This window comes from Variovorax sp. Root473 (genome assembly GCF_001426505.1).
GTDB lineage: Bacteria > Pseudomonadota > Gammaproteobacteria > Burkholderiales > Burkholderiaceae_C > Variovorax.
Map to the genome: position 1 here is coordinate 112,543 of NZ_LMEV01000017.1, position 53,735 is coordinate 166,277.

Consider the following 53,735-nt stretch of genomic DNA (forward strand, 5'->3'; position numbering starts at 1 on the left):
GACCCGATGAAAACCGTGAAGGCACTGGTCGGCGACAACGTGCTCAAGAACGACCGCTGCTGCGGTGAGTCGGGCACGCTGGGCGTGTCGCGGCCCGACATCTCCACGCAGATCCGCTTCCGCAAGGAAGAAGAACTGAAGAAGGGGGAGGCCGCATTGCGCGACGCCGGCAAGGTCGGCGCACAGGAGAACGTGAAGATCCTCACCAGCTGCCCGAGCTGCCTGCAAGGCCTCTCGCGCTACGGCAACGACCTGAACAACGGCCTGCTCGAAGCCGACTACATCGTGGTCGAGATGGCCAACAAGCTGCTCGGCGACGACTGGATGCCGAACTACGTGGCCGCGGCCAACCAAGGCGGCATCGAGCGGGTGCTGGTATGACGACCGTAACGGGATGCCCGCTGTGCGAGACGCCCGGCGGGCGCCTTGTGTTCGAAGGCGCGAAGTTGCGCGTCGTCCATGCACAGGAAGAAGGCTTTCCGGCCTTCTATCGCGTGGTGTGGCAAGACCATGCCGCGGAGTTTTCCGACCTCGACGCGGCCGACCGCGTGCTGTGCATGGAGGCCGTGGTGCGCGTGGAGCAATGCCTGCGCGACGCGCTGGCGCCCACCAAGCTCAACATCGCCGCGCTCGGCAACATGGTGGCGCATCTGCACTGGCATGTGATCGCGCGCTTCGACTGGGACAGCCATTTCCCTGGTTCGGTCTGGGCCGCCGTGCAGCGGACGGCGCCGGCCGAGCGGGTGGCCGCCGTGCAGGCGCTGCTGCCGCAGGCGGAGGCCGACATGGTCCGCCGGCTCGCGACGCTGGCCTGAGGTCCTCGTCTTTCCTCAGCTGGCCGCGGCGGTGCGTGTCGCGCGGCCTGCCTTGCGGTCCGCACAGGCCTGCTTGAATTCCGGCGTGGCGCGCGTTTCCTTCGAGAAGCGCATCGAAGCCACGCTGCCGTCCTTGCATACGCGATCGAGTTCGGACTGTGCGCTCCTGTTCCCTGCATGCGCGGCATGCGCCAGCAGGCGCACCGCGTGGAAGGGCAGCGCACCCGAGCTGGCTGACGACGTGGCGGCTGCAGCGCCTGTCGGCTGCGGTGCTGCAGCCTTGGCCGGCTGCGCAGGCAGCGTGCGTGCGGTGCCCGCCGAGGTCGGCATGTGCTCGACGGCGGTGAAGTCACCGCTGTTGCCGGCGCGCTCGACCATCTGCCGGTAGTTGTCCATCATGCGCGAGGTGTCCTTGGGTGTGAGTTCCTTCGCCGGCTTGGCGAGGTAGGCCGCGACTTCGGGCGGCAGCGCGGCGTTGACGGTGCTCAGTTCATGCGCGCCGCCGAAGCCCCGCGAGCCGGCCTGGGCGGCATGCGCCGCGTCGTCGCCCAGCGCCATCGCACCCTTGGCGGCCACGCCGGTTGCGCCTTCGGCCGCCACCGCACCGGCGCCGACTGCTGCGCCCTTGCCCGCGACGCCAGCCGCTTTTCCTGCCGTCGCAGCTTTGCCCGCCGCCTTGCCGATCAGGCCCCAGAAGGCGTGGGCCGGTGGGGCGAGGGCGGCGCCCGCGAGCGCGGCGCAGAGGACGAGGGCGGCCCGGTTCGGAGGCGACAGGAGGAGGGGAGAGCGTGTGCGTGACGGCATGCCGCAATGCTAAGCGCTGGCCGCCGGCACGCCGCTGCAGAGCGCGCGGCATACTGCGCGACTGCGATCCCTTTTCCTTTTCTCCTCCTTCGAACGGATTTCCCATGGCAGGTTTGCAAGCCGGCGCACCGACGCCCCAATCGATCACCGTGCACGGCCAGTCGCGCGTGCTCGAAGTCGGCTTCTCGGACGGTGCCACCTTCCGCATTCCCTTCGAGCTGATGCGCATCTATTCCCCGTCGGCCGAAGTACAGGGCCACGGCCCGGGGCAGGAGGTGTTGCAGACCGGCAAGCGCGAGGTCGAGCTGGTCGGGCTGGAACCGGTCGGCAACTACGCCGTGCAGCCCGCGTTCAGCGACGGTCACAACTCCGGCATCTACACCTGGAGCCTGCTGTACGACCTGGGCGTCCGGCAGGCCGAGTTGTGGGCCGACTATGAGCGGCGCCTGGCGCAGGCCGGCGTGGACCGCGATGCGCCCATGGCCGACAAGGGCGGCAGCGCCTGCAGCAGCCACTGAACGTGAGTGGGGCCGAGGGTAAACATACCCTGTTGCTATTGAAAAGATAGCCTTACACGCAGCAAGCATGCGCGTTGTGGCGCACCCTCCGTTGGAGGAAAAAGCAACAAATGTCCGCCGTGCCCGCGGGGTCGTCGTCTTGAAGGAATGCCTTCCGGCCTAACATCCAGCGCATGAGTACAACCCACTTCGGCTTCGAGAAAGTCGACGAAAGCGAGAAGGCGCAACGCGTTCGCGGCGTCTTCGACTCGGTGGCCTCGCGCTACGACATCATGAACGACCTGATGTCGGCCGGCCTGCACCGGGCCTGGAAGGCCTACACCGTGATGGTCGCGAACGTGGGCGAAGGCTCGCGCGTGCTCGATATCGCAGGCGGCACGGGCGACCTCGCGCTCGCCTTCTCGAAGAAGGTCGGCGCCACGGGCCAGGTGGTCCACACCGACATCAACGAAGCCATGCTGCGCACCGGCCGCAACCGCCTGCTCGACGCCGGCGTGGTGCTGCCCACCACGGTCTGCGACGCCGAGAAGCTGCCCTTTCCCGACGACCACTTCGACGTGGTCACCGTGGCCTTCGGCCTGCGCAACATGACGCACAAGGACGTCGCGCTCAAGGAGATGAACCGCGTGCTCAAGCCGCGCGGCAAGCTGCTGGTGCTCGAGTTCTCGAAGGTCGCCAAGCCGCTCACGAAGGCCTACGACTGGTATTCGTTCAACGTGCTGCCGCGCCTGGGCAAGCTGGTGGCCGGCGACGACGCGAGCTATCGCTACCTGGCCGAATCGATCCGGATGCATCCCTCGCAAGAGGAGCTCAAGACCCTCATGAAAGAGGGCGGTTTCGGACATGTGGACTATCACAACATGACGGGGGGAATTGCAGCCCTCCATGTTGGAATCAAGTGTTGATCACGATGGCGACGCGAATTTTTCGCTCAAGAGGAGACGGCATGAAGAGTTTGGGTTCTTTGTTTTTGGCGGCTGCGCTGGTGCTGGTGAGTGTTCAGGCAGAAGCCGCACGCATGGGTGGTGGCAAGTCCATCGGTCGCCAGTCGTCCAACGTGACGCAGCGCCAGGCCACGCCGCCCGCGGCTCCCGCGCAGCAGAACGCGACCAATGCGGCGCCCAAGCCCGCAACGCCCGCCGCCGCCGCACCGAAGCGTCCGTGGGGCGCGATGCTCGGCGGCCTGGCCGCCGGCCTGGGCCTGGCATGGCTCGCGAATTCGCTGGGCCTGGGTGCCGGCTTCGCCAACATCCTGCTGATCGCGCTGCTGGCCTTTGCCGCACTCGCGGTGTGGCGCATCTTCAAGGCGCGCTCGGCCGCGTCGTCGGGCAATGCCAACCGCCAGGGCGGCTTCGCCTTCCAGGGCGCCGGCAGCCCCGCCGATGCACGCGCACCGGCACAGTACAGCCCCGCCAACGTCGGCAACGACGCCTCGGCACGGCCGTGGGAGCGCAGCGCCAGCGCCTTCGATGCCACGCCGGCATCTCACGGCAGCAGCCTCTCGGCCGCGGGTGCTGCAGCCGGCGGCAGCATGATCGGTTCGGCACTGGCCGGTTCCCAGTCCTGGGGCATCCCCGCGGGCTTCGATGCCGACGGTTTCCTGACCGCCGCCAAGCGCAACTTCGTGACCCTGCAGGACGCCTGGGACCGCGCCGACGTGTCGATGCTGCGTTCCATGATGACCGACAGCATGGTCGAAGAGATCCGCACGCAGCTGGCCGACCGCGCCAGCCACACGGGTGGTGCGCTCAACAAGACCGAGGTCGTGATGCTCGACGCCAAGCTGCTGGGCATCGAAGAGCTGCCCGATGCCTACATGGCGAGCGTGGAGTTCTCCGGCATGATCCGCGAAGACGCCTCGGCAGGCCCGGCTCCGTTCCGTGAAGTCTGGAACATGACCAAGACCGGCAGTGCCGGTTGGCTGGTCGCAGGCGTGCAAGCCCTGCAATAAGAGAAACAAACGCGCCGCGCGAGGCGGTCGCCGCCGGGCCGCCCCAAGGCGGACCGCGCCTCCCCCTCGGGGGGTGGCGAATGACACGGAGCGCAGCGAAGTGCAAAGCCGGGGGGCTACATGACTGGGATAATGGGGACCATGGCTACACCATCGTCCCCTTTTTCTTTGCTCGGCGACCTGTTCAACCGCATCGGCGAACGCCTGCAACCGCCGGCCTGGGCCGTCCACGAGATCCAGCACCGCGCGGTGCTGTTCCTGAACCACGTGCTGCAGCAGGAGCCCGAAGCGCAGCAGCGGCTGCTGCGCCAGCAGGGCAGGGTGGTGCGCTTCCAGTGGCGCTTCGTGACGATGGAGCTGGTGGCCACGCCGGCCGGCCTGCTCGACCTGGCACCCGCCGGCGCCACGCCCGAACTCACGCTCACCGTGACCGACGACTCCCCCTTCGACATCGCCCGTGCCACGCTGCGCGGCGACAAGCCTTCCGTGCAGATCGTCGGTGACGTGCAACTCGCGGCCGAGGTCAACTGGCTGGTCGACCACGTGCGCTGGGACGTCGAGGACGACCTGGCCCGCGTGATCGGCGACGTGCCCGCGCACACGCTGGGCAACGGCGTGCGCCGCGTGGCGGGCGCGCTGCGTCAGTTCGTCGGCGACCGCACGGCCCGCGCCGGCGGTGCGGCGGGCCACGCCGAATGAGTCGCTTCTATCGCGGCCTGTTCATCGTCTGGGTCGCACTGCGCTATGGCCTGGACGAGCTTGTGCTCACGAGCTTCCAGAAGCCCTGGCTGCGCGTGGTGGCACGCATCGTCTCCATTGGTCGCAACCTCGACGCGCCGCGCGGCCAGCGCCTGCGCGAGGCGCTGGAGCGGCTGGGCCCGATCTTCGTGAAGTTCGGCCAGGTGCTGTCGACGCGGCGCGACCTGCTGCCGCCCGACATCGCCGATGAGCTGGCCTTCCTGCAGGACCGCGTGCCGCCCTTTCCCTCGGCGGTGGCGGTCGCGACCATCGAGCGCGCCTTCCGCCGTCCGGTGAGCGACGTGTTCGTGCAGTTCGACGAAACGCCCATTGCCAGCGCGTCGATCGCGCAGGTGCACTTCGCGACCATCCGCACCAACCAGGGAGAGATCCGAGACGTGGCGGTGAAAGTGCTGCGTCCCAGCATGCGCGGCGTGATCGAGAAGGACCTGGCGCTCATGGCCATGATGGCCGGCTGGATCGAGAAGCTCTCGCCCGACGGCAAGCGCCTGAAGCCGCGCGAGGTGGTCGGCGAGTTCGACAAGTACCTGCATGACGAACTCGACCTGGTGCGCGAGGCAGCCAACGCCGCGCAACTGCGCCGCAACATGGCCTCGCTCGACCTGGTGCTGATTCCCGAGATGTTCTGGGACTTCTGCCACCCCGAAGTCATCGTGATGGAGCGCATGAACGGCGTGCCCATTGCCCAGCTCGAGAAGCTGCGCGCGGCCGGCGTCGACATTCCCAAGCTCGCGCGCGACGGCGTGACGATCTTCTTCACGCAGGTGTTCCGTGACGGTTTCTTCCACGCCGACATGCACCCGGGCAATATCCAGGTGAGCCTGGCGCCCGGGACTTTCGGGCGCTACATCTCGCTCGATTTCGGCATCATCGGCACGCTCACCGAGTCCGACAAGGAATACCTTGCGCAGAACTTCGCAGCCTTCTTCCGGCGCGACTACAAGCGCGTGGCCGAGCTGCACCTCGAAAGCGGCTGGGTGCCGCAGGGCACGCGCATCGACGAGCTCGAGGCCGCGATCCGCACGGTGTGCGAACCGTACTTCGACCGGCCGCTGAAGGAAATCTCGCTGGGCATGGTGCTGATGCGCCTGTTCCAGACCTCGCGCCGCTTCCACGTCGAGATCCAGCCGCAGCTCGTGCTGCTGCAGAAGACGCTGCTGAACATCGAGGGCCTGGGCCGCAGCATCGACCCCGAGCTCGACCTCTGGGCCACGGCCAAGCCTTTCCTCGAGAAATGGATGGTCGACCAGATCGGGCCGAAGAAGCTGTTCCAGCAGCTGCGGGCCGAGGCGCCGCGCTACGCAAAATTGCTGCCGCAATTGCCGCGCTTGCTGCACGATTTCCTGGAAAATCGGCCGCCCGACCACCGCCGCGAATTGCTGGAGTTGCTGGCCGCGCAGAAGCGCACCAACCGGCTGCTGCAGGCCATTCTGTATGGCGGCATCGGATTCGTCCTGGGTTTGCTCGCCATGCAATTGCTGGTGCGTGTGCGTTTGTTCTAGAGGCTGGAGGAGTTTCGCCGTGTTGCTGACGCTGGTCATCGTCTACCTACTGGTCACCATCGCCATCGGCCTGTATGCGGCCAAACGGGTGAAGAACACCACCGACTTCGCGATCGCGGGGCGGCACCTGCCGCTGTTCATGATCATCACGACCACCTTCGCGACCTGGTTCGGTTCGGAGACGGTGCTCGGCATCCCGGCCAAGTTCATCGAGGGCGGCCTCAGCGGCGTGGTCGAAGACCCGTTCGGCGCCGGCACCTGCCTGATCCTGGTGGGCCTGTTCTTCGCGGGCAAGCTGTACCGCATGACGCTGCTGACCATCAGCGACTACTACCGCGAGCGCTACGGCCGCAGCGTGGAAGTGGCCTGCTCGCTGATCATCATGCTGAGCTACCTGGGCTGGGTCTCGGCGCAAGTCACGGCGCTGGGGCTGGTGTTCAACGTGCTGTCGGCCGGCGCGATCAGCATCCCGGTGGGCATGGTGATCGGCGTGGTCTCGATCCTGGCCTACACGCTGTTCGGCGGCATGTGGTCGGTGGCAGTGACCGACTTCATCCAGATGATCATTCTGGTCGTCGGCCTGGCGGTCATCGCGATGTTCGCGGGCGACATGGCCGGCGGCGCCGACAAGGTGGTGGCCTTCGCGGTCAGCAAGGACCTCTTCAAGTTCTGGCCCGAGCCCAACTGGCACGACATGGTGTTCTTCTTTGCCGCGGCCATCACGATGATGCTGGGCTCCATTCCGCAGCAGGACGTGTTCCAGCGCGTGATGTCGGCCAACAGCGTCAAGGCCGCCACGCGCGGCCCGGTGATCGGCGGCGTGGCGTACATCCTGTTCGCCTTCGTGCCGATGTTCCTCGTGGCCAGCGCGCTCCTCATCATGCCGGACGAGGTCGCCGTGCTGCTGAAGGAAGATCCGCAGAAGGTGCTGCCCACGCTGGTGTTGCAGAAGATGCCCTTCGTGATGCAGGTGCTGTTCTTCGGCGCGCTGCTGTCGGCCATCAAGTCGACCGCCTCGGCCACCCTGCTGGCGCCCAGCGTCACCTTCACCGAGAACATCTGGCGCCAGTTCCGTCCCGCCGGCACCGACCGCGAGAACCTGATGACCATGCGCATCACCGTGCTCCTGTTCAGTGGCGCCGTGCTGGCCTACGCGATCCGCATGCAGGGCACGCCGATCTACGAACTCGTGTCGGGCGCCTACCAGGTGCCGCTGGTCGGGGCCTTCGTGCCGCTGGTGTGCGGCCTGTACTGGCGCCGCGCCACCACCCAGGGCGCCATCGCCTCGATCGCGGGTGGCATTGGCGTCTGGCTGCTGTTCATGGCCATGCCTTGGGGCACCGCCTTCCCGGCCCAGCTGGCGGGCGTGCTGTCCTCGTTCGCGGGCATGGTCATCGGCTCGCTGCTGCCGCAATGGATAGCGAACACTCACACGCCGCACCGCCTCCTGGCGACCGAGCCGGCCTGACGAAGGGCAGGGCCGCGCGCCTGCGGCCCTTGCTGGCGGGGGCGCCCCTATAATCGAGGGCTTTGCGAGCGGCAGCTTCCTCGCTCATTTCCACCCCGATTCCCATGCCCATTTACGCCTACAAGTGCAGTTCCTGCGGCTTTGCCAAGGACGTTCTGCAGAAGATGTCGGACACGCCACTCTCGGTGTGCCCCGAATGCGGTGCGAGCGCATTTGAAAAGCAGGTCACCGCCGCCGGCTTCCAGCTCAAGGGCTCGGGCTGGTACGTGACCGACTTCCGCGAGGGCGGCGGCAAGAAGTCCGAGGCCGCCACCGCGCCCGCTGCGTCCGGCGACGGTGCCAAGTCGGCCGATGCGCCTTCTTCGTCCGCCGCTTCCAGCCCCGCACCGGCTCCCGCGGCTCCGGCTGCTCCGGCTGCCGCCAAGAGCGGCGACTGACGGAACCCCTTCATGTCCGCCCTGCGCAAATGGTTGTTCTCCGGCTTGCTGGTGATCGTTCCCCTGTTCATCACCCTGGCGGTGCTGAAGTGGATCATCGACACGCTCGACCAGACGCTGTGGGTGCTGCCCGGCGCATGGCAGCGCTGGCTGTACGACAACAACATCCGCGGGCTGGGCGTGCTGCTCACGCTGGCCATCCTGCTGGTGGTCGGTGCCATTGCGAGCAACTTCGTCGGCAAGCGCCTGCTTGGCTGGGGCGACGCCGTGGTGCGGCGCATTCCGGTCGTGCGCTCGATCTACTCGAGCGTCAAGCAGGTGTCGGACACGCTGTTCTCCGAGAACGGCAACGCATTCCGCACGGCAGTGCTGATCCAGTGGCCGCGCGAGAGCGTGTGGACCATTGCCTTCGTGACCGGCGCGCCGGGCAACGAGGTGGCCGAGCACCTGGGCAGCGAGGAATTCCTCAGCGTCTACGTGCCGACCACGCCCAACCCCACGGGCGGCTACTTCGTCATGCTCAAGCGCAGCGACTGCGTCGAACTGAAGATGAGCGTGGACGAAGCGCTCAAGTACATCGTCTCGATGGGCGTGGTCGTTCCAGGCGGCCCTTCCTCGGTGGCGATCAAGCCATCCCACTCATAAAAACGAACGCGCCACGACGGCGCCGGAAGTCCTTCCTATGGCCATGCGTACTCACTATTGCGGTCTTGTGACCGAAGCCCTGTTGGGCCAGACCGTCACCCTGTGCGGGTGGGTCAACCGTCGCCGCGATCACGGCGGCGTGATCTTCATCGACGTGCGCGACCGCGAAGGCTACGTGCAGGTGGTGTGCGACCCCGACCGCGCCTCGACCTTCGCCGTGGCCGAGAACCTGCGCAACGAGTTCTGCGTACAGGTCACCGGCCTCGTGCGCGCGCGCCCCGAAGGCACGACCAACGACAGCCTCAAGAGCGGCAAGATCGAAGTGCTGTGCCACGAGCTGAAGGTGCTCAATCCGTCGGTCACGCCTCCGTTCCTGCTGGACGACGACAACCTCTCGGAAACCACGCGCCTCACGCACCGCGTGCTCGACCTGCGCCGCCCTGCCATGCAGCGCAACATGATGCTGCGCTACAAGGTGACGATGGAAACGCGCAAGTTCCTCGATGCCAACGGCTTCATCGACATCGAGACCCCGATGCTCGGCAAGTCCACGCCCGAAGGCGCACGCGACTACCTCGTGCCCAGCCGCGTGCACGACGGCAGCTTCTTCGCGCTGCCGCAGTCGCCCCAGCTGTTCAAGCAACTCTTGATGGTGGCCGGCTACGACCGCTACTACCAGATCGTGAAGTGCTTCCGCGACGAAGACCTGCGGGCCGACCGCCAGCCTGAATTCACGCAGATCGACATCGAGACCTCCTTCCTCGCCGAAGAGGAAATCCGCGAGATGTTCGAAGGCATGATCCGCAACGTGTTCCGCAACGCCGCGGACATCGACCTGCCGGTGTTCCCGACCATGAGCTACGCCGACGCGATGTTCAAGTACGGCTCGGACAAGCCCGACCTGCGCGTCAAGCTCGAATTCACCGAACTCACCGAGCTGATGAAGCGCGTCGAGTTCAAGGTGTTCTCCAACGCCGCCACCATGGCCGGCGGCCGCGTCGTCGCACTGCGCGTGCCCGGCGGCGGTGCCGAGGGCGGCCTGTCGCGCGGCGAGATCGACGCCTACCAGGAGTTCGTGAAGATCTATGGCGCCAAGGGCCTGGCCTACATCAAGGTCAACGACGCAGCGGCCGGCCGAGAAGGCCTGCAAAGCCCGATCGTCAAGAACCTGGACGACGCCACGCTGGCCGAGATCATCGCCCGCACCGGCGCGTGCAACGGCGACATCCTGTTCTTCGGTGCCGACAAGGAAAAGGTCGTCAACGACGCCATCGGCGCGCTGCGCGTGAAGATCGGCCACAGCCCCTTCGGCAAGAAGGCTGGTCTTTTCGACGACCGCTGGGCGCCGCTGTGGGTGGTCGACTTCCCGATGTTCGAGTTCGACGAGGAAGGCCAGCGCTGGAGCGCCGTGCACCACCCGTTCACCGCACCGAAGGACGGCCATGAGGACCTCATGGACACCGCGCCCGAGAAGTGCATCGCCAAGGCCTACGACATGGTGCTCAACGGCATCGAAATGGGTGGCGGCTCGGTGCGTATCCACCGCGAGGAAGTGCAGAGCAAGGTGTTCCGCGCGCTGAAGATCAGCGCCGAAGACGCGCAGCTCAAGTTCGGCTTCCTGCTGGACGCGCTGCAGTATGGCGCCCCGCCGCACGGCGGCATCGCCATCGGCCTGGACCGCCTCGTCATGCTCATGACCGGCGCCGAGTCGATCCGCGACGTGATCGCCTTCCCCAAGACCCAGCGCGCGCAAGACCTGCTGACGCAGGCGCCGAGTCCGGTCGACGAGAAGCAGCTGCGCGAACTGCACATCAAGCTGCGCAATACGCCTCAAGCCGCGGCCTGAGGCCGACAGGTTGGCGCGGAGGAAGTGATTGGCTAAAATGGCTAATCACTCTCCGGAGCCAGCCATGCAAATCACTGCCACTGAAGCCAAGAATCGATTCGGCTACTACCTCGGCCAGGCCGAGCGCGAACCGGTGCACGTGATGAAGAACGACCGCGTGGCGGTCGTTCTTGTTTCTGCGGCGCGCTTTGCGGAGCTCGAAGCGCTTGAAAAGCAGAAGTCGATGGCGCAACGCAAGCGCGAGTTCAACGAGGAATACAAGGACTGGATTGCTGCGCAGAACGAACTGGTCGAGACGCACGGTGTCTTCGGCGAAAGCTTTCGCCCCTGGTAAGTACCTGTGGCGCAATTCGACATCTACGCCAATCCTGACAAGGCCCAGCGCGCCGCGTTCCCGTGGTGCGTCGACATGCAAAGCGACCTGCTCGGCGTGTTGCCGACGCGGTTGGTCATGCCGCTGACCACTCAGAAATACCTGCCGGCCAAGGCGCCGCACCGGCTGTGTCCGCCCGTCCAATGGGACGGCGAGACTTTCTTTGCGTTGCCTCAGATGACCTCGCCTTTCAGGGTGAAAGACCTGGGCGCTGCGAAAGGCAACGTGCGCATCGCTTCGAATGACTTGGTGGCCGCGCTCGATGCGGTCATCAGCGGCGTCTGAACATTGCCGTGAAGCCATTCAAGATCCCGGAGTCGGTGCTCGTCGTGATTCACACGCCCGCGCTTGACGTGCTGCTCATCCGGCGCGCCGATGCCCAGGAGTTCTGGCAATCGGTCACCGGCAGCAAGGACGCGCTCGACGAGCCGCTCGCGCTCACTGCTGCCCGTGAGGTCGCCGAGGAAACCGGCATCCAGTGCGGCGAGGGCACGCTGCTGGCTTCGCAACTGGTCGACTGGCAGTTGCGCAACATCTACGAGATCTACCCGGGCCGGCGCGCACGCTACGAGCCCGGCATCACCCACAACACCGAGCACCTGTTCGGCCTGTGCGTGCCCGAGCGCCTGACGCCCGTGCTCGCCGCACGCGAGCACACCGACTGGCAATGGCTGCCGTACCGCGAAGCGGCCGATGCGTGTTTTTCCCCGTCCAACGCCGAAGCCATTCTGTTGCTGCCAGAATTTGCGCGATGAACCAGCCGGCAGCATCCGCAGCGCACAACCTCCGGGTCGCGACCTACAACATCCACAAGGGTGTGCAGGGCATCGGGCCGGCACGCCGGCTCGAGATCCACAACCTGGGCCACGCCATCGAACAGCTCGATGCCGACATCGTCTGCCTGCAGGAAGTGCGCAAGATGAACCGGCAGGCCGCCGCCCGCTTTCCGCGCTGGCCCGAATTGCCGCAGGCCGACTTTCTTGCGCCGGAGGGTTACACGGCCGTCTACGAAACCAACGCCGTCACGCGCCACGGTGAGCACGGCAATGCGCTGCTCACGCGCTGGCCGGTGATCCGCACCAGCCACCAGGACATCTCCGACCACCGCTTCGAACAGCGCGGCCTGCTGCACGCGGTGATCGAGGTGGAGGGGCGGCCGGTCCACGCCATCGTGGTGCACCTGGGGCTCATCAAGGGCAGCCGCGTGCGGCAGGTGGCGCGGCTGCGCGAGTTCATCGAGCGCGAGGTGCCGCCCGACGAGGCCGTGGTGGTGGCCGGCGATTTCAACGACTGGGGCGCGCGCATGCGCTACGCCATGAACGCGATGGGCCTGCGCGACACCAGCGATCTGCGCGGCCCGCGCACGCTCACGTACCCGTCGCGACTGCCGGTGGCGCAGCTCGATTTCGTCTACGGCCGCCGGCTGGAGCCGCTGGCCTGCTCGGTGCCGCGTGGCCCGATCTGGGCCCGAATGTCCGACCACCTTCCGCTGGTAGCCGATTTTTTGCTACCTAATTGATAGCATCTCTCCGAGAAGGGGCGGGCATTGCAGCCCGAATCCCCTGGAGCCATTCACTGGTACGATCCCCGCCATGCTGAGGAAAACCGACGTCGAACCGCTTCCCGATCGAAAAAACGATGACGAGGGCACCCCCGTCTCCGTCAAGATCCGCGAGCGTCTGAATGCCGCGCGCAAGCGCTTCAATGCCAATGACAACATCGCCGAGTTCATCGAACCCGGCGAACTCGAGTCGCTGCTCGACGAGGTCGAGGTCAAGATGAAGGGCGTGCTCGACAGCCTGGTGATCGACGTCGAGAACGACCACAACACCGACAACACCGCGCGCCGCGTGGCCAAGATGTACCTCAACGAGGTGTTTCGCGGCCGCTATGTGCCGCCGCCCGCGCTCACCGAATTCCCCAATGCCGAGCACCTGAACGAGCTGATGATCGTCGGCCCGATCACCGTGCGCAGCGCCTGTTCGCATCACTTCTGCCCGATCATCGGCAAGCTCTGGATCGGCGTGATGCCCAATGAGCACACCAACGTGATCGGCCTGTCGAAGTACGCGCGGCTGGCCGAATGGGTCATGGGCCGCCCGCAGATCCAGGAAGAAGCCGTGGTGCAACTGGCCGACCTGATCCAGGAAAAGACCCAGCCCGACGGCCTGGCGCTCGTCATGGAAGCCGAGCACTTCTGCATGGCCTGGCGCGGCGTGAAGGAAATGGACAGCAAGATGATCAACTCCGTCATGCGCGGCGTGTTCCTCAAGGACCCGAGCCTGCGTCGCGAATTCCTTTCCCTGTTGCCCAGAAAGAGTTGAACATGCTGGTCCGTCTTCTCTACGCCAGCCGCGCCGTCGACACCAGCCCCGCGGCCATCGAGGCAATCCTCGCGAAATCGCGCACGCACAACCCGGCGTGCGGCATCACCGGCATCCTCTGCTACGGTGCCGGCACCTTTCTGCAGGCGATCGAAGGTGGACGCGATGCCATCAGCGATCTCTACGGCCACATCCAGCGCGATGCGCGCCACAAGGACGTGGTGCTGCTGCATTACGAAGAAATCTCCGAGCGCCGTTTCGGCGGCTGGACGATGGGCCAGGTCAACCTCTCGAAGCTCAACGCCTCGACCTTGCTCAAGTACTCCGAGAAGCCCGAGCTCGACCCGTACAAGGTCTCGGGCAAGGTCTCGCTCGCGCTGCTCGAAGAACTGATGGCCACCGCGGCCATCGTCGGCCGCCCCTGAGAGCGTGGCCCCCACGCTCGGCACTTCGTGTCCTCGCTGCCCCCCGAGGGGGCCGCTCGCGCCTTGGGGCGGCCCGGCGGCGCTCGGGTTCGACTGACTCGAGGTGCCGCTTTCCGCCTTTGCATTGATCCTGCTGGCCGGGGTCATCCACGCCAGCTGGAACATCGCCGCAAAGAAGGCGAACGGCGATTCGCGCTTCGCGTTCCAGAGCGGCGTGTTCATGGCTGTGGTGTGGGCGCCCGTGGGCATCACGCTCGGTTGGAGCGTCGTGCCGACCTGGGGCACGAAGGAGTGGGCTTTCATCGTGCTGAGCGGTGTGCTGCACGTCTTCTATTACGTCGTGCTGCTGCGCGGCTACCGCAAGTCGGACCTCACCGTGGTCTACCCGCTGGCGCGCGGCTCGGGGCCGCTGCTGTCGTCGCTGGTCGCGATCCTGTTCCTCGGCGAGAAGATCAGCCTCGTCGGCGTGGCCGGCATCTTCGGCGTGGTGCTCGGCGTGTTCCTGGTGGCCGGCGGTCCGCGGCTCTTTCACAAGAAGCACGACCCGGTGCAGCGCGAGCGCGTGCACAAGGGCCTGCGCTACGGCGTGCTGACCGGCGCCTTCATCGCGGCTTACACGATTACCGACAGCTACGCCGTCAAGTTTCTTGCGATGTCGCCGATCCTGCTCGACTACATGAGCAACTTTGTGCGTCTCGTGCTGCTGCTGCCCGCCGCGCTGCAAGACCGCGCGACCACCGCGCGCATGTGGCGCGAGCAATGGAAGTACGCGCTGCTGGTGGCGGCGATCAGCCCCGTCTCGTACGTGCTCGTGCTCTACGCCGTGCAGCAGGCGCCCATCTCGCACGTCGCGCCGGCGCGCGAGGTGTCGATGCTGTTCGCGGCGCTGATCGGCGGGCACCTGCTGCGCGAGGGCGACCGCATGCTGCGGCTGCTGGGTGCGCTGTTCATCGCGGCCGGCGTGATCGCGCTTGCGCTGGGTTGACCGAAGGCAGGCGATGCTCTTCGGCTGCGATTTCTCGAGCGCACCGACCGCCCGCAAACCCATCGTCGTGGCCGTTGGCGAGATGGCCGGCGCGAGCGTCGTTGCGCTGACTCGCCTGCATCGCTTCGCCACGCTCGACGCGTGGGGCGGGTGGCTCGACAGCTGCTCGCCCGCCTGGGTCGGCGGTTTCGACTTCCCCTTCGGCCTGCCGCGCGAATTGATCGAGCACCTGCAGTGGCCGGCCGCGTGGGACGCGTGGATCGCCCATTACGCCGCCCTGAGCCGCGCCGAGATCCGCGGCACCTTCGCCGCCTTCTGCGCGGCGCGTCCGGTCGGCGGCAAGTTCGCGCACCGCGCGACCGATGCGCCGGCCGGCTCGAGCCCGTCGATGAAGTGGGTGAACCCGCCGGTCGCCTACATGCTGCATGCCGGCGTGCCGCGGTTGCTGGCGGCGGGTGCGACGTTGCCAGGGCAGCACGTCGGCACGCACAAGGAGCGCATCGCATTGGAAGCCTATCCCGGCCTGCTGGCGCGCGAACTCATCGGGCGGCGCAGCTACAAGAGCGACGACCTCGCGCGCCAATCGCCCGAGCGTGAGGTGGCACGCGCCGACCTGCTGGCCGCGCTCGAGCTCGGGCGCACGCGCCTCGACCTGCGGCTCGAACTCACCGCCGCACAGCGCGACGGACTGCGGGCCGATCCCAAGGGCGACGAGCTCGATGCGGTGCTGTGCCTGCTGCAGGCCGCGTGGGCCCTTCAGCGTGCCGGCAGCGCCGGGCCGGGCTACGGATTGCCACGGGACATGGACCCGCTCGAGGGCTGGATCGTCAGCGCCTGAGCCGCCTGCCGTCGCTTGGTTGTCCTACAGCGCTTCGGGGCCGCGGCGACGGTCGTGGGTGGGCGGCGGGGACTAGATTGCCGGTAGTGGACCACCCGGTCCACGCACCCCTGATCGAAGATCGAAGGAGGATTAACCATGACAAAACCCAACCATTCCCTCGCGCCCTTTGCCACCTCGCGCACCTGGCTTGCCGTGCTCGCAGCCGGCGCCGCGTTGACCCTGGTCGCCTGCGACAAGCCGGGCGACCAGACGGCGGGCGAGAAGCTCGACAGCGCCGTCGCCAAGACCGAACAGGCGGCCTCCGATGCCAAGGCCAAGTCCGAACAGGCCGCGGCCGACGCCAAGACCGGCATGGCTGGCGCCACGGCCGAGGTGAAGGAAGCCGCCAAGGATGCCTCCGCCGCCGTGAGTGCCACGGTCGACGACGCGGCCATCACCGCCTCGGTCTCGGCTGGCCTGGCGAAGGACCCGGACCTGAGCGCGATCAAGATCGACGTCGACACCAAGGGCGGCGCCGTGAGCCTGAAGGGCCCGGCCCCGACAGCCGCCGCCAAGTCGCGCGCCGAGGAGATCGCCAAGGCCGTGCAAGGCGTGAAGTCGGTGGACAACCAGCTCGAAGTGAAGGGCTGATCGGCCCTTTCGCCAGAAACAGAAAAGCCCGGTTCGACCGGGCTTTTTCTTGGGTGCGCGCAGCAGGTTCAGGGCGGGTCTTGGCGCGATGGCCGCGCGGGCTTCTGCATCAGCGTGTTGACCAGGTCGGCCACGTCGGAGGTCTTGAGCACGGCTGCGATCACGGCCGTGGCCGAAAGCAACCGCCAGGGCCGCACGAGCACCAGCAGCGAACCGGTGGCCGCGGCGGCGGCCATGAGCTTGACAGGTTCCGTGCGCGCGTAATGTTCGAGCAGGGGACGGGCCAGCTGGCCAGCCGCGTGCGCGGGGTGGCGGCGCCACCAGCGCTGCACCACGCCGCGCGCCATGGCGCTCCAGACGTTGTGACGGCGCCCGGGCGCGGCCGATGACTCGCCGGTGCCGGTGTCGTGGTGGGCATATTCGAGATCGTCGTCGATGTCCCCGGCATTGCCGCCGTCGAAGGCGCGGCGGGGCGCCGGTGCCTCGGGTTCTTCGCCGTTCAATTGGCGTACGAGCGCACGGCGCGACAGGGCCAGCCGTTGTTGCGGGGTGAGCTGCGACAGGGCAGCGTGGCGCGGATCAGTGCTGCTCATGGCGGGCTCCGGCGGCATGCAATGCGTCGACGTCGGCGGCCAGTTGGGCACGCAGATCGTCGAAGCCATAGTTGGGACTGGGTCGGGCGGCGATCCAGGCGCAGATCGCCGCAATCACCACGGCGACCGCAGGCACGGCGACCAGCACCCAGTGGAAACTCCCATGGAGGACGCCGAGCAGCACGGCGACGCCGATGAGCCCGAGCGCGAGCACGGCCGTGGCCACCGCCAGCACGCCCGCAATGAGGCGCGCAATCAGGCCGCGCCCGGCCTCGGCACTCTCCTGCCGGACCAGGGCGACGTAGTTCGCGAGGTGATCGGCAATCAGCCCCGGGTGCCCGAGCACCGTCGAAAAGATCGGATGAAGCATGTGCGAGGGTGTCGGGCGGGGTCGTTCGGTCAGTCGGACATCAATAAAGAGGCAATGGCTCAGTAGTCGTCGCGGCTGCGGCGGCTGGCCAGCACGATCAGCGCCGTGATGGCAGCACCGGCCGCGGCGGCCAACAGCACCGAGCGCACGGGCTGGTCGGAGATGTAGCGGCCCGTCACGTCGGCGGCCTGTTCGATGCGGCGCTGTGCGCGGGCGCTGGTGGTCGAGGCGGCGTCGAGGCCGCGCTGCACGGCCTGCTGCACGCGTGCAGCCAACTGCTCGACGGCCGGCTCGGCGTCGCGGCGCAGCTCGCGGACCTTCTCGCCCGCCGCATTCACCGCGTTCTGAGCGTAGGCGCGGGTGGTTTCGGCCGCTTCCTGGGCGGTCTGGCGCGCGTCGTCAGCGAGTTGCGAAGGGGTCTTGGTCGTGTTCATGGGAGAGTCCTTTCCGGGAAGATGAAATGCGGGAGCCTATGGATCGTAACTACGCTACTTGCGTCGTAGCAAGCCGGCCAGGAAGCTGGCGATGGCGAGCACGGCAAAGATAATGAAAAGGACCTTGGCGATCCCCACCGCGCTGGCGGCGATGCCACCGAAGCCGAACACGGCAGCGATGAGTGCGATGACCAGAAATACCACGGCGTAGTGCAGCATGCGGAACTCCTTCGAGGCTTCCCTCTTTGTGGTTTGAAACCATGCATCCGGGTGCCTCGCTGAAGACGTGGCCCGCGGTGCTGGATGACACAGCATCCACCTTAAGGGCAGGGCCGTATCGGCCCTGTCAGCGACCGGGGCGGGGGGGCGTAGGAGGCGACCGAGTCGCCGCAGGCCCGGGGCGTGAAGAAATGCCAGCGCCGGCGTCAGGCACCGCGCGGCGCAGGCGTGTCGGGGCTTGCCGGCGTGCCGGCCTGCGCAGCCGGCTTCACCACCGGCAACATCGCGGTGAGCCGCGTGCCGTGGCCGGGCGCCGAGGTGATGGTGAGCTTGCCGCGCGCCGCCTCGACCCGGTGGCGCATGCCCGCCAGGCCGTGTGTCGACGGGCGCATGCGCTGCGCATCGAAGCCCTTGCCGTTGTCGGTCACTTCCACGATCACGTGGTTGGCGTAGTTCTTCAGCACGATGGTGGCTTCGGTGGCCTCGGCGTACTTGCCGATGTTGGTCAGGCTCTCCTGCACCATGCGGTAGATCGTGAGCTGGCGCGATTCGTCCATGCTCACGGGTTCCAGCGCCATCTCGATTTCCAGCCCCGAGCGGTCGCCGAACTCGCGCCCCAGGATTTCCAGCGAGGCGACCAGTCCGAGGTTCGAGAGCGATGAAGGCCGCAGGTCCTCGATGATGCGGCGCTTCAGCGCGATGCCGCTGTTGAGCAGTTCGGTCAGATGCTGCAGCCGCTGGATCGCGTCGGGCGAGTCGGCCAGGCGCGACTTCAGCCGCGCCACATCGAGCTTGGCGGCCGTGAGCAACGAGCCCAGCTCGTCGTGCAGTTCGCGCGCGAGGTAGCCGCGCTCGGTTTCGCGCACGTCCTGCAGGTGGGTGGCCAGCTCGCCCAGCGAGGCGGTGCGCTCGCGCACTTCGTCCTCGAGCGCGTTGCGTTCGCGTTGCAGCGCCTCCTGCTGGCGCTCGCCCACGGAGCGCAGCGCGTGCGTCTGGCGCAGGTACAGGAAGAAGGCAATCAGCGCAGCCAGCGCCACGATGCCGGTGCCGATGCGCGCCAGCTGCAGCGACTTCATGACCTGCTGCTGGCTGGCGTGCAGCGTCTGGTTGCTGGCCTTCACCAGTTCGCCAGCGGTGGCGCGGATCGCCTCCATCTCCTCGCGCCCCACGTCGGTGGTCATGACGAACTTCCAGGCGTCCTCGTTGCCCTCGTGGCGCAGCCGCACGCTCATGTCCATCTCCGCGATCTTGCGCAGCACGTGCTTGGAAAGTTCGGACAGCTGGGGCCGCTCGGCCGGGCGCTCGGCATACAGCTGTCGCAGGGTGGCCAGGTTGCCGTCCACCTGCTTGACCGCGACGTCGTAGGGCTGGCGATAGGCGGCTTCGCCCGTGAGCAGAAACCCGCGCTGGCCGGTTTCGGCGTCCAGCATGTTCTGCAGGACCTGGTTGAGCGCGCCCCGGATCTGCTGGGCCTCGTTGATGTCCTCCAGGGCCCGGCTCGATTGCCTGTACCCCGCCTCGTTGATGCCCACGAGGGCCACCGCGGCCAGCGCCGCGAGCAGCAGGCTCACCACCATTTTTTGAGGAGCTAACCAGTGCATGTCACCCTTGGGGTCGCATTCAATGCAACTTCGTGAATAATTGACAACAATCAGGGACCGGTATGCTGCGGCTTCCACAGCAGCAGTACAACGACGAAAGTAACAGATGATCAAAATTGGAATTGTGGACGACCACGCCATCGTGCGATCGGGCCTCCGGCAGTTCTTCTCCGAGCACGTGGACCTGCGCGTGGCGGGCGAAGCAGCCAGTGGGCGTGAAGCCATCGAACTGGTGCGCACGACCGAGCTCGACGTGCTGGTGATGGATCTGTCCATGCCGGGGCAAAGCGGTATCGACGCGCTCGCCATGATCCGCGCCAAGGCGCCGGATGTGGGCATCCTGATCCTCAGTGGCTATCCCGAGGAGCACTACGCGATGAACCTGATCCGCCAGGGCGCGAGCGGCTACCTCAACAAGGAATGCGATCCGATCGAGATCGTGAACGCCATCCGCACCATTTCGCTGGGCCGGCGCTACATCACGCCGGCCGTGGCCGAACTGCTGGCCCGCCAGCTTGACCGCAAGGACGATGCCGCACCCCACGAACAGCTCTCGGAGCGCGAGTTCCAGGTGTTCCTGAAGCTGGCCAAGGGCGAGACCGCCGGCGACATCGCCAAGACCCTGTCGCTGTCGGTGAAGACGGTGAGCACCTACCGTACGCGCCTGATGGAGAAGATGAACTTGTCGTCCAACAGCGACCTGACCTACTACGCGCTGAAGAACAAGCTCATCGATTGAGCACGGGCTAGGCATTGCCAGGCGTGGGCCGCAGCGTCGCGGCCTGGCGGATGCAGAAATCGACCAACGCGTCGATTTCGTTCGACTTGTCGAACACCGCGTCGACCCCGAACTCCGCGCAGCGGCGCCGGATGTCGGGCGTCGCATAGTTGCTGAGCACCACCACCGTCTGGCCGGGTTTGCGCGACTGGCAGGCCTGAAGAATGCCCAGGCCACTTCCTTGCTTGAGAAACAGATCGACGATGGCCAGGTGCCACGCATCCGCGTGGTCGCGCAGCCAGTCGCGCGCGTGCTGCTCGTTGTCGGCAAAGCCGACCACGGTCGTGCAGGTGAGCTCTTCCAGAGTGCCGATGAGGTTTTCACGGATCGTGGGGTTGTCTTCGACAACGTAGGTCTGCAATCTGGAATCCATGCCGAACCGCGCTTCCTCTGAGGTGGGCAGGTGCTTGTGTGTCCAAGCATCCCGCGAAGGAGAAGGCCTGCCCATGGACATTGAGGCTTTCCCGCCGTGGATCATGCAGGGTTCAAGAGCCGCGCGTTGTAGGCGGGTTCCGACGCCTGTGCAGGTCGCTGACTCCCCGCTTCTTCGCACCGTGCTTCGCGCTGTCTCGTAGGCCATGCCGCACGGGGGCTGCGGCGTGCCGCCGACCCGGGCCAGCGGCGTATCCGGGTAAGAATCGCCCATGGCAACCCAATCCCTTCGCGACCGGCCGCGCTGGCAGAAACTGCTGGTGGCCTTCGTGCTGCTGGTCGTCGCCTTGCTGGCTGCCCTGGCGCTTCTTGTGGCCTTCTTCCCGTGGGACACGCTGCGCGAACCACTCAACCGTTTCGTGAGCGAGAAGACCGGACGCAAGTTCGAGGTCACGCGCCGCCTCGACGTCGACCTGGGCTGGAAAGCGGCCACCGTGAATTTCGACGGCGTGGAGTTCGCCAACCCCGCGTGGGCGCGTGACCCGTACCTGGTGAAGGCCGAGCGCGCGAGCTTCGAGATCCGGCTCTGGCCGCTGATCGACAAGCGGGTGGTCATCCCGCGCCTGGCGCTGACCGCGCCCACCGTCGGACTGCAGATGGAGCCCGACGGGCGGCGCACCTGGGCCTTTGGCAAGGACACGTCCGACACCGGCACCGTGCCCACCATCGGACTGATCCAGGTCGACAAGGGCGCCGTCGACTTCCTGGCCACGCATCTGGGCGTCGACGTGCATGCTGATCTCGACTACGACAGCAACCGCGGCGAGTTGCCGCTGCACTACCGCATCAAGGGCCGTTACAAGGGCCAGCCCCTCACGGCGAATGGACGCACCGGCAACGTGCTGCAGATCAACGCCGCGGGCGCGCCGCCGTTCCCCCTCGAAATCGACGCGGCCGCCGGCCAGACGAAGCTCAAGGCCAGCGGCACGGTGGCCCAGCTTGCGGGCTTCGACGGCATCGACGCCAAGTTCCAGATCCGCGGCCAGACGTTGAGCGCGCTGTACCCGCTGATCGGCGTCGTGCTGCCGCAGACCCCGCCCTACGCACTGAGCGGCGGCCTGCGCAAGCGCGGCAAGCTCTGGGAGGCTGCGGGGCTCAACGGCCGGCTCGGCCTGTCGGACATCGGTGGCGACATGAGTTTCGACCAGGCCGACAAGGTGCCGCGCCTGTCAGGCACGCTGCGCTCGCGCGTGATGGACATGGACGACCTCGGGCCATTGATCGGCCTGCCGCCCACGGCGCGTTCCGCCAATGCGGTGGAGGGCGTGGCGCCCGTCGCCTCGGCCCAGCCCAAGCGCCCGCCCGGCGGCAAGGTGCTGCCGACCAACCCCTTCGACTTCGCGCGGCTGCATGCCATGAACGCCGACGTGGGCTACACCGCCGAATCCATCCGCAATGTGCGCCAGATGCCGCTGGACCGCGGCAGCGTCAAGATCAAGCTGACCGACGGGGTGCTGTCGCTCGACCCGCTCGACCTGGGCGTGGCCAGCGGCAAGCTCGCGGGGGCAATCCGCATCGACGCGAGCAAGACGCCGGCTGACATCCGGGCCTCGCTCGATGTGCGTGGCCTGCGGCTGGCGCGGCTGATTCCCAAGCTCGAAAGCTCGGGAAACAGCGTCGGCCGGCTCGACGGGCGCATCAACCTGTCGGGTGCCGGCAATTCGGTGGCCAGCTGGCTCGGCGGCGCATCGGGCGACATGGCCGTGCTGTCGGGGCGCGGCCAGTTCGGCAACCTCATGCCGGTGTTCGCGACGCTGGTGGGCGGCGACATCCTCAAGTTCCTGCTGCGCGGCGACCGCGACGTGGAACTGCGCTGCGCAGCATTGGCCTTCGACGTGAACAAGGGTGTGATGAACGGGCGCACGCTGGTGCTGGATACCACCAATGCCGTCTTTACCGCCACCGGCCGGGCCAATCTCGCGACCGAATCGCTCGACTTCGTGATCCGCCCCGAGCCCAAGGCCCCGAGCATTCTGTCGCTGCGCACGCCCCTGGTCGTGAGCGGCACCTTCGGCGCCCCGCGCGGCGGCGTCGAGGTGGGCCCGCTGGCCGGCCGTGGTCTCGCGGCGTTGGCGCTTGGCGCCATCAACCCGCTGCTGGCGCTGGCTGCGACCATCGAGACCGGTCCCGGCGAGAACGCCGACTGCACGGGTGTGCTGGCGCGGGCGAACCGCCCCACGACAGGCACTGCCTCGCGCGGCGCAGCGCGGGCCAAGGGCGCGCGTCAGCCTTGAACGAGAGCAGGGGGCGGCGGGCGCTCAGGCGCCGGCCTGGGGCCGCTGCGCGCAGACGCTGCAGTGCGGATCGCGCGAGACGCGCATCGTGTCGAAGCTCGTGCTGCGCCCGTCGAACATCAGCAGCTTGCCCGCCAGCGACGGCCCGATGCCCGCGAGCAGCTTGAGCGCCTCGCTGGCCTGCAGCGTGCCGATGGTGCCGACGACCGGGCCGAACACGCCGAGCACCGCGCAACGCGTTTCCTCGAAGCTGGCCTCGGGCGGGAACAGGCAGGCGTAGCAGGGGCAGGTGGTGTCGCGCGTGTCGTACACGCTCAGCTGCCCGTCGAAGCGGATCGCCGCGCCCGCCACCAGCGGTTTGGCGTGCGCCACGCAGGCGCGATTCACGGCCTGTCGGGTGGCGAAGTTGTCGCAGCAGTCGACCACCACGTCGGCATCGGCCACGAGCTGCGAGAGCATCGCTTCGTCGGCGCGCACGGCGTGGGTCTCGATGGCGATGCCCGGGTTGATGTCGCGCATGGCCTGCGCGGCCGATGCGACCTTCGGCTGGCCGACCCGTGCATGGGCGTGGGCCACTTGCCGCTGCAGGTTGGTGAGATCGACTTCGTCGTCGTCGACCAGCACGATGCGGCCGACCCCCGCTGCCGCGAGGTACAGCGCCACCGGCGAGCCCAGCCCGCCGGCGCCGATGACGAGCACCCGCCCGGCACTGACGCGTTCCTGGCCGTCGATGCCGAATTCTTCGAGGAGGATGTGGCGCGAATAGCGCAGCAGGTCGTGATCGTCCATGCGCGCTGCCTGGAACGGTGGCGCGAACCGCACGCAGGGTGCGGCCCGCTCGCCGGATCAGTTTTCCTTCTTCTCGTCCTTGTTGTCGACGATGACCTGCGTCTTGCTCACGAGCACCGGCTGGCCCTTCAGGCGGTTGAGCGCCTGCACCAGCGGGAAATCCTTGTCGGTGCCGAACTCGGGCACCTTGCGGTCCTGCGGCGGCTTCTTGGCTTCTTCCTCCAGGCGCTTGCGGGCTTCGTCACGGGCCTTTTCACGCTCGGGGTCTTTCACCTCGGGGCCCTGGCCGCTGGCCAGGTGCTTCTCGAGGTCGGCCTCGCGCATGCGCAGGGCGGCAAACGGGCTGCCTTCGGCGCTTTCGTCGATCAGCACGTTGGGCACGATGCCCTTGGCCTGGATCGAGGTGCCGCTGGGCGTGTAGTAGCGCGCCGTGGTGATCTTCAGGCCGGTGTCGGGGCCGAGCGGGCGCACGGTTTGCACCGAGCCCTTGCCGAAGGTCTGGCTGCCCATGATGGTGGCGCGCTTGTGGTCCTGCAGCGCGCCGGCCACGATTTCGCTGGCCGAGGCCGAGCCTTCGTTCACCAGCACCACCAGCGGCACGCTCTTGAGCGCCGCCGGCAGGTTGCGCAGTGGGTCGCCGCCCGAACGGCGCTGGTAGAACTCGGGCGCCGCCTTGTAGATCGACTTGCTTTCGGCCAGCTGGCCGTCGGTGGTGACCACCGTGACGTTCTCGGGCAGGAAGGCCGCCGACACCGCCACGGCCGCGTCGAGCAGGCCGCCCGGGTCGTTGCGCAGGTCGAGCACCAGGCCCTTGAGGTTCGGGTCTTCCTTGTAGAGCTCTTCGATCTTCTTGACGAAGTCGTCGACCGTGCGCTCCTGGAACTGCGACAGGCGGATCCAGCCGTAGCCCGGCTCGATCATCTTGCCGCGCACCGACTGGGTACGGATTTCCTCGCGCGTGATCGTGACCGGGAAGGTGCGGCTCTCGTCCTTGCGGAAGATGGTCAGCAGCACCTTGGTGTTGGCCTCGCCGCGCATGCGCTTGACGGCCTCGTTGAGCGACAGGCCGCGCACGGCGGTATCGTCGATCTTGGTGATCAGGTCGTTCGGCTTCAAACCGGCGCGAAAGGCCGGCGAGCCCTCGATGGGGGAGACGACCTTGATGAGGCCGTCTTCCTGCGAGATCTCGATGCCGACGCCGACGAAGCGGCCCGTGGTGCCCTCGCGGAATTCCTTGAAGGACTTCTTGTCGAAGTACTGCGAGTGCGGATCGAGCCCGGCCACCATGCCCGAGATGGCGTCGGAGATGAGCTTCTTCTCATCGACCGCCTCGACATAGTCGCTCTTGACCATTCCGAAGACGGCCGCGAGCTGCTGCAGTTCCTCGAGGGGGAGCGGCGCGAGCGAACCTCGCGCGACCGTCTGCAGCGAGACGGTGGTCAGGACGCCAGCAACGGCGCCGGCGGCGACCCAGCCGGTGATCTTCAGTTTCTGGCCCATCATGAGTGAAATGTCCTGTATGTCGACGGCTGTCGAACCAATATACACAGCTTGGAAGCAAATTGCCTGCCGGGGTTCCACGAAGGGAGCGGCAGGCCGGGTTTTCTTCTTTTGCTTACGCCTTCAGCCCTTGCCTTGCGACGCCACCGCGGCGGCGGCCTTTTCGGCGGCTGCGGCATCGCCCAGGTAGTAGTGGCGCAGGGGCTTGAGGTCGTCGTCGAGCTCGTAGACCAGCGGAATGCCGTTCGGGATGTTCAGGCCGACGATGGCGTCGTCCGAGATGCCGTCCAGGTACTTCACCAGCGCGCGGATCGAATTGCCGTGCGCGGCCACGACGAGGCGGCGGCCGGTGCGGATGGCCGGCGCCATCGATTCGTTCCAGAACGGCAGCACGCGCGCCACCGTGTCCTTCAGGCACTCGGTCAGCGGGATCTGCTCGGGCGAGAGCTTGGCGTAGCGCACGTCGGAGCGCTCGCTGCGCGGGTCGTCCGCTTCCAGCGGCGGCGGCGGGGTGCTGTAGCTGCGGCGCCAGACCAGCACCTGCTCGTCGCCGTACTTCTTGGCGGTTTCGGCCTTGTTCAGGCCCTGCAGGCCGCCGTAGTGGCGCTCGTTCAGGCGCCAGGAATGCACCACGGGCAGCCAGGTGCGGTCGAGTTCGTCCAGCGTGTGCCAGAGGGTGCGGGTGGCGCGCTTCAGGACGCTGGTGTAGGCCACGTCGAAATCGTAGCCCTCGGCCTTGAGCAGCCGGCCGGCCTGCTTGGCCTGCTCGACGCCGGTCTCGGTCAGGTCGACGTCGGTCCAGCCGGTGAAACGGTTTTCGAGATTCCAGGTCGATTCGCCGTGGCGGATCAGTACCAGTTTGTGCATGTCGGAGGCCTTTGGAAGCGCGTGGGAAAACCAGCATTCTAAAATCCCGGGTTTGCCATCCAAGGAACCCCCGTGAAATTGATCGAATTCGTCACCGCGAACTGGATGCTGATCCTGATGGCGCTCACTTCGGGCGGCATGCTGGCCTGGCCGATGCTCCGCGGTGCGGGCGGTGGCACGCTCACGGCCCAGGGCGCCGTGCAGCTCATCAACCGCGAGCGCGCGGTGCTGGTCGACGTGCGCGAACCCGAAGAGTTCGCCGGTGGCCACATGATTGGCGCCAAGAACGTCCCGCTGAACCAGCTCGAAGAAAAGCTGACCGGCGCGGTCAAGAACAAGAACGTGCCGCTGCTGCTGGTATGCGCCACTGGCGCCCGCGCCCAGCGCGCCGTGGCCACGGCCAAGAAGCTCGGTTACGAGCAGGCCCAAGCGGTGGCTGGCGGGCTCAAGGCCTGGAAAGAGGCTAACCTGCCGGTTGAAAAGGCCTAACTCTTCCCCAAGGTACAGCGTATGCAAGCCGTCAAGATGTACACCACCGCGTTCTGCCCGTATTGCACGCGTGCCAAGCAGATCCTCAAGGCCAAGGGTGTCGAGCAGATCGAAGAGATCCGCATCGACACCGACCCGCAGGCCCGCACCACCATGATGGAAATCACCCAGCGCCGCACGGTGCCGCAGATCTTCATCGGCGACACCCACGTGGGCGGCTGCGACGACCTGCAGGCCCTCGACAGCCGCGGCGGCCTCGTCCCGCTCCTGCAAGGCGCCTGATCCCCGTGCGGCCGGGCGTCACGAAAGTGCGCGGGCCGTCGGGCGATAATCGTTCGTTCCTCCATCTGCAGCCCGCTGCGGGACCTTCTCCCCGGCGGGCATTGTTTTGATCCTCGAAAGTTCAGCCATGGCCGACCAGCAAGCCCAAGATCCCGTGTTCCAGATCCAGCGCGTCTACCTCAAGGACCTGTCGCTCGAGCAACCCAACTCGCCCGCGATCCTGCTGGAGCAGACGCAGCCGACCGTCGACATCCAGCTCGGCGTGGACGCCCAGCCCGTGGCCGACGGCATCTTCGAGATCACCGTGTCGGCCACCGTGCAGACCAAGATCGAAGACCGCACCGTGTTCCTTGTCGAAGCCAAGCAAGCCGGCATCTTCGAGATCCGCAACCTGCCGGAAGACCAGATGGGCCCGATCCTGGGCATCGCCTGCCCGCAGATCGTCTACCCGTACCTGCGCGGCAACGTGGCCGACGTGATCCAGCGCGGGGGCTTCCCGCCCGTGCACCTGGCCGAAATCAACTTCCAGGCCATGTACGAGCAGCAGCAAGCCCAGGCCGCCGGCCAGGCTGCCCCCACCCTGGCCCAGTAAACCGGCCGCACGACGCCGCCAGCGCACGATGAAGATCTGCGTTCATGGCGCCGGTGCCTGGGGCACGGCCGTCGCAGTCAACGCGGCGGCCCGCCACGAGGTCACGCTGTGGGCGCGCGATGCCGCCCAGGCCGACGCCATGTCGGCTGCGCGTGAAAACACCCGCTACCTTCCCGGGCTGGCCCTGCCGGCCTCGCTGGCCGTGCGCGCGGGCGACATCGCCCAGGCGCAGGCCGGGGTTGACCTTGTCATCGTGGCCACGCCCATGGCTGCCCTGCGCGAACAGCTGCTCGCCCTGCGCGGCACCAGCGCCCAGGTGGCGTGGCTGTGCAAGGGCGTCGAGCCCGCGCTCGATGCCTCTCCCACCGCCTACGGCCTGCTCGCCCACGAGATCTGGGCCCAGGTGGCACCTGAACTGAAGGCGGGCGTGCTCAGCGGCCCCAGCTTTGCGCAGGAGGTCGCCGAAGGGCGCCCGACCGCGCTGGTGGCCGCCAGCCCGCACACCAGCGTGCGCGATGCGCTGGTCGATGCCTTCCATGGCCCGGCCCTGCGCGTGTACGCCAACGACGACATCGTTGGTGTCGAAGTCGGCGGCGCCGTGAAGAACGTGCTCGCCATCGCCACCGGGCTGTGCGACGGCCTCGCGCTCGGGCTCAACGCCCGCGCGGCGCTGATCACCCGCGGCCTGGCTGAAATGACCCGCTTCGGCCTGGCGCTCGGCGCCCGCGCCGACACCTTCATGGGCCTGTCGGGCCTGGGCGACCTCGTGCTGACCGCCACCGGCGATCTCTCGCGCAACCGCAAGGTCGGGCTGCTGCTGGCCCAGGGCCGCACGCTCGCGCAGGCCGTCGATTCGCTGGGCCACGTGGCCGAGGGCGTGTACTGCGCCCGCACCGTGGTGCAGCGCGCGCGCGGCCTGGGCATCGAGATGCCCATCGCCGAAGGCGTGGTCGCGCTGCTCGACGGCCAGGTGAGCCCGCGCGACGCCGTCGCGGCGCTGACCGGGCGCGACCCGGTGCCGGAGTCGGTTCAATCCGGTCCGGCCGGCCGCCTTTCCTCCTAAGAAAACAGAATTCCAGAGACATGAGCCCTCGCTTTGATTTCTCGGCGTCGGCCGTCGCCGCGCTGGCCGAGTCCGACGTCGCCCGCGCCCTGCAGGAAGACGTCGCCGACGGCGACCTGACCGCCTCGCTGGTCGATGCGTCCCGCACCGCCCATGCCCGCGTGCTCGCGCGCGAAACCGCCGTCGTGTGCGGCGCGCCCTGGGTCGAGGCCACCGTGCGGCGGCTCGATCCGCAGGCGCGCATCACCTGGCTGTGCGGCGAGGGCGAACGCTGCGTCGCCGACCAGCCCGTGCTCGAAATCGAAGGCGGCGCCCGCGCGCTGCTGACAGCCGAGCGCACCGCGCTCAACTTCCTGCAGCTGCTGAGCGCTGTCGCCACCAAGACCGCTGTGTACGCCGACGCCGTGAAGGGCACGCGCGCCCGCATCGTCGACACCCGCAAGACCCTGCCGGGCCTGCGCCTGGCGCAGAAGTACGCCGTGCGCACCGGCGGCGGGCTGAACCACCGCATCGGCCTGTACGACGCGGTGCTCATCAAGGAAAACCACATCGCCGCAGCGGGCGGTGTCGCCGCCGCCCTGCGCGCGGTGGCGCCCGTGGCCGCGCAGGCGGCTTTCGTCGAGGTCGAGGTCGAGACCCTGGCCCAGCTGCAGGAAGCGCTGGACGCCGGTGCCCGCATGGTGCTGCTCGACAACATGGACCTGCCCACGCTGCGCGAAGCCGTGCGCATCAACGACGCGATGGGCGACGACCGCAAGGCCGTGCTCGAGATCTCGGGCGGCGTCACGCTTGACGGCCTGCGCGCCCTGGCCGAGACCGGTGTCGACCGGATCTCGGTCGGCGCGTTGACCAAGGACGTGAAGGCCATCGACTACTCGATGCGTTTCCTGACCCACTGAACCGCCATGACGACCGCTTCCGTCATCGATGTTGACTACGAACAGCCCGCGCAAGGTGCGGTCTGCGACACGCGCCACGCCTGGGCCCGTGTGCCCCCCGAGCCTTCGCCCGATGAACGCGTCGCGCTGAAGGACCGCATCCGCCGCCTGCTGCGCGAGCGCAACGCGGTGATGGTGTCGCACTTCTACGTGCACCCCGACCTGCAGGACCTCGCCGAGGAAACCGGCGGCATCGTGAGCGATTCGCTCGAGATGGCGCGCTTCGGCCGCGACCACGCCGCCACCACGCTGGTGGTGTCGGGCGTGCGCTTCATGGGCGAGACCTCGAAGATCCTCTCGCCCGAAAAGCGCGTGCTGATGCCCGACCTGGACGCCAACTGCTCGCTCGACCTGGGCTGCCCGGTCGACGCCTTCAGCGCCTTCTGCGACGAGCATCCCGACCGCACCGTGGTGGTCTACGCGAACACCAGCGCGGCCGTGAAGGCGCGCGCCGACTGGCTCGTCACCTCCAGCTGCGCGCTCGACGTGGTGAACGCGCTGCATGCGGCCGGCCAGAAGATCCTCTGGGGCCCCGACCGCCACCTGGGCGACTACATCCGCCGCCAGACCGGCGCCGACATGGTCAGCTGGAATGGCGCGTGCATCGTGCACGACGAGTTCAAGGCGCTCGAACTCGAGCTGCTCATGAAGGCGCACCCGAAGGCCAAGGTGCTGGTGCACCCCGAGTCGCCCTCGGATGTGATTGCGCTGGCGCATGCCGTGGGTTCCACCTCGGCCATCCTGAACGCGGCGCAACGCTTCGACGCGACCGAGTTCATCGTCGCCACCGACACCGGCATGCTGCACAAGCTGCGCACGCTGAACCCCGGCAAGACCTTCATCGAAGCGCCCACAGCGGGCAATGGCGGCACCTGCAAGAGCTGCGCGCACTGCCCGTGGATGGCGATGAACGGGCTGGTCGAGCTCGCGAATGCGCTGGAGACCGGCGCGGGCGAGATCCACGTCGATCCGGCGCTGGGCGTGCGCGCGCGCGTGCCGATCGATCGGATGCTGGCGTTCACGGCTGGGCTGAAGAACGGACAGGCGCCTGGCAGCCTGGTCGCCGGCATCGGCGCGGCCTGACCGGCGGCGGCTAGAACTCCACCGTACAGCTGTCGCCCAGCGCCTCGCGCCACACGCGCACGCGCGCCAGCGACGCCCGCAAATCCGGCAGCGCTTCCGCGATGAACACGCACAGGTTCTCCAGCGTCGGCGGATGCAGCCCCGGCACGTCGTCCAGCAGATGGTGGTCGAGCTGTTCGCGCACGTCCTCGAGCCGGCGGCGCAGCAGGCCCAGGTCGATCACCATGCCCGTCACCGGGTCGCGTTCGCCCGCCAGCCACACCTCCGCGTGGTAGGTGTGGCCGTGAATGCGGCGGCTGCCTTCGACCTCGATCTCGCGTTTGAGCGTGTGGGCGGCGTCGAAGAAGAAGCGTTGGCTGATGGTGAAGCGCATCGTCTGAAAAAGAAACTCGGAAACAAAAAGGCAGTCGCTTCAGCGGATGCCTGTGATCTTGTGGGTTTGCACGCTCAGGCGCCACACCGGCTGCTTCATGCATTCGGCGATGCACAGCTCGGTGTTGGCGAGCCGGTCGGGCCCGTCCATCGGCTGCAGGAAGCGGTGCGTGAATTCGCCCGTGCGCGCCATCGCATCGAGGTCGATGCCGGCCTGCGGCCACACGAGCTTGAGCTCCTGGCCGCGCTGCTGCACCCACGGCGCGCCGGCCTTGGGGCTGATGCACAGCCAGTCGATGCCGGCGGGAGCAACGACCGTGCCGTTGCTCTCGACCGCGATGCGAAAGTGCCGCGCGTGCAGCGCATCGACCAGCGCCGCGTCGACCTGCAGCAGCGGCTCGCCGCCCGTGAGCACGACCAGCCGGTGCGCGGTGTCGCCTGCGGGCCATTGCGCGGCGATGGTGTCGGCGAGCTGGTCGGCGTTCTTGAACTTGCCGCCCAACGTGCCGTCGGTGCCGACGAAGTCGGTGTCGCAGAAACGGCACACGGCCGTGTCGCGGTCTTCCTCGCGGCCGGTCCAGAGGTTGCAGCCGGCGAAGCGGCAGAACACGGCCGGCATGCCGGCCTGGCCGCCTTCGCCCTGCAGCGTGTAGAAGATTTCCTTGACGCTGTAAGTCATGAAGCGAGGGGCGTGTCGATTTCGAGGTTGTCGATGAGCCGCGTGCTGCCCAGCCGCGCGGCGGCCAGGGCCACGAGCGCATCGCCGGGTTGCGGCGCCTGCAGGTCGGCGCGGCGGCGCAACACCACGTAGTCGGGCTGCCAGCCGCGCTGCGCGAGCGACTGCATGGCGCGCGCCTCGAGGGCGGCCACGTCGCGCTCGCCGGCGCGCACGGCTTCGGCCATATCTCGCAGCGCCTTCGACAGCTGCACGGCCTCGGCGCGCTCGGTGGCGCTCAGGTAGCCGTTGCGCGAGGAGAGCGCCAGGCCGTCGTCGGCGCGGAAGGTCTCGCCGCCCACGATGTCGATGGGCAGCGCGAACTGCCGCACCATGTGGCGGATCATCATGAGCTGCTGGTAGTCCTTCTTGCCGAACACGGCCACGCCCGGCTGCACGCACTGGAACAGCTTCATCACCACCGTGCACACGCCGATAAAGAAGCCGGGGCGGAAGTGCCCTTCGAGCAGGTCGGCCAGGGCCGGGTCGGGGTGCACCTTGCAGGTCTGGGGCTCGGGGTAGAGCGCCTTCTCATCGGGCGCGAACAGCACGTCGCAACCGGCGGCGCGCAGCTTCTCGCAGTCGCTGTCCCAGGTGCGCGGGTAGGTGTCGAAGTCTTCGTGCGGCAGGAACTGCAGGCGGTTCACGAAGATGCTCGCCACCGTGGCGTCGCCCAGCGGCCTGGCCTGGCGCACGAGCGCGAGGTGGCCCTCGTGCAGGTTGCCCATGGTGGGCACGAAGGCGGGACGCTGGCTGGAAGACAGGTGCTGGCGCAGTTCGTCGATGGTCTTGGCGATGTACATGGTCGGTGTCCTTTTGTGCTTACCAGGCGTGGAGGCGGTCGTCGGGGAAGCTGCCGTTCTTCACGGCCTGCACGTAGGCCTGCAGCGCGGGCAGCACGCCCGGCGCGTCGGCCATGAAGTTGCGCACGAACTTCGGCATCTTCCCGAGGTTGATGCCCAGCATGTCGTGCAGCACGAGCACCTGGCCCGCGGTGCCCTTGCCGGCGCCGATGCCGATGGTGGCGCAGTGCTTCAGCTCCGTGGTGAGTTCGGCGGCCAGCGCGGCCGGCACCATCTCGAGCACCAGCATGGCGGCGCCCGCGTCCTGCAGCGCGTGGGCCTGCTGCTTGAGCAGCGCGCCAGCGCTGTCGCCCTTGCCCTGCACGCGGTAGCCGCCGAGCGCATGCACGGTCTGCGGCGTCAGGCCCAGGTGGGCGCACACGGGAATGCCGCGCTCGACGAGAAAGCGCACGGTTTCGGTGGTCCAGCCGCCGCCTTCGAGCTTGACCATGTGCGCGCCGGCCTGCATCAGCACGGTGGCGCTGGCCAGGGCCTGCTCGCGCGATGCCTGGTAGCTGCCGAAGGGCAGGTCGGCGATGAGCCAGGTCGTGCCCTGCACGCGGCGCAGGCCGCGCGACACGCTGTCGGTGTGATAGCGCATGGCGTCCAGGCTCACGCCCACGGTGCTGTTCAGGCCCTGGCAGACCATGCCCAGCGAGTCGCCGACCAGCAGGCAGTCGATGCCGGCCGCGTCGGCCATGGCCGCGAAGGTGGCGTCATAGGCGGTGAGCATGGCGATCTTCTCGCCGCGCGCATGCATGTCGGCCAGCCGCGGCAGGCTCACGGGCTTGCGCTGCGCCAGGGGCGAGGCGGGCGGCAGCGTGCCGTAGGGCGTGGCGGCCGGGGCTTCGGAGGATGGGGTGGGTGTGGAAGGGGTGTTCGACATGGTTGGCTTTCTCCCTGCGGGCGTCGGTGGCCGGGCATCCTGAGGGTGATCGAAAGGTGACGAAGGGTGGGCTCAGTCGGCCGGTGGCACCAGCACGGTGGGTGCGGTGGGCTCGGCCAGCGAAGGGTAATCGCGACTGAAATGCAGGCCACGGCTCTCGTGGCGGGCCTGCGCGGAACGCACGATCAGCTCGGCCACCTGCACCAGGTTGCGCAGTTCGAGCAGGTCGCGCGTGACGTGGAAGTTCGCGTAGAACTCCTGGATCTCGGCCTGCAGCAGCGCGATGCGGTGGCTCGCACGCTCCAGGCGCTTGTTGGTGCGCACGATGCCGACGTAGTCCCACATGAAGCGACGCAGCTCGTCCCAGTTGTGGGAGATGACCACGGCTTCGTCGGCGTCGGTGACGCGGCTTTCGTCCCAGGCGGGCAGCGCGGCGCATTCGCGCGACGGCGCCTGCGCAATGGCGTCGGCCGCGGCGCGCGCGAACACCATGCACTCGACCAGCGAATTGCTGGCCAGCCGGTTGGCACCGTGCAGGCCGGTGCAGGCGGTTTCGCCGATGGCGTACAGGCCCGGGATGTCGGTGCGACCGGCCAGGTCGCTGAGCACACCGCCGCAGGTGTAGTGCGCGGCGGGCACCACGGGAATCGGCTCGCGCGTGATGTCGATGCCCAGCTCCAGGCAGCGCGCCAGGATGTTGGGGAAGTGCTCTTTCAGAAACGCGGGCGGCTGGTGCGAGATGTCGAGGTACACACAGTCCAGGCCGTGCTTCTTCATCTCGAAGTCGATGGCGCGGGCCACCACGTCGCGCGGCGCGAGCTCGGCGCGCTCGTCGTGCTTCGGCATGAAGCGCGTGCCGTCGGGCAACTTGAGCAGCCCGCCTTCGCCGCGCACCGCCTCGCTGATCAGGAACGACTTGGCATGCGGGTGGTACAGGCAGGTCGGGTGGAACTGGATGAACTCCAGGTTCGACACCCGGCAGCCCGCGCGCCAGGCGGCGGCAATGCCGTCGCCGGTGGCGGTGTCGGGATTGGTCGTGTACAGGTACACCTTGCCCGCGCCGCCGGTCGCCAGGATGGTGTGTGGCGCACGGAAGGCCAGCACCTCGTCGGTCTCGTCGTCCAGCGCGTACAGGCCCTGGCAGGACGGATCGGCCAGCCCGAGCTTGGTGCCGGTGACCAGGTCGACCAGCGTGTGGTGTTCGAACAGCGTGATGTTCGGCGTGCGGCGCACGCGCTCGATCAGCACCTGCTGCACGGCCGCACCGGTGGCGTCGGTCACGTGCACGATGCGGCGCTGGCTGTGGCCGCCTTCGCGCGTCAGGTGCAGGCCTCCACCGTTTTCCTTGCCTTCTTCCGAGAAGGGCACGCCGAGTTCGCGCAGCCAGCCGATGGCCTGCGGCGCGCCTTCGACCACGAAGCGCGTGGCCTCGGGGTCGCACAGGCCGGCGCCGGCCACCAGCGTGTCTTCCACGTGGGCGTCGAAGCTGTCGCCCGCCGCCAGCACGGCCGCGATTCCGCCCTGGGCCCAGGCGCTGGAGCCGTCGTTCAGCGCGCGCTTGGTGAGCACGGCCACGCGGTGCGTGGGGGCCAGGTGCAGCGCGGCGGACAGGCCTGCGAGGCCGCTGCCGACAATGAGGACGTCGAAGTCGCGAACGGCGGAAGTCACAGGCGTGGGAACCGGTTGGGTCAGGCCGGCGAGTAGGCCAGCCGGACGTAAATAGGGGCGAAGGCCTCGGCCTGCGTGATGTCGATCAGCGTCTCCTTCGCGAGCTCGAGCATCGCGATGAAGGTGACGATCAGCACCGGCACGCCGCGCGAGACGTCGAAGAGCTTCTCGAACTCGACGAAACGCTGGCCCTGCAGGTGACGCAGCACGATGCTCATGTGCTCGCGCACGTTGAGTTCCTCGCGCGAGATCTTGTGGTGCTGCACGAGCTTGGCGCGCTTCATGATGTCGGCCCAGGCGTCGCGCAACTCGACCACGTCGACGTCGGGAAAGCGCGGCTTGATCGACTGCTCGATGTAGACCTGGGCCTTCCAGAAGTCGCGCCCGTACGTCGGCAACGCGCTGATGGCGGCGGCCTGCAGCTTGGTCTGCTCGTACTCCATGAGCCGGCGAACCAGCTCGGCGCGCGGGTCTTCGGCCTCTTCGCCGTCGGCCACCTTCTTGGGCGGCAGCAGCATGCGCGACTTGATCTCGATCAGCATCGCGGCCATCAGCAGGTACTCGGCCGCGAGCTCGAGGTTGGTCTGGCGGATTTCGTCGACGTAGCTCAGGTACTGCCGCGTGAGCCCCGCCATCGGGATGTCGAGGATGTTGAAGTTCTGCTTGCGGATCAGGTACAGCAACAGGTCGAGCGGGCCCTCGAAGGCCTCCAGAAAAACCTGCAGCGCCTCGGGCGGGATGTACAGGTCTTTCGGCATCGCGAACAGCGGCTCGCCGTAGAGCCGGGCCAGGGCGACCTGGTCGACGACCTCGGGCATGCTGGCCACGATCGTGCCGTTGTCCTCGTCTGCGCTCATGAGGCGGCTGCTATCAACTTAATAGCTGTGCGCGCAGGCTGGGCGGCGGGATGCCGGGTGGGCACCATTCACTTGGGTTGGGTCTGGTAGACGTACGGCTGCATCGGCACGCGCGCTTCGCTGTACTCCTCGAGCAGGCTGCGGTCGAGGTGCTTGTCCCACAGCAGGGCGCGGCCGGCGCGCTGTTCGGCTTCCAGCGTCGGCTTCTTTTCCTTCATCTCCTCGATGAAGTTCGTGATCTCGGAGGTGTAGTGGGGGCGACGGAAGATAGACATAGACTGGACCTTTATCGCTCGAATTTTACCGGGGACCGCATGCAACGAATCCAGAAGGCCCGGATCGGCCTCATGACAGGACTGCTGGCAGCACTCATCGGGCTCGCGGGCTGCGATCCGCAGCGCATCAGCGAGCTCGAAGAAGGCGTCTCGACCGAGGCCGACGTGCGCGCGCGCTTCGGCGAGCCCGAGAACGTCTGGGACGTGCCCAATGGCCGCGTGCTGGAGTTCAACCGCCAGCCGCAGGGCCAGAAGAACTACATGATCACCATCGGCGCGGACGGCAAGATGAGTGCGCTGCGCCAGGTGCTCACGCCCGAGAACTTCGCCAAGGTGCAGCCCGGCATGATGATGGAAGACCTGCGCAAGCTGCTGGGCAAGCCCGCCAAGGTCACGCCCTATGCGCTCAAGCGCGAGACCGAATGGGAATGGCGCTGGGTGCAGCCGCCCAGTTCGGCGATGGTCTTCACCGCCACGCTGAACGACGATCAGCGCGTGGTGCGCAGCGGGTCGTCGCCCGACCGGGGCACCGAGGCGCCCTGACAGCTACGCGCCGTGCGACGCGCCGGGCTGGCCCGTCGTCAGCTCTTCGGCAAAACCCGAACGCTCCAGCACCTCCAGCGGCTGCGGTTGCAGCGACTCGATGCGCAGCAAGCCGTCGCGCGCCAGCACCGCACGGTGCAACTGCCGCAGCGCATCGACACCGGTGGCATCGATGTAGATCAGGTGCGTGGCGTCGAGCACCACCGTCATGCCGCGCGGCGCGCGCTCCGCGGCGTTCACTGCTTCGTCGAGCTTGGCCGCCGCCCCGAAGAACATCGCGCCGTACAACCGGTAGGTGAGCACCGGCGGCTGCAGCGTCACGAGTTCGACGCTGAACAGCCCGCTCATGCGCCGGATGAAGAGCGCGCACGCCAGCACGATGCCCACCTGCACCGCCACCGTGAGGTCGAACACCACGGTGAGGAAGAAGGTGCCGAGCATCAGCAGCCGGTAGTGGCGGCTGAAGTGGCGCAGCTGGCCGGGCGTGAACTCGCGCCATTCGCCCATGTTCAGCCCGACGAACACCAGGATGCCCGCCAGCACCGCGAGCGGCACGTGGCGCGCCAGCGGCGCCGCCAGCAGCACCACGAGCAGCAGCATGAGCGCATGCACGATGCCCGCGACGGGCGAGCTGCCGCCGGAGCGGATGTTGGTCACGGTGCGCGCGATGGTGCCCGTGGCCGGCATGCCGCCGAAGAAGGGCGTGACGATGTTCGCGATGCCCTGCGCCATCAGCTCCTGGTTGGGGTCATGGCGCGGCTGGCCGCTGACCTGGTCGGCCACGCGCGCGCACAGCAGCGACTCGATGGCGCCGAGCAGCGCGATGGTCAGCGTCGGCGTCACCAGCTGCTTGACGGTCTCCCACGAGAAGTCGGGCAGCGCGAAGGCCGGCACGCCCTCGGGAATGCCGCCGAAGCGTGTGCCGATGGTCTCCACCGGCAGCGCGAAGCCCCATGACACCAGCGTGAGCGACACCAGCGCGACGATCGGCCCCGGGATGCGCCCGACGATCTGCACCGGGCGCGTCTGCACCCACCGGCCACCCACGCGCTGCACCGCACGTGCCAGCGCCGAGTCGCCGCGAAACAGCTGCGACCACGCCAGCAGCCCGAGCACGCAGGCCAGCCCGAGCGCGAAGGCGTACGGGTTGAAGGTGTCCAGCCGCAGCGCCATCGCGTGCAGCTGCGAGAACACGTCGGCCGGCATGCGCTCCACCGTCAGGCCGAGCAGGTCCTTGAGCTGCGACAGCAGGATCAGCACCGCGATGCCGTTGGTGAAGCCCACCACGATCGACAGCGGCACGAAGCGCACCAGCCGCCCGAGCCCGAACAGCCCCGCCATGAACAGCAGCACGCCCGCGCAGGCCGTGGCGATCAGCAGGTTGGCCACGCCGTAGCGCTCGACGATGCCGTAGACGATCACGATGAACGCGCCCGCCGGCCCGCCGATCTGCACAGCCGAGCCGCCCAGGAAGGAGATCAGGAAGCCCGCGATGATCGCCGTCCAGATGCCGGCTTCGGGCTTGAGCCCCGAGGCGATGGCGAAGGCCATGGCCAGCGGCAGCGCCACGATGCCCACCGTGGCGCCCGCGCCCAGGTCCCTGAGGAACCGCCCCCGGTCGTAGCCCGCCATCGTGTCCAGCAGGCGAGGGCGAAAGCGGGTGAGTTTCAGCGGCGACGACATGTGCGGTCATTGTGGCCCGGCCGTCGCGGCGGCCCCGCGATTTCCCGGTGTGAGTACTTTCAGTCAGCTTATCGGCAGCGAGGCTGGAAGATACATTTTTGACGTTTTGAAACAAACATCAATGAGGTCGTCCATGCACATCCTGCTCGTCGCGAGCGCGTTCAACAGTCTCACGCAGCGCGTGCTGGCCGAGCTCCAGGACCGGGGCCACACCGCAGGCATCGTGCTGGCGCTCGGCGACGACCAGGCTTTGCGCGAAGCGGTGCGCCAGCACGCGCCCGCGCTCGTCGTCGCGCCGATGCTGACCACCGCGATTCCCGAGGATGTCTGGCGCGCCCACACCTGCCTGATCGTGCACCCTGGCCCGCCCGGCGACCGGGGCCCGTCCTCGCTCGACCGTACGCTGCAGGACGGCGTCGACAGCTGGGGCGTCACCGTGCTCGAAGCCGTGGCCGACATGGACGCGGGCGACGTCTGGGCGTGGTCGCCGCTGAGGGTGCCGCCGAAAGCGGGCAAGAGCGACCTGTACCGCGGCGAGGTGGCCGATGCCGCCGTCGACGCCGTGCTGCTGGCCGTCGAGCGCTTCGCCTCGGGCACGTACAAGCCGAAGCGGCAGAAGGCGGCCGACCTCGCTGCCGGCTGGCGGCCCTTCATGAAACAGGCCGAGCGCCGCATCGACTGGGCCACGCAGACCACCGAATCGGTGCTGCGGCACCTGCGCGCGGCCGACTCGCAGCCCGGCGTGCTTGACGAGTTGCTCGGCGCATCGTGGTTCCTGCACGGCGGCCATGCCGAAGATGAACTGCGCGGCACGCCCGGCGAGTTGATCGCCACCCGCACCGGCGCGGTCTGCCGAGCCACCGTGGATGGCGCGGTCTGGCTCACCCAGCTGCGGCCCTGGCGCGAGCCGGGCTCCGGCCTGCCGAGCTACAAGCTGCCGGCTGTCGAAGCGCTGGGTGCGCGGCTGCCCGCGGGCTTGCCTGAGGTGCCCGCGCCGCTCGAGCTGCCCGCCGGCCGCCGCACCTGGACCGACATGCGCTACAGCGAATACGGCCCTGTCGGCGTGCTGAACTTCTCGTTCGCGGGCGGGGCCATGAGCACTGCGCAATGCCGGCGCCTGCTGGCTGCCTACCGCTTCGCCTGCACGCGCCCGACATCGGTGCTGGTGCTCGGCGGGCTGCGCGACTTCTTCTCCAACGGCATCCACCTGAACGTGATCGAGGCCGCGGCCGACCCGGCCGGGGAATCATGGGCCAACATCCACGCGATGAACGACCTGGTCGAGGCCGTGCTCACCACCACCGACCGCCTGACGGTGGCTGCGCTGGGCGGCAATGCCGCGGCCGGCGGCGTGATGCTCGCGCTCGCGGCCGACGAGGTGTGGTGCCGCGACGGCGTGGTGCTCAACCCGCACTACACGCTCATGGGACTGCACGGCTCCGAGTACTGGACCTACAGCCTGCCGCGCCGAGTGGGCGCCCCCGAGGCCCTGCGGCTCACGCAGTCCGCGCTGCCCGTGAGTGCGAAACGCGCGGTGGCGCTGGGCCTGGCGCAGCGCGTACTGCAGGCCGCACCAGAAGAGCTGGGTGACGAGGTCGGCCGGCTGGCCGCGCAACTGGCGGCATCGCCCGACCTGGCTGCGCGCCTTGTGCAGAAGCAGGCGGCGCGCGCCCGCGACGAAGCGGCCAAGCCGCTGCAGGCCTATCGCGACGAGGAGCTGGCGCACATGCGGCGCAATTTCTTCGATCCGGCCGAGCCGCACGCGGCGCTGCGCTCGGCCTTCGTGCGCAAGGAGAAGGCGCAGCACACGCCTGCGCACCTCGCGGCGCTCGGCTTGCCGCGCTGAACGGCTGTCAGTCCTCGCTGTCGGGGATCACCGCGTCGGCCGCGGCGCCCACGGCCTTGCCCGTGATGCGTGCGGTGCCGATGGCGGCATCGGCGGCCAGGCCGACCGCGCCGGCGCCCACGCTCACGGCGGTGCTCGCGACGCTGACCACCGCGCAGCCGCCCAGCGCAGCGAGAAGTGACGACAGCACAAGAGCGCGCAGCAGCAACGGCATGGTGTGATCTCCTGGTTTCAGCGAACCCGCATGCCCGGCGTCGCGCCCGGCCAGGGTTCCAGCACGTGAATGCCCGGATGGGCCTTTTCGTCGCCGTGGCTCGCGGCCAGCACCATGCCTTCGCTGATGCCGAACTTCATCTTGCGCGGCGCGAGGTTGGCGACCAGCACCGTGAGCTTGCCCACGAGCTGCTCGGGCTGGTAGGCCGAGGCGATGCCGCTGAACACGTTGCGCGTCTTTCCCTCGCCCGCGTCGAGCGTCAGGCGCAGCAGCTTGGTCGAGCCCTCGACCTTCTCGCAGGCCACGATCTTCGCGATGCGCAGGTCGATCTTCACGAAGTCGTCGATGGTGATGGTCGGCGCGATGGCTTCGCCGCCCGGCAGGTCCTGCGCTTGCACGGCGACGGGCGCAGCGGCTGCTGCGGCTTCGGGCACGTCGAACAGCTTGTCGACCTGCTTGGGGTCGGCGCGCTGCATCAGGTGCTTGTAGTCGCCGATGGCGTGGCCGGCCGGCAGGGCCTGGGCGGCGTCGGCCCAGGTCAGCGGCGAAATCTTCAGGAAGGCCTCGACGTTCACGGCCAGCGCCGGCAGCACGGGTTTCAGGTACAGCGTGAGCAGGCGGAAGGCCTCGATGCACACCGTGCACACGTCGTGCAGGCGCGTCTCGGCGCCTTCCTTCCTGGCCAGTTCCCAGGGCTTGTTCTGGTCGACGTACTCGTTCACCTTGTCGGCCAGCGCCATCACCTCGCGCAGCGCGCGGGCGTAGTCGCGGCCGTCGTACAGCGACTGCACCTGCGTCGCCGCGGCGCGCAGCGTCGACAGCAGCGCTTCGCCGTCGGCCGACACCGCGCCCAGCTGGCCGCCGAAGCGCTTGCCGATGAAGCCGGCTGCGCGGCTGGCGATGTTGATGTACTTGCCCACGAGGTCGCTGTTCACGCGCGCCACGAAGTCGTCGGGGTTGAAGTCGATGTCCTCGTTGCGGCCGTTGAGCTTGGCCGCGATGTAGTAGCGCAGCCATTCCGGGTCGAGCCCGATCGACAGGTACTTGAGCGGGTCGATGCCGGTGCCGCGGCTCTTGCTCATTTTTTCGCCGCTCACCGTCAGGTGGCCGTGCACGTACACGGCGTTGGGCGCCTTGCGGCCGCTGAAATGCAGCATCGCGGGCCAGAACAGCGTGTGGAAGGTGATGATGTCCTTGCCGATGAAGTGCACCTGCTCCAGCTCGGGGTCGGCCATGTACTCGGTGTACGAGATGCCGTCGCCGCCCAACTCGATGCAGCGCTTGTCCAGCAGGTTCTTCAGCGAGGCCAGGTAGCCCACGGGCGCGTCGAGCCACACATAGAAGTACTTGCCCGGCGCGTCGGGGATTTCGATGCCGAAGTAGGGCGCGTCGCGGCTGATGTCCCAGTCGCCCAGGCCGCCCTTGCCTTCGTCGTCCTTGTAGAGCCACTCGCGGATCTTGTTCTGCACCTCGGGCTGCACGTGGCCGGGGGCGGCGGTCCATTCCTTCAGGTAGGCCTCGCAGCGCGGGTCCGACAGCTTGAAGAAGAAATGCTCCGAGCTGCGCAGCTCGGGCTTGGCGCCCGACAGCGCCGAGTAGGGGTTGATCAGCTCGGTGGGCGCGTACACGGCGCCGCACACCTCGCAGTTGTCGCCGTACTGGTCCTTCGCGTGGCAGTTGGGGCATTCGCCCTTGATGAAGCGGTCGGCCAGGAACATGCCCTTTTCGGGGTCGTAGAACTGCTCGACGCTCTTGGTTTCGATGAGGCCGTTCTTGCGCAGGTCGCGATAGATGTCCTGCGCGAGCTGGTGGTTCTCGGGCGCATCGGTCGAGTGCCAGTTGTCGAACGAGATGTAGTAGCCGTCGAGGTACGGCTTGCGGCCGGCCGCGATTTCGGCCACGAAGGCCTGCGGCGTCACGCCGGCCTTGTCGGCCGCGATGGTGATGGCCGCGCCGTGCGCGTCGTCGGCGCACACGAAGTTGACGTCGGCGCCATTCATTCGCTGGTTCCGCACCCAGATGTCGGCCTGGATGTATTCCATCATGTGGCCGATGTGGAACTTGCCGTTGGCATACGGCAGGGCGGTGGTGACGAAGAGCTTGCGCGGGGCGGACATCGGGGAGGGCGCTTTCGGGAGTGACGGACGGGCGGAGGAACCGGGCATTTTAGGTGGCGGCGCCCACCCTGCGCCCGCCCCGGTGTTTGAGGGCGCGAGTGACCTGCAAACGCGCGGGGTGTCTCGCGCGCGACGTATGCTTCGATCTCCGATACAGAACGCCAGAAAGCGAGCCGCAGCCGATGACCACCTCCATTCCCGCAACCCTGATCCCCGGCGATGGCATCGGCCCCGAAATCGTCGACGCCACCCTGACCGCGCTCGATGCGCTGAAGGCGCCCTTCGCCTGGGACACCCAGATCGCCGGCCTCGGCGGCGTCAAGGCCTCGGGCGATCCGCTGCCCAAGGCCACGCTCGACAGCATCCGCAGCACCCGCCTCGCCCTCAAGGGCCCTCTGGAGACGCCCTCGGGCGGCGGCTACCGCTCGTCGAACGTGCGGCTGCGCGAGGAGTTCCAGCTGTACGCCAACCTGCGCCCTGCGCGCACCATCATCCCGGGCGGGCGCTTCGAGAAGATCGATCTGATGATCGTGCGCGAGAACCTCGAGGGCCTGTACATCGGCCACGAGCACTACGTGCGCATCGATGGCGACCCGCACGCCGTGGGCATGGCCACCGGCATCAACACGCGCCAGGGCTGCCGCCGCGTGCTCGAGTACGCGTTCGACACGGCCATTGCCGCCGGCCGCAAGAAGGTCACGCTGGTGCACAAGGCCAACATCATGAAAGTGCTGACCGGCCTGTTCCTGGAAACCGGCGAGCAGCTCTACGCCGAAAAGTACAAGGGCAAGTTCGAGCTCGACTCGATCATCGTGGACGCCTGCGCCATGAAGCTGGTGCTCAACCCCTGGCAGTTCGACATGCTGGTGACGACCAACCTGTTCGGCGACATCCTGTCGGACCTCGTGGCCGGCCTCGTCGGCGGCCTGGGCATGGCACCGGGCGCCAACATCGGCACCGACGCCGCGATCTTCGAGGCCGTGCACGGCTCGGCGCCCGACATCGCCGGCAAGGGCATCGCCAACCCCACCGCGCTGCTGCTGGCCGCCGCGATGATGCTCGACCACACGAAGATGCCCGAGCTGGCCGCGCGCCTGCGCACGGCCATCGACCAGACGCTGAACATCGACAACGTGCGCACCGGCGACCTTGGTGGCACGGCGAACACCGCCGCTTTCACCAAGGCGCTGGTCGCGCGCATCAACGGCGGCTGAGCCAGGGAAAAACAGCAGCGCAGGCCGTCGCATGAAAAAGCTGCTGCCTGCGCTGGTCCTTGTGCTCGCTGGGCTGGCGTGGTCTGCCTCCGGGGCCACGGATGCGCCGCGCTACACGGTCGTGAAAGTCGACCTTCGCACCGAACGGCTCGCGCTGTTCCTGAACGACGACAAGGGCACCGCCTTCAAGCGCTTCGACCGGCTCGAAGCCTGGTTGAAGGCGCGCCGCAGGCAGCTGCTGTTCGCGGTGAACGCCGGCATGTACCACGCCGACTTCTCGCCGGTCGGCCTGCTGGTGCGCGAAGGCCGCGAAGAAGCGCCGCTGAACCTGGCCGATGGCGTCGGCAATTTCTTTCGCAAGCCCAACGGCGTGTTCCTGGTGACAGCCGAGGGGCCGCGCATCGTCGAAGCGTCGGAGTACCCCGTGATCGCTGCGAAGGGCCGCGTGCAGCTGGCGACGCAGTCGGGTCCGCTGCTGCTGCGCCAGGGCGAGGTGCACCCGGCGCTCATTCCGAATTCGGATTCGCGCAAGACCCGCAACGGCGTGTGCGTGTCAGGCTCGACGGCCATCTTCGTCTTTGCCGAAACGCCGGTGAATTTTTACGATTTCGCGCTCTACTTGCGCGATGTACTGCATTGCCGCGACGCGCTGTACCTCGACGGCACCGTGTCGGCGCTGTACTCGAAGACACTGCAGCGCAACGACTTCGTGCGCGACCTCGGGCCGATGCTGGCCGTGGTGGCGCCCTGAGTTCCCGTTGCCTTTCCACTTCTGCTTTTTTCCCTGAGCCATGTCCACACCGCTGCCCGTCCTGTCCCTCCTCGAAACCCGTGTGCTCGGGGTGCTGGCTGAAAAGCAGCGCACCGTGCCCGACAGCTATCCGCTCACGCTCAACTCGCTGGTGTCGGGCTGCAACCAGAAGACCAGCCGCAACCCGGTGCTCGAACTCAGCGAGTCGCAGGTGCAGGCCGCCATCGACAGCCTGAAGGGCTACAGCCTCGTGGCCGAGACCAGCGGCGGGCGCGCCTTCCGCTACGAGCACAACATCGACCGCGTGCTGCGCATTCCGTCGCAGTCGGTCATCCTGCTCACGGTGCTGATGCTGCGCGGCCCACAGACGGCCGGCGAGCTGCGCATCGCCTGCGACCGCATGCACAACTTCGCCGACATCTCGTCGGTCGAGGGCTTCCTCAACGAACTGGCCGAGCGACCGGCTGGCGCGCTCGTGGTGAAACTGGCGCGCCTGCCCGGTGCGCGCGAAAGCCGCTGGGCGCACCTGCTGAGCGGGCCGCCGGCGGAAGAGGTGGCGGGGCCGGGCGCGTCGGGCGATGGCGCGTTTGCCACGCCCGGCGACTCGCTCGGCGAGGTCGCGGCGCTCAAGGCCAACGTGGCGCGGCTCGAGACCGAGGTGGCGTCGCTGAAGGCGCTGCTGGGCCGCGTGTGCGCGGAGCTGGGCATTGCGCCCGACGCGCCGACAGCCTGATACCGCGCTTCACACAGGCTTCATTCAGCCCGCACATTCGCGGCCTACCGTCGGACCCCTTGCGAACCCCATGGAGCTTCGACGATGGACCACGGACAAACAGCCGCCTGGCGCGACCACACGCCCTTCGACGACATCACCCGCCGCCTGCTGGGTGGGCTGGCGGCCCTCGCCGGCATTGCCAGCCTCTACGCCTTCTTCTGGTGGGCCGCCTCGGCCACCGGCTTCGTGCTGTTCGACGGCTGGTGGCACACCTGGCGCGGCCTGGGCACGGCTCTCGCGTTCCGCGATGCGGACTCGGCGTTCTACCTGCTGAGCTGGATGTTGTCGGTCGCCGGCGGGGCGGTCGGCTGGATCGCCCTGGCCGCTCTCGCGGTGACCCATCGGCGCGGCTGGGGCGCGGTGCCGACATGGATCAAGGCCGGCTGCTTCGTCGGCGCCGTCGCAGGGCTGGCCTTCGAACCCGGGCGACTGCTGGCCATGGCGCCGATCGTCGGTGCGGTGCTGCTGATGCTGCGCTCGATGTTGTCGGTGCGCTGAATATGCGCCCTCAGCCCCCCGCCAACACCGGCACGTCCAGGCTCACCTTCACCGGGTCCATCGTCACCAGTGTGCGAAAGCGCTTGACGTTGTTGCTCTGGAAAAACAGCTGGCGGGTGAGCGCCGTGTACTGCGCCATGTCGCGCACCACGCACACGAGGATGAAGTCCCACTCGCCCGTCACGTAGTAGCACTGCTGCACCTGCGGGCAGTCGCGAAAGCTCTGCTTCATGGCGTCGAGCCGTTCGATCTGCTCGCTCTCGGCCTCGACCTCGACCACGATGGTGAGCGGATGCCCGAGCGCGGCGGGCGACAGCACGGCGCCGTGGCGCTGGATCACGCCCTCGTCGCGCAGGCGCTTGAGCCGGCGGTTCACGGCTGCGGTCGACAGGTGGATGCGCTCGCCCAGCTCGCCCTGCGAGAGGCGGCTGTCGGCCTGGATCAGTTCGAGCAGGCGCAGGTCGAGGGCGTCGAGGGGTGTCATGAGAAAGGGCTGGCTTTACGCAAAAACGTTGCGTGGCAGCGGCTCATTTTGCGCACCTGTCCCGCTGCGTTGTCAATAGCATCTCGCCATGAAGTTTCCAGACGCACCCCTGCGCGACCAGCTGACCGGCTGGCGGCACCAGCTGCATGCGATGCCCGAGACCGGCTTCGAGGAGGCAAAAACCTCGGCCTTCATTGCCAACGCGCTGCGGGCGCTGGGGCTCGAGGTGCACACCGGCATCGGCGGCACCGGGCTGGTCGCCAGCCTCACGGTCGGCAGCGGGCCGGGCGCGATCGGCCTGCGCGCCGAGATGGACGCGCTGGCCATCACCGAGCTGGCGACCGAGCGGCCGTACGCCTCCGCCACGCCCGGTCGCATGCACGCCTGCGGCCACGACGGCCACATGGCGATGGTGCTCGGCGCCGCGCAGCTGCTGCGCGAGCGGCGCGATTTCGACGGCACCGTGCGTTTCATCTTCCAGCCCGCCGAAGAGCACGGCCGCGGCGCCCGCGCCATGATGGACGACGGCCTGTTCGAACGCTTCCCGGTCGACGAGATCTACGGCCTGCACAACATGCCCGGCCTGCCCGCCGGCACCTTCGCCACGCGCACGGGCGGCCTGATGGCGAGCGAGGACAACTTCGTGATCCACATCCACGGCCGGGGCACGCACGCCGCGCGGCCGCACATGGGCATCGACCCGATCGTGATCGGCGCGCAGGTCGTGCTGGCGCTGCAGACCATCGTGTCGCGCACGCTCGACCCGGGCGCGCAGGCCGTGGTGTCGTGCACCGAATTCATCACCGACGGCATTCGCAATGTCATTCCGTCGAACGTGACAATCAAGGGCGACACGCGCAGCTACGACCCCGCGGTGCAGCGCATGCTCGAGGCGCGCATGCGCGAGATCAGCGAAGGCATCTGCCGCATGCATGGCGCGCAGTGCTCCTTCAGCTACACGCACGAGTTCGCGCCGACCGTGAACTGGGCCGAATGCGTGCCGACCGCGGTGGCCGCCGCGACGGCCGTGGTGGGCGCACAGAACGTTGATGCGAACGTCGCGCCGATGATGATCTCGGAAGACTTCGGCGCCTTCCTGCGCGCCGTGCCGGGCGCCTTCGTCTTCCTGGGCAACGGCGCCGAGGGCGAGCCCGGCGGCACGCCGCTGCACAACGGCCGCTACGACTTCAACGACGCGGTGCTGACCACGGGCGCGCGTTACTTCGCGCAGATCGTGCGCCAGCGCCTTCCCGTGCGCGCCGCCGCCTGATCCATTCTTCCTTTCCGGTTTTCTTCCCATGCTCTTCGCCAATCCCCACGCGCAACGGCGCGGCTACGACGCGGCCCTGCAGGCCGTCATGAACATCGCACGCGGTCGCGAGAGCCGCCAGTGGCTGTCCACCTGGGACCGGCTCTCGCCGCAGCCCACACCGGCCTGGCCACTGCCCCGGCTCGCCGCGCAACTTGGCGTCGGGCAGGTGGTCGTCAAGGACGAATCGCGGCGCTCCGCGCTGGGCAGCTTCAAGGTGCTCGGTGCGCCCGTGGCCCTGCTGCGCCTGGTGCTGCGCCGCTGGCCGGAGCGGGGCTGGACACCCGCCGACCTGTTCGCGGGCCGGCACGCGGCGGCGCTGCGCGACTTCGTCGTCATCAGCGCGACCGACGGCAACCACGGTCGCGCACTGGCCGCGGCCGCGCAGAGCATGGGCTGCCGGTGCGTGATCGTGCTGCACGCGCAGGTCAGCGAGGAGCGCGAGGCGCCCATCGCCGCGCTCGGCGCCGAGATCGTGCGCATCGCCGGCAACTACGACGCCTCGGTGGAAGAGGCCGCGCGGCTGGCGAAGGCGAACGGCTGGGAGGTGGTTTCCGACACCTCCTACGAAGGCTACGAAGAGATTCCGCGTGACGTGATGCAGGGCTACGGCATCCTCGTCGACGAACTGTTCGAGAACACCGGGCCCGGCGCGCCGTGTCCCTTCACCCACGTCATCGTGCAGGGCGGCGTCGGCGGGCTCGCGGCCGGTGTGGCCAGCCATTTGTGGGAGCGTTATGGTGCCGCGCGGCCGACGCTGATCGTCGTCGAGCCCGAGCAGGCCGACTGCCTGCTGCAGAGCGCGCGCAGCGGCCGTCCTGACCGCGCCACCGGCAGCGTCGATTCGGTGATGGCCGGGCTGGCCTGCGGCGAAACCTCGCCGCTCGCATGGCGTTTTCTGCAACCCTCGGTCGACCTCTTCATGACCGTCACCGATGCCGACGCCGAGCACGCCATGCGCACCTTCGCCAGCGGCGCGGCGGGCGACGTGCCCGTGCTGGTCGGCGAGTCCGGCGCGGCCGGCCTGGCTGCGCTGCAGGTGCTCGCGGCCGATACCGAACTGGCGCGCGCCGCCGGCCTGGGCCCCACCTCGCGCGTGCTGCTCTTCAGCACCGAAGGCGCGACCGCGCCCGGCGTGTACCGCGCGCTGACCGGCCGCTCGGGCGAAGAAGTCGTGGCAGCGCAGGCGCAATGGCTGCAACGCGACGGCATCACCGAAGCCGCACTGCTGGCGCGCATCGACGCACACGCCGCCATCGGTGCCACCGGACAAGGTGGCGTCTGCCGCATCGCACTCACCGACGCCGACCGCGCCGGCCGCGACCGGCTGGTGCAATGGATGCGCGACCTGGGCCTCACCGTGCGCATCGACCGCATCGGCAACATCTTCGGCATCCGCCCCGGCCAGCTGCCCGATGCGAAGCCCGTGATGACCGGCTCGCACATCGACACCGTCGCCACGGGTGGGCGCTACGACGGCAACTACGGCGTGATGGCCGGCCTCGAGGTGGTGCGCTGGCTCAACGACCGCCAGCGCCAGACGCTGCGCCCCTTCGTGGTCGCCGCGTTCACCAATGAGGAGGGCGTGCGCTTCATGCCCGACATGCTGGGCTCGCTGGTGCACGCGGGCGGCCTGGCGCTCGATGCGGCGCTCGACACCGTCGCCACTGATGGCGCACGGCTGGGCGACGAACTCGCGCGCATCGGCTACGCGGGCGACATGGCCTGCGGCGCACTGGTGCCACATGCTTTCGTGGAGCTGCACATCGAGCAGGGTCCGGTGCTGGAGGCCGAAGGCGTCACCATCGGCGCGGTGGCCGACCTGCAAGGCATCTCGTGGCAGGAGATCGTCGTCACCGGCCAGTCGAACCACGCGGGCACCACGCCGATGCATTTGCGTCACGACGCGGGCTACTGCGCCGCCGCCATCGCGGTGTTCGTGCGCGAGCTGGCGCGGCGTTACGGCGGCAGCCAGGTCGCGACCGTCGGTGCGATCGACCTGCATCCCAACCTCATCAACGTGATCGCGGCACGCGCAACGCTCACGGTCGATTTGCGCCACACCGACGAAGTGAGGTTGCAGGCAGCCGAGGGCGAGCTGGCGAACTATCTTCGGCAACTCGAAGCGACCGAAGGCGTGGCCATCGAAGCCCGCACGCTGGCGCGCTTTGAGCCGGTGAAGTTCGACGAGCGGCTGGTCCGCGCCATCGAAGCCAGCGCGCACGCGCGTGGCCTGCGCCACCGCCGCATGACCTCGGGTGCGGGCCACGATGCGCAGATGATGGCGCGCCTCTGCCCCGCCGCGATGGTCTTCGTGCCGAGCGTGCGCGGCATCAGCCACAACCCCAAGGAGCACACGGCGAGCGCCGACCTGGCGCAGGGCGCGAACGTGCTGCTGGACGTGGTGCTGGGGCTGCTGGACGAGGCCGAGTGAGCGGCGGGATGTCAGTCGACCGCTGGCGCCATCACTTCAGCTCCCATCCGAAGAAGCGCACGACTTCATCGCGCTGCCGCATCGCATCCGCACGTCCCAGCGCCATCAGCTCGCGCGTGTAGGCCGACTCGAACAGCAGATAGCTCGCCAGCGCGCCGCCTTTCACGTCGGCCGCGACCTTCGAGCCGCCCAGCACGTGCCGCACCGCGCCCGGCAGCGCATCGACGTGGCGCGCCGCGATCATGTCGATGCGCTCCGACGGCGAAATCACCAGCAGGTCGAGCGGGCGCAGCGTGCTCGCAGCGCGTGCTTCTTCGGGGATCAGGCCCAGCGTGTGGTTGATGCGGCGCAGCCGTTCGATGTCGACCGCGAGCGCATCCAGAAAGATGCTCGACAGCGCATGGCCCGCGATCTGCGCCATGGTCGGGTAGCCGCTGTGAGTGTTGGGCGCGGCCTCGTCGCGCGGCTCGTGCATGCGGCCGGCACCGATCACCACGATGCGTTGTGCGCCCAGGTGGATCGCCGCCGCGATGGGCGCCGACTGGCGCATCGAGCCGTCGCCGAAGTACTCGGTGTGGCCCGGCGGCATCGGCAGCGCGGTGGCCGGAAACACGAAGGGTATGGCCGACGAAGCCAGCAGGTGCGCGTGCGTGATGCGGTCACGCACCGACTGACGCTGCGAACGCACCCACGGCTCCATCGGCACGGCCGCCTCGAAGAAGGTCACGTGCTCGCCCGAGCTGTAGCTCGATGCCGTGACGGCCAGCGCCTGCACATGGCCCTGCTGCATGAGCGCCGGCAGCCGGTCCAGCGGTACCAGGCGTGCGAGCAGGTCGGCCAGCGGCGCGTTGTCGAGCAGCGACTTCGGCTTGATGCGCATCCAGTTGGCCGCGAAGCGCCCCAGGCCCAGCAGCATGCGCCAGCGCGCGCCGCTGCCGAGCACCGAGAGCGAGTCGGCGCGGTAGACCTGCTCGGCGCGAAAGTTGCCCCATACCTGTGCGATGTGCGCGACCACGCGGTCGAAATCGTCGGAGCCGCAGGCCAGCGCCGCGGCGTTGATGGCGCCGGCCGAGGTGCCGGTGACGACCTGGAACGGGTTGCCGGCGCCGACCGCCGCACCGGCGGCCATGGCGTCGCGCCGGATCGCGGCGAGGGCTTCGAGCACGCCGACCTGGTAGGCGGCGCGGGCGCCGCCGCCTGTCAGCAGCAGGCCGGTGGCGGGGCGTGTCTCGGGCATTGCGTTCTTGTCTCTTCTCTTGCGCGGCGTTTTCTTGGGATTCCGGGGTATTGGGCGCGGTCCGGTGTGGGCTTGGCGGGCCGAATAGACTACCCGCCATTCAGGAGTTTGATCAATGGCACTCACCCCCGACGGGCTCATGGACGCGCTCAAGAGCGTCACGGACCCTAACACCGGCAAAGAATTCGCAGCGACGCGCTCGCTCAAAAACCTCCAGATCGCCGAGGGCGACGTCTCGTTCGAGCTCGAACTGGGCTACCCGGCCAAGAGCCAGCACGCGGCCATCCGCAAGTCGCTCGTGGCCGCGGCCAAGACGGTGCCGGGCGTGGAGAACGTGTCGGTCCACATCGTCACCAAGGTCATCAGCCATGCGGTGCAGCGCGGCGTGCAGCTGATGCCCAACGTGCGCAACATCGTGGCCGTGGCCTCGGGCAAGGGCGGCGTGGGCAAGAGCACCACGGCCGCCAACCTGGCACTGGCGCTGGCTGCCGAGGGCGCCACCGTGGGCCTGCTCGACGCCGACATCTACGGCCCGAGCCAGCCCATGATGATGGGTCTGGACGGCCGCCCCGAGAGCATCGACGGCAAGAACATGGAGCCCAAGGAGCGCCATGGCGTGCAGGTGATGTCGATCGGCTTCCTGGTCGACGCCGACCAGGCCATGATCTGGCGCGGTCCCATGGCCACGCAGGCGCTGGAGCAGCTGCTGCGCCAGACCAACTGGAAAGACCTCGACTACCTGATCGTCGACATGCCGCCGGGCACCGGCGACATCCAGCTCACGCTGAGCCAGCGTGTGCCGATGACCGGCGCGGTGATCGTCACCACGCCGCAGGACATCGCGCTGCTCGACGCGCGCAAGGGCATCCAGATGTTCGAGAAGGTCGGCGTGCCGATCCTGGGCATCGTGGAGAACATGGCGGTGCACATCTGCTCGAACTGCGGCCATACGGAGCACATCTTCGGCGCGGACGGCGGCAAGAAGATGGCGGCCGAGTACCAGATGGAATACCTGGGCGCGCTGCCGCTGGACATCAACATCCGGCTGCAGGCGGACAGCGGAGCGCCGACGGTGGTGTCCGATCCCGACGGCGAAGTGGCCGCGCTCTACAAGGCCGTGGCGCGCCGCGTGGCGGTGGGCATTGCGGAGAAGGCAAAGGATTTCTCGGCAAAGTTTCCGACGATCTCGATCAGCAAGAACACCTGACGGCATGGCGGCTTCGGGCAGGCGCAGCGGCGGCGGCGGGGAGGCAAAGGCATGAACCTGCTCGCTTCCATGCGCTACCTCGTCGCACTCAGCGAGCACAAGCATTTCGGCCGAGCCGCGCGGGCCTGCCACATCACGCAACCGGCCCTTTCGAATGCATTGCGCGCGCTCGAAGGCGAGTTCGGCGTCGTCATCGTCAAGCGCTCCCGCGCCTACGTGGGCCTCACGCACGAAGGCGAGCGCGTGCTGGCCACGGCTCAGCGCATGCTGCGCGACAACGAGGTGCTGCTGCAGGAGCTGCGCAGCGAAGCCGATGACCCGCGCGGGCGCCTGCGCATGGCCGCCGTGCCGACGGCGATTCCGATGCTCTCGCGCTTTGCCGCGCTGCTGCAGCAGCGCCATCCGGGCATCGTGCCCGCCGTGCTTTCCATGAGTTCGCAAGAGTTGGAGGCGGGCCTCGAAAACCTTTCGGTCGACCTCGCCCTGGGCTACACCGAGCGCATGCACCTGCCGGGCGTCAAGCTTAAGGCCTGGCCGCAGAGCATCGAGCACTACTTCCTGCTGCGGCGCGCCAAGAAGCCCTCGGCGGACCGGCTGCGCATCGGCCGCCCCCTCACCTGGGCCGACGCCGGCACGCTGCCGCTGTGCCTGCTCACGCCCGACATGCACAACCGCGCCATCATCGACCAGGCCTTGCGCGATGCCGGCGTGGCCGCAGTGGCGCCGGCCATCGAAACCAATTCCGTGCTCACGCTGGCGCTGGCCGTGAGCGCGGGCACCGTCAGCAGCGTGCTGCCCGGCGCCATGGTCGCGGCGGTGCGCAGCCACCGCGAACTCGAGGCGCTGCCGCTGGTGTCGCCCGAGGTGCGCACGCCCATCGGCTTCATGACGCAAGAGGGCGTGCGGCCCGCGCGTGCGCTCGACGCGGCGCTGGCTTTCCTGCAGACGCCCGAATGGCAGGCGCAGGCGCGCGCACACAGCGGCGCGCTGGACGCCGCGTAGCCGCGTGCATGGCTCGCGCCGGGATGGTTTACCCTTCCGGCCACCATGAAATCCAAAGCCCAGTTCCGCCTGCGCATCTACCGGGACGACGCCATCGCCATCGGCCCCGGCAAGATCGCCGTGCTCGAAGCCGTGGCCGAGACCGGCTCGATCTCGGCGGCGGCGCGCCTGCTCGGCATGTCTTACCGGCGCGCCTGGATGCTGATCGACGAGATGAAC

General features: G+C 68.1%; 61 protein-coding genes and 1 pseudogene (2 of these 62 only partly in view). 40 read left to right on the forward strand and 22 right to left on the reverse strand.

What is annotated here, in order from left to right; all coding sequences use genetic code 11:
• A protein-coding gene (locus ASD34_RS13740; protein WP_056578276.1) for a DUF3683 domain-containing protein crosses the window boundary here: on the forward strand, window positions 1-381 show its final stretch. Its footprint begins 3,498 nt before the window's first position; the window shows 381 of its 3,879 coding nt (coding positions 3,499-3,879); its start codon lies beyond the left edge, outside the window; the stop codon is at window positions 379-381.
• Window positions 378-815 carry an HIT family protein gene (locus ASD34_RS13745; protein WP_056578278.1) on the forward strand — a complete coding sequence of 146 codons (438 nt, stop codon included), beginning with the start codon at window positions 378-380 and terminating at the stop codon, window positions 813-815. Before ASD34_RS13740 ends, ASD34_RS13745 begins: the two co-directional genes overlap by 4 nt.
• Before the next feature lie 15 nt (window positions 816-830).
• On the opposite strand, the gene ASD34_RS13750 is transcribed toward ASD34_RS13745, so the two are convergent.
• Entirely contained in the window at window positions 831-1,619 is a 789-nt protein-coding gene (locus tag ASD34_RS13750; RefSeq protein WP_056578280.1) for a hypothetical protein, read from the reverse strand.
• Window positions 1,620-1,723: 104 nt separating this feature from the next.
• Between ASD34_RS13750 and ASD34_RS13755 the strand changes: the two genes are divergently transcribed.
• From ASD34_RS13755 to ASD34_RS13840, 18 genes are all read left to right on the forward strand, one after another.
• Entirely contained in the window at window positions 1,724-2,137 is a 414-nt protein-coding gene (locus tag ASD34_RS13755; RefSeq protein ID WP_056578282.1) for a gamma-butyrobetaine hydroxylase-like domain-containing protein, read from the forward strand.
• Window positions 2,138-2,310: 173 nt separating this feature from the next.
• Window positions 2,311-3,042: a bifunctional demethylmenaquinone methyltransferase/2-methoxy-6-polyprenyl-1,4-benzoquinol methylase UbiE gene (gene ubiE, locus ASD34_RS13760; RefSeq protein WP_056578284.1), complete on the forward strand. Its 732-nt coding sequence runs from the start codon at window positions 2,311-2,313 to the stop codon at window positions 3,040-3,042.
• Between the two features lie 41 nt (window positions 3,043-3,083).
• Entirely contained in the window at window positions 3,084-4,088 is a 1,005-nt protein-coding gene (locus tag ASD34_RS13765; RefSeq protein WP_056578286.1) for a Tim44 domain-containing protein, read from the forward strand.
• 141 nt (window positions 4,089-4,229) lie between these two features.
• On the forward strand, window positions 4,230-4,787 hold the full coding sequence (locus ASD34_RS13770; protein WP_056582327.1) for an SCP2 domain-containing protein: 558 nt from the start codon (window positions 4,230-4,232) through the stop codon (window positions 4,785-4,787).
• Window positions 4,784-6,349, forward strand: coding sequence for a ubiquinone biosynthesis regulatory protein kinase UbiB (gene ubiB / locus ASD34_RS13775; protein WP_056578289.1), 1,566 nt, complete (start codon window positions 4,784-4,786; stop codon window positions 6,347-6,349). The genes ASD34_RS13770 and ubiB overlap by 4 nt, the downstream gene beginning before the upstream one ends.
• 19 nt (window positions 6,350-6,368) lie before the next feature.
• A complete protein-coding gene (locus ASD34_RS13780; protein WP_056578291.1) occupies window positions 6,369-7,817 on the forward strand; it encodes a sodium:solute symporter family protein in 1,449 nt (482 codons plus the stop codon).
• 104 nt (window positions 7,818-7,921) lie between these two features.
• Window positions 7,922-8,254 carry an FmdB family zinc ribbon protein gene (locus ASD34_RS13785; protein WP_056578293.1) on the forward strand — a complete coding sequence of 111 codons (333 nt, stop codon included), beginning with the start codon at window positions 7,922-7,924 and terminating at the stop codon, window positions 8,252-8,254.
• 12 nt (window positions 8,255-8,266) lie between these two features.
• Window positions 8,267-8,899 carry a DUF502 domain-containing protein gene (locus tag ASD34_RS13790; RefSeq protein WP_056578295.1) on the forward strand — a complete coding sequence of 211 codons (633 nt, stop codon included), beginning with the start codon at window positions 8,267-8,269 and terminating at the stop codon, window positions 8,897-8,899.
• A gap of 37 nt (window positions 8,900-8,936) precedes the next feature.
• On the forward strand, window positions 8,937-10,745 hold the full coding sequence (aspS, locus tag ASD34_RS13795) for an aspartate--tRNA ligase (RefSeq protein ID WP_056578297.1): 1,809 nt from the start codon (window positions 8,937-8,939) through the stop codon (window positions 10,743-10,745).
• Between the two features lie 64 nt (window positions 10,746-10,809).
• On the forward strand, window positions 10,810-11,079 hold the full coding sequence (locus tag ASD34_RS13800; protein ID WP_082548672.1) for a type II toxin-antitoxin system prevent-host-death family antitoxin: 270 nt from the start codon (window positions 10,810-10,812) through the stop codon (window positions 11,077-11,079).
• A 6-nt stretch (window positions 11,080-11,085) separates the two neighbouring features.
• Window positions 11,086-11,403 (forward strand): CcdB family protein, encoded by a 318-nt coding sequence (locus ASD34_RS13805; protein WP_056578299.1) that lies wholly within the window; start codon window positions 11,086-11,088, stop codon window positions 11,401-11,403.
• 8 nt (window positions 11,404-11,411) lie between these two features.
• Window positions 11,412-11,873: a dihydroneopterin triphosphate diphosphatase gene (gene nudB / locus ASD34_RS13810; protein WP_056578301.1), complete on the forward strand. Its 462-nt coding sequence runs from the start codon at window positions 11,412-11,414 to the stop codon at window positions 11,871-11,873.
• The gene (locus ASD34_RS13815) at window positions 11,870-12,637 is read left to right on the forward strand and encodes an endonuclease/exonuclease/phosphatase family protein (protein WP_056578303.1); all 768 of its coding nucleotides are present in this window, start codon (window positions 11,870-11,872) and stop codon (window positions 12,635-12,637) included. The genes nudB and ASD34_RS13815 overlap by 4 nt, the downstream gene beginning before the upstream one ends.
• Before the next feature lie 73 nt (window positions 12,638-12,710).
• Entirely contained in the window at window positions 12,711-13,442 is a 732-nt protein-coding gene (folE, locus tag ASD34_RS13820) for a GTP cyclohydrolase I (RefSeq protein WP_056578305.1), read from the forward strand.
• Between the two features lie 2 nt (window positions 13,443-13,444).
• The gene (locus ASD34_RS13825) at window positions 13,445-13,867 is read left to right on the forward strand and encodes a BLUF domain-containing protein (RefSeq protein ID WP_056578307.1); all 423 of its coding nucleotides are present in this window, start codon (window positions 13,445-13,447) and stop codon (window positions 13,865-13,867) included.
• 103 nt (window positions 13,868-13,970) lie between these two features.
• Window positions 13,971-14,852, forward strand: a complete 882-nt coding sequence (locus ASD34_RS13830) for a DMT family transporter (protein WP_056578309.1) — start codon at window positions 13,971-13,973, stop codon at window positions 14,850-14,852.
• Window positions 14,853-14,865: 13 nt separating this feature from the next.
• Window positions 14,866-15,690: a DUF429 domain-containing protein gene (locus tag ASD34_RS13835; RefSeq protein WP_056578311.1), complete on the forward strand. Its 825-nt coding sequence runs from the start codon at window positions 14,866-14,868 to the stop codon at window positions 15,688-15,690.
• 138 nt (window positions 15,691-15,828) lie between these two features.
• A complete protein-coding gene (locus tag ASD34_RS13840) occupies window positions 15,829-16,323 on the forward strand; it encodes a BON domain-containing protein (protein ID WP_056578313.1) in 495 nt (164 codons plus the stop codon).
• 68 nt (window positions 16,324-16,391) lie between these two features.
• Here ASD34_RS13840 and ASD34_RS13845 read toward each other — a convergent pair whose 3' ends face one another.
• The 5 genes from ASD34_RS13845 to ASD34_RS13860 form a co-directional block, all read right to left on the reverse strand.
• Window positions 16,392-16,916, reverse strand: a complete 525-nt coding sequence (locus ASD34_RS13845; protein WP_056578315.1) for a hypothetical protein — start codon at window positions 16,914-16,916, stop codon at window positions 16,392-16,394.
• Window positions 16,903-17,286, reverse strand: a complete 384-nt coding sequence (locus tag ASD34_RS13850) for a phage holin family protein (protein WP_056578317.1) — start codon at window positions 17,284-17,286, stop codon at window positions 16,903-16,905. The genes ASD34_RS13845 and ASD34_RS13850 overlap by 14 nt, the downstream gene beginning before the upstream one ends.
• 59 nt (window positions 17,287-17,345) lie before the next feature.
• Window positions 17,346-17,720, reverse strand: a complete 375-nt coding sequence (locus tag ASD34_RS13855; protein WP_056578319.1) for a hypothetical protein — start codon at window positions 17,718-17,720, stop codon at window positions 17,346-17,348.
• Window positions 17,721-17,774: 54 nt separating this feature from the next.
• Window positions 17,775-17,939 (reverse strand): DUF1328 domain-containing protein, encoded by a 165-nt coding sequence (locus tag ASD34_RS27130; protein WP_070063586.1) that lies wholly within the window; start codon window positions 17,937-17,939, stop codon window positions 17,775-17,777.
• Between the two features lie 206 nt (window positions 17,940-18,145).
• A complete protein-coding gene (locus ASD34_RS13860) occupies window positions 18,146-19,516 on the reverse strand; it encodes a CHASE3 domain-containing protein (protein WP_082548675.1) in 1,371 nt (456 codons plus the stop codon).
• Window positions 19,517-19,646: 130 nt separating this feature from the next.
• On the opposite strand from ASD34_RS13860, the gene ASD34_RS13865 reads away from it, so the two are divergent.
• On the forward strand, window positions 19,647-20,279 hold the full coding sequence (locus tag ASD34_RS13865; RefSeq protein ID WP_007837167.1) for a response regulator transcription factor: 633 nt from the start codon (window positions 19,647-19,649) through the stop codon (window positions 20,277-20,279).
• A 7-nt stretch (window positions 20,280-20,286) separates the two neighbouring features.
• Here the strand turns inward: ASD34_RS13865 and ASD34_RS13870 are convergent, their stop codons facing one another.
• Window positions 20,287-20,691 carry a response regulator gene (locus tag ASD34_RS13870; protein WP_056578323.1) on the reverse strand — a complete coding sequence of 135 codons (405 nt, stop codon included), beginning with the start codon at window positions 20,689-20,691 and terminating at the stop codon, window positions 20,287-20,289.
• Window positions 20,692-20,962: 271 nt separating this feature from the next.
• On the opposite strand from ASD34_RS13870, the gene ASD34_RS13875 reads away from it, so the two are divergent.
• Window positions 20,963-22,984, forward strand: a complete 2,022-nt coding sequence (locus ASD34_RS13875; protein ID WP_056578325.1) for an AsmA family protein — start codon at window positions 20,963-20,965, stop codon at window positions 22,982-22,984.
• 24 nt (window positions 22,985-23,008) lie between these two features.
• On the opposite strand, the gene ASD34_RS13880 is transcribed toward ASD34_RS13875, so the two are convergent.
• From ASD34_RS13880 to gpmA, 3 genes are all read right to left on the reverse strand, one after another.
• The gene (locus ASD34_RS13880) at window positions 23,009-23,773 is read right to left on the reverse strand and encodes a HesA/MoeB/ThiF family protein (RefSeq protein WP_056578327.1); all 765 of its coding nucleotides are present in this window, start codon (window positions 23,771-23,773) and stop codon (window positions 23,009-23,011) included.
• 57 nt (window positions 23,774-23,830) lie between these two features.
• Window positions 23,831-25,273 (reverse strand): S41 family peptidase, encoded by a 1,443-nt coding sequence (locus tag ASD34_RS13885; protein WP_056582331.1) that lies wholly within the window; start codon window positions 25,271-25,273, stop codon window positions 23,831-23,833.
• 123 nt (window positions 25,274-25,396) lie between these two features.
• Complete coding sequence (gene gpmA / locus ASD34_RS13890) at window positions 25,397-26,140, reverse strand: 2,3-diphosphoglycerate-dependent phosphoglycerate mutase (RefSeq protein WP_013543140.1); 744 nt, start codon at window positions 26,138-26,140, stop codon at window positions 25,397-25,399.
• A 105-nt stretch (window positions 26,141-26,245) separates the two neighbouring features.
• On the opposite strand from gpmA, the gene ASD34_RS13895 reads away from it, so the two are divergent.
• The 6 genes from ASD34_RS13895 to nadA all read left to right on the forward strand — a co-directional run bounded on the left by ASD34_RS13895 (window position 26,246) and on the right by nadA (window position 30,587).
• Window positions 26,246-26,629 (forward strand): rhodanese-like domain-containing protein, encoded by a 384-nt coding sequence (locus ASD34_RS13895; RefSeq protein WP_414929885.1) that lies wholly within the window; start codon window positions 26,246-26,248, stop codon window positions 26,627-26,629.
• 21 nt (window positions 26,630-26,650) lie between these two features.
• Window positions 26,651-26,911, forward strand: coding sequence for a glutaredoxin 3 (gene grxC / locus ASD34_RS13900; RefSeq protein WP_056578329.1), 261 nt, complete (start codon window positions 26,651-26,653; stop codon window positions 26,909-26,911).
• Window positions 26,912-27,038: 127 nt separating this feature from the next.
• On the forward strand, window positions 27,039-27,503 hold the full coding sequence (gene secB, locus ASD34_RS13905) for a protein-export chaperone SecB (protein WP_056578332.1): 465 nt from the start codon (window positions 27,039-27,041) through the stop codon (window positions 27,501-27,503).
• Between the two features lie 28 nt (window positions 27,504-27,531).
• Window positions 27,532-28,566 (forward strand): NAD(P)H-dependent glycerol-3-phosphate dehydrogenase, encoded by a 1,035-nt coding sequence (locus tag ASD34_RS13910; RefSeq protein ID WP_056578334.1) that lies wholly within the window; start codon window positions 27,532-27,534, stop codon window positions 28,564-28,566.
• A gap of 20 nt (window positions 28,567-28,586) precedes the next feature.
• Window positions 28,587-29,465 carry a carboxylating nicotinate-nucleotide diphosphorylase gene (nadC, locus tag ASD34_RS13915; RefSeq protein WP_056578336.1) on the forward strand — a complete coding sequence of 293 codons (879 nt, stop codon included), beginning with the start codon at window positions 28,587-28,589 and terminating at the stop codon, window positions 29,463-29,465.
• A 6-nt stretch (window positions 29,466-29,471) separates the two neighbouring features.
• Window positions 29,472-30,587, forward strand: a complete 1,116-nt coding sequence (gene nadA, locus ASD34_RS13920; protein WP_056578339.1) for a quinolinate synthase NadA — start codon at window positions 29,472-29,474, stop codon at window positions 30,585-30,587.
• A gap of 10 nt (window positions 30,588-30,597) precedes the next feature.
• Here nadA and ASD34_RS13925 read toward each other — a convergent pair whose 3' ends face one another.
• From ASD34_RS13925 to ASD34_RS13955, 7 genes are all read right to left on the reverse strand, one after another.
• A complete protein-coding gene (locus tag ASD34_RS13925; RefSeq protein WP_056578341.1) occupies window positions 30,598-30,960 on the reverse strand; it encodes a 6-pyruvoyl trahydropterin synthase family protein in 363 nt (120 codons plus the stop codon).
• Between the two features lie 39 nt (window positions 30,961-30,999).
• A complete protein-coding gene (gene queE, locus ASD34_RS13930; RefSeq protein WP_056578343.1) occupies window positions 31,000-31,638 on the reverse strand; it encodes a 7-carboxy-7-deazaguanine synthase in 639 nt (212 codons plus the stop codon).
• On the reverse strand, window positions 31,635-32,477 hold the full coding sequence (panC, locus tag ASD34_RS13935; protein ID WP_056578346.1) for a pantoate--beta-alanine ligase: 843 nt from the start codon (window positions 32,475-32,477) through the stop codon (window positions 31,635-31,637). Before panC ends, queE begins: the two co-directional genes overlap by 4 nt.
• 19 nt (window positions 32,478-32,496) lie before the next feature.
• Window positions 32,497-33,402, reverse strand: a complete 906-nt coding sequence (panB, locus tag ASD34_RS13940; protein ID WP_056578347.1) for a 3-methyl-2-oxobutanoate hydroxymethyltransferase — start codon at window positions 33,400-33,402, stop codon at window positions 32,497-32,499.
• Window positions 33,403-33,474: 72 nt separating this feature from the next.
• Window positions 33,475-35,070 carry an L-aspartate oxidase gene (gene nadB / locus ASD34_RS13945; protein ID WP_056578349.1) on the reverse strand — a complete coding sequence of 532 codons (1,596 nt, stop codon included), beginning with the start codon at window positions 35,068-35,070 and terminating at the stop codon, window positions 33,475-33,477.
• 20 nt (window positions 35,071-35,090) lie between these two features.
• A complete protein-coding gene (locus tag ASD34_RS13950) occupies window positions 35,091-35,927 on the reverse strand; it encodes a segregation and condensation protein A (protein WP_056578351.1) in 837 nt (278 codons plus the stop codon).
• Window positions 35,928-35,995: 68 nt separating this feature from the next.
• Window positions 35,996-36,202 (reverse strand): DUF3460 family protein, encoded by a 207-nt coding sequence (locus ASD34_RS13955; protein ID WP_056578352.1) that lies wholly within the window; start codon window positions 36,200-36,202, stop codon window positions 35,996-35,998.
• A gap of 39 nt (window positions 36,203-36,241) precedes the next feature.
• On the opposite strand from ASD34_RS13955, the gene ASD34_RS13960 reads away from it, so the two are divergent.
• Complete coding sequence (locus ASD34_RS13960; protein WP_056578354.1) at window positions 36,242-36,745, forward strand: hypothetical protein; 504 nt, start codon at window positions 36,242-36,244, stop codon at window positions 36,743-36,745.
• A 3-nt stretch (window positions 36,746-36,748) separates the two neighbouring features.
• On the opposite strand, the gene ASD34_RS13965 is transcribed toward ASD34_RS13960, so the two are convergent.
• Window positions 36,749-38,428, reverse strand: coding sequence for a SulP family inorganic anion transporter (locus ASD34_RS13965; RefSeq protein WP_056578356.1), 1,680 nt, complete (start codon window positions 38,426-38,428; stop codon window positions 36,749-36,751).
• A 133-nt stretch (window positions 38,429-38,561) separates the two neighbouring features.
• Here ASD34_RS13965 and ASD34_RS13970 point away from each other — a divergent pair, with 133 nt between their 5' ends.
• Window positions 38,562-40,274 (forward strand): hydrogenase maturation protein, encoded by a 1,713-nt coding sequence (locus tag ASD34_RS13970; protein ID WP_056578358.1) that lies wholly within the window; start codon window positions 38,562-38,564, stop codon window positions 40,272-40,274.
• A gap of 7 nt (window positions 40,275-40,281) precedes the next feature.
• Here the strand turns inward: ASD34_RS13970 and ASD34_RS13975 are convergent, their stop codons facing one another.
• Window positions 40,282-40,488: a hypothetical protein gene (locus tag ASD34_RS13975; protein WP_056578360.1), complete on the reverse strand. Its 207-nt coding sequence runs from the start codon at window positions 40,486-40,488 to the stop codon at window positions 40,282-40,284.
• A 17-nt stretch (window positions 40,489-40,505) separates the two neighbouring features.
• A complete protein-coding gene (gene metG, locus ASD34_RS13980; RefSeq protein ID WP_056578362.1) occupies window positions 40,506-42,605 on the reverse strand; it encodes a methionine--tRNA ligase in 2,100 nt (699 codons plus the stop codon).
• 182 nt (window positions 42,606-42,787) lie between these two features.
• Here metG and ASD34_RS13985 point away from each other — a divergent pair, with 182 nt between their 5' ends.
• The 4 genes from ASD34_RS13985 to ASD34_RS14000 all read left to right on the forward strand — a co-directional run bounded on the left by ASD34_RS13985 (window position 42,788) and on the right by ASD34_RS14000 (window position 45,843).
• Window positions 42,788-43,819, forward strand: a complete 1,032-nt coding sequence (locus ASD34_RS13985) for an isocitrate/isopropylmalate dehydrogenase family protein (protein ID WP_056578364.1) — start codon at window positions 42,788-42,790, stop codon at window positions 43,817-43,819.
• 31 nt (window positions 43,820-43,850) lie between these two features.
• Window positions 43,851-44,570: a phosphodiester glycosidase family protein gene (locus ASD34_RS13990; RefSeq protein ID WP_056578366.1), complete on the forward strand. Its 720-nt coding sequence runs from the start codon at window positions 43,851-43,853 to the stop codon at window positions 44,568-44,570.
• A 40-nt stretch (window positions 44,571-44,610) separates the two neighbouring features.
• Window positions 44,611-45,303, forward strand: a complete 693-nt coding sequence (locus ASD34_RS13995; protein ID WP_056578368.1) for a YceH family protein — start codon at window positions 44,611-44,613, stop codon at window positions 45,301-45,303.
• An 84-nt stretch (window positions 45,304-45,387) separates the two neighbouring features.
• Window positions 45,388-45,843: a hypothetical protein gene (locus ASD34_RS14000; protein ID WP_056578371.1), complete on the forward strand. Its 456-nt coding sequence runs from the start codon at window positions 45,388-45,390 to the stop codon at window positions 45,841-45,843.
• A gap of 10 nt (window positions 45,844-45,853) precedes the next feature.
• On the opposite strand, the gene ASD34_RS14005 is transcribed toward ASD34_RS14000, so the two are convergent.
• On the reverse strand, window positions 45,854-46,327 hold the full coding sequence (locus tag ASD34_RS14005) for an Lrp/AsnC family transcriptional regulator (RefSeq protein ID WP_056578373.1): 474 nt from the start codon (window positions 46,325-46,327) through the stop codon (window positions 45,854-45,856).
• An 88-nt stretch (window positions 46,328-46,415) separates the two neighbouring features.
• On the opposite strand from ASD34_RS14005, the gene ASD34_RS14010 reads away from it, so the two are divergent.
• The 3 genes and pseudogenes from ASD34_RS14010 (at window position 46,416) to ASD34_RS28235 (ending at window position 50,070) form a co-directional block, all read left to right on the forward strand.
• On the forward strand, window positions 46,416-47,597 hold the full coding sequence (locus tag ASD34_RS14010; RefSeq protein ID WP_056578375.1) for a M20 aminoacylase family protein: 1,182 nt from the start codon (window positions 46,416-46,418) through the stop codon (window positions 47,595-47,597).
• Window positions 47,598-47,625: 28 nt separating this feature from the next.
• Window positions 47,626-48,825, forward strand: a pseudogene (locus tag ASD34_RS28230) (diaminopropionate ammonia-lyase); the annotation flags it as partial.
• The gene (locus ASD34_RS28235; RefSeq protein WP_414929886.1) at window positions 48,811-50,070 is read left to right on the forward strand and encodes a M20 family metallo-hydrolase; all 1,260 of its coding nucleotides are present in this window, start codon (window positions 48,811-48,813) and stop codon (window positions 50,068-50,070) included. The pseudogene ASD34_RS28230 and the gene ASD34_RS28235, both read left to right, overlap by 15 nt.
• Window positions 50,071-50,101: 31 nt before the next feature.
• Here ASD34_RS28235 and ASD34_RS14020 read toward each other — a convergent pair whose 3' ends face one another.
• Complete coding sequence (locus ASD34_RS14020) at window positions 50,102-51,307, reverse strand: patatin-like phospholipase family protein (RefSeq protein WP_056578380.1); 1,206 nt, start codon at window positions 51,305-51,307, stop codon at window positions 50,102-50,104.
• A gap of 115 nt (window positions 51,308-51,422) precedes the next feature.
• On the opposite strand from ASD34_RS14020, the gene apbC reads away from it, so the two are divergent.
• The 3 genes in view from apbC to ASD34_RS14035 are tightly spaced (at most 51 nt apart) and all read left to right on the forward strand, a layout consistent with a single transcriptional unit that may run on beyond the window.
• On the forward strand, window positions 51,423-52,514 hold the full coding sequence (gene apbC, locus ASD34_RS14025; protein WP_056578382.1) for an iron-sulfur cluster carrier protein ApbC: 1,092 nt from the start codon (window positions 51,423-51,425) through the stop codon (window positions 52,512-52,514).
• A gap of 51 nt (window positions 52,515-52,565) precedes the next feature.
• Window positions 52,566-53,516 carry a LysR substrate-binding domain-containing protein gene (locus tag ASD34_RS14030; RefSeq protein ID WP_056578384.1) on the forward strand — a complete coding sequence of 317 codons (951 nt, stop codon included), beginning with the start codon at window positions 52,566-52,568 and terminating at the stop codon, window positions 53,514-53,516.
• Between the two features lie 45 nt (window positions 53,517-53,561).
• Window positions 53,562-53,735, forward strand: the beginning of a protein-coding gene (locus tag ASD34_RS14035) for a winged helix-turn-helix domain-containing protein (protein WP_056578386.1). It continues 174 nt past the right edge of the window; 174 of the gene's 348 nt are visible here — the first part of the coding sequence; its start codon is at window positions 53,562-53,564; its stop codon lies off the right edge, out of view.

Excerpts from the sequence above, each read along its gene's own strand:
- ASD34_RS13745 (WP_056578278.1), top strand. The coding sequence starts at position 378 with ATGACGACCGTAACGGGATGCCCGCTGTGCGAGACGCCCGGCGGGCGC.
- ASD34_RS13750 (WP_056578280.1), bottom strand. The coding sequence starts at position 1,619 with ATGCCGTCACGCACACGCTCTCCCCTCCTCCTGTCGCCTCCGAACCGG.
- ASD34_RS13755 (WP_056578282.1), top strand. The coding sequence starts at position 1,724 with ATGGCAGGTTTGCAAGCCGGCGCACCGACGCCCCAATCGATCACCGTG.
- ubiE (WP_056578284.1), top strand. The coding sequence starts at position 2,311 with ATGAGTACAACCCACTTCGGCTTCGAGAAAGTCGACGAAAGCGAGAAG.
- ASD34_RS13765 (WP_056578286.1), top strand. The coding sequence starts at position 3,084 with ATGAAGAGTTTGGGTTCTTTGTTTTTGGCGGCTGCGCTGGTGCTGGTG.
- ASD34_RS13770 (WP_056582327.1), top strand. The coding sequence starts at position 4,230 with ATGGCTACACCATCGTCCCCTTTTTCTTTGCTCGGCGACCTGTTCAAC.
- ubiB (WP_056578289.1), top strand. The coding sequence starts at position 4,784 with ATGAGTCGCTTCTATCGCGGCCTGTTCATCGTCTGGGTCGCACTGCGC.
- ASD34_RS13785 (WP_056578293.1), top strand. The coding sequence starts at position 7,922 with ATGCCCATTTACGCCTACAAGTGCAGTTCCTGCGGCTTTGCCAAGGAC.
- ASD34_RS13790 (WP_056578295.1), top strand. The coding sequence starts at position 8,267 with ATGTCCGCCCTGCGCAAATGGTTGTTCTCCGGCTTGCTGGTGATCGTT.
- aspS (WP_056578297.1), top strand. The coding sequence starts at position 8,937 with ATGGCCATGCGTACTCACTATTGCGGTCTTGTGACCGAAGCCCTGTTG.
- ASD34_RS13800 (WP_082548672.1), top strand. The coding sequence starts at position 10,810 with ATGCAAATCACTGCCACTGAAGCCAAGAATCGATTCGGCTACTACCTC.
- ASD34_RS13815 (WP_056578303.1), top strand. The coding sequence starts at position 11,870 with ATGAACCAGCCGGCAGCATCCGCAGCGCACAACCTCCGGGTCGCGACC.
- folE (WP_056578305.1), top strand. The coding sequence starts at position 12,711 with ATGCTGAGGAAAACCGACGTCGAACCGCTTCCCGATCGAAAAAACGAT.
- ASD34_RS13825 (WP_056578307.1), top strand. The coding sequence starts at position 13,445 with ATGCTGGTCCGTCTTCTCTACGCCAGCCGCGCCGTCGACACCAGCCCC.
- ASD34_RS13835 (WP_056578311.1), top strand. The coding sequence starts at position 14,866 with ATGCTCTTCGGCTGCGATTTCTCGAGCGCACCGACCGCCCGCAAACCC.
- ASD34_RS13840 (WP_056578313.1), top strand. The coding sequence starts at position 15,829 with ATGACAAAACCCAACCATTCCCTCGCGCCCTTTGCCACCTCGCGCACC.
- ASD34_RS13845 (WP_056578315.1), bottom strand. The coding sequence starts at position 16,916 with ATGAGCAGCACTGATCCGCGCCACGCTGCCCTGTCGCAGCTCACCCCG.
- ASD34_RS13850 (WP_056578317.1), bottom strand. The coding sequence starts at position 17,286 with ATGCTTCATCCGATCTTTTCGACGGTGCTCGGGCACCCGGGGCTGATT.
- ASD34_RS13855 (WP_056578319.1), bottom strand. The coding sequence starts at position 17,720 with ATGAACACGACCAAGACCCCTTCGCAACTCGCTGACGACGCGCGCCAG.
- ASD34_RS27130 (WP_070063586.1), bottom strand. The coding sequence starts at position 17,939 with ATGCTGCACTACGCCGTGGTATTTCTGGTCATCGCACTCATCGCTGCC.
- ASD34_RS13860 (WP_082548675.1), bottom strand. The coding sequence starts at position 19,516 with ATGGTGGTGAGCCTGCTGCTCGCGGCGCTGGCCGCGGTGGCCCTCGTG.
- ASD34_RS13865 (WP_007837167.1), top strand. The coding sequence starts at position 19,647 with ATGATCAAAATTGGAATTGTGGACGACCACGCCATCGTGCGATCGGGC.
- ASD34_RS13870 (WP_056578323.1), bottom strand. The coding sequence starts at position 20,691 with ATGGATTCCAGATTGCAGACCTACGTTGTCGAAGACAACCCCACGATC.
- ASD34_RS13875 (WP_056578325.1), top strand. The coding sequence starts at position 20,963 with ATGGCAACCCAATCCCTTCGCGACCGGCCGCGCTGGCAGAAACTGCTG.
- ASD34_RS13880 (WP_056578327.1), bottom strand. The coding sequence starts at position 23,773 with ATGGACGATCACGACCTGCTGCGCTATTCGCGCCACATCCTCCTCGAA.
- ASD34_RS13885 (WP_056582331.1), bottom strand. The coding sequence starts at position 25,273 with ATGGGCCAGAAACTGAAGATCACCGGCTGGGTCGCCGCCGGCGCCGTT.
- gpmA (WP_013543140.1), bottom strand. The coding sequence starts at position 26,140 with ATGCACAAACTGGTACTGATCCGCCACGGCGAATCGACCTGGAATCTC.
- ASD34_RS13895 (WP_414929885.1), top strand. The coding sequence starts at position 26,246 with ATGCTGATCCTGATGGCGCTCACTTCGGGCGGCATGCTGGCCTGGCCG.
- grxC (WP_056578329.1), top strand. The coding sequence starts at position 26,651 with ATGCAAGCCGTCAAGATGTACACCACCGCGTTCTGCCCGTATTGCACG.
- secB (WP_056578332.1), top strand. The coding sequence starts at position 27,039 with ATGGCCGACCAGCAAGCCCAAGATCCCGTGTTCCAGATCCAGCGCGTC.
- ASD34_RS13910 (WP_056578334.1), top strand. The coding sequence starts at position 27,532 with ATGAAGATCTGCGTTCATGGCGCCGGTGCCTGGGGCACGGCCGTCGCA.
- nadC (WP_056578336.1), top strand. The coding sequence starts at position 28,587 with ATGAGCCCTCGCTTTGATTTCTCGGCGTCGGCCGTCGCCGCGCTGGCC.
- nadA (WP_056578339.1), top strand. The coding sequence starts at position 29,472 with ATGACGACCGCTTCCGTCATCGATGTTGACTACGAACAGCCCGCGCAA.
- ASD34_RS13925 (WP_056578341.1), bottom strand. The coding sequence starts at position 30,960 with ATGCGCTTCACCATCAGCCAACGCTTCTTCTTCGACGCCGCCCACACG.
- queE (WP_056578343.1), bottom strand. The coding sequence starts at position 31,638 with ATGACTTACAGCGTCAAGGAAATCTTCTACACGCTGCAGGGCGAAGGC.
- panC (WP_056578346.1), bottom strand. The coding sequence starts at position 32,477 with ATGTACATCGCCAAGACCATCGACGAACTGCGCCAGCACCTGTCTTCC.
- panB (WP_056578347.1), bottom strand. The coding sequence starts at position 33,402 with ATGTCGAACACCCCTTCCACACCCACCCCATCCTCCGAAGCCCCGGCC.
- ASD34_RS13950 (WP_056578351.1), bottom strand. The coding sequence starts at position 35,927 with ATGAGCGCAGACGAGGACAACGGCACGATCGTGGCCAGCATGCCCGAG.
- ASD34_RS13955 (WP_056578352.1), bottom strand. The coding sequence starts at position 36,202 with ATGTCTATCTTCCGTCGCCCCCACTACACCTCCGAGATCACGAACTTC.
- ASD34_RS13960 (WP_056578354.1), top strand. The coding sequence starts at position 36,242 with ATGCAACGAATCCAGAAGGCCCGGATCGGCCTCATGACAGGACTGCTG.
- ASD34_RS13965 (WP_056578356.1), bottom strand. The coding sequence starts at position 38,428 with ATGTCGTCGCCGCTGAAACTCACCCGCTTTCGCCCTCGCCTGCTGGAC.
- ASD34_RS13970 (WP_056578358.1), top strand. The coding sequence starts at position 38,562 with ATGCACATCCTGCTCGTCGCGAGCGCGTTCAACAGTCTCACGCAGCGC.
- ASD34_RS13975 (WP_056578360.1), bottom strand. The coding sequence starts at position 40,488 with ATGCCGTTGCTGCTGCGCGCTCTTGTGCTGTCGTCACTTCTCGCTGCG.
- metG (WP_056578362.1), bottom strand. The coding sequence starts at position 42,605 with ATGTCCGCCCCGCGCAAGCTCTTCGTCACCACCGCCCTGCCGTATGCC.
- ASD34_RS13985 (WP_056578364.1), top strand. The coding sequence starts at position 42,788 with ATGACCACCTCCATTCCCGCAACCCTGATCCCCGGCGATGGCATCGGC.
- ASD34_RS13990 (WP_056578366.1), top strand. The coding sequence starts at position 43,851 with ATGAAAAAGCTGCTGCCTGCGCTGGTCCTTGTGCTCGCTGGGCTGGCG.
- ASD34_RS13995 (WP_056578368.1), top strand. The coding sequence starts at position 44,611 with ATGTCCACACCGCTGCCCGTCCTGTCCCTCCTCGAAACCCGTGTGCTC.
- ASD34_RS14000 (WP_056578371.1), top strand. The coding sequence starts at position 45,388 with ATGGACCACGGACAAACAGCCGCCTGGCGCGACCACACGCCCTTCGAC.
- ASD34_RS14005 (WP_056578373.1), bottom strand. The coding sequence starts at position 46,327 with ATGACACCCCTCGACGCCCTCGACCTGCGCCTGCTCGAACTGATCCAG.
- ASD34_RS14010 (WP_056578375.1), top strand. The coding sequence starts at position 46,416 with ATGAAGTTTCCAGACGCACCCCTGCGCGACCAGCTGACCGGCTGGCGG.
- ASD34_RS14020 (WP_056578380.1), bottom strand. The coding sequence starts at position 51,307 with ATGCCCGAGACACGCCCCGCCACCGGCCTGCTGCTGACAGGCGGCGGC.
- apbC (WP_056578382.1), top strand. The coding sequence starts at position 51,423 with ATGGCACTCACCCCCGACGGGCTCATGGACGCGCTCAAGAGCGTCACG.
- ASD34_RS14030 (WP_056578384.1), top strand. The coding sequence starts at position 52,566 with ATGAACCTGCTCGCTTCCATGCGCTACCTCGTCGCACTCAGCGAGCAC.